The 56,904-nt window shown below is 71.2% G+C and carries 53 protein-coding genes and 2 pseudogenes (1 of these 55 only partly in view); 32 read left to right on the forward strand and 23 right to left on the reverse strand.

Annotation, left to right across the window (positions count from 1 at the left end; genetic code table 11):
- Positions 1-177 precede the first annotated feature (177 nt).
- From recC to recD, 3 genes are read left to right on the forward strand one after another with little or no spacing between them, the layout of a single operon-like run.
- Positions 178-3,597, forward strand: a complete 3,420-nt coding sequence (recC, locus tag HZF19_RS13980) for an exodeoxyribonuclease V subunit gamma (protein ID WP_208029412.1) — start codon at positions 178-180, stop codon at positions 3,595-3,597.
- On the forward strand, positions 3,594-7,037 hold the full coding sequence (locus tag HZF19_RS13985) for a UvrD-helicase domain-containing protein (protein ID WP_208029413.1): 3,444 nt from the start codon (positions 3,594-3,596) through the stop codon (positions 7,035-7,037). Before recC ends, HZF19_RS13985 begins: the two co-directional genes overlap by 4 nt.
- Positions 7,034-8,908 carry an exodeoxyribonuclease V subunit alpha gene (gene recD / locus HZF19_RS13990; RefSeq protein ID WP_208029414.1) on the forward strand — a complete coding sequence of 625 codons (1,875 nt, stop codon included), beginning with the start codon at positions 7,034-7,036 and terminating at the stop codon, positions 8,906-8,908. Before HZF19_RS13985 ends, recD begins: the two co-directional genes overlap by 4 nt.
- A 33-nt stretch (positions 8,909-8,941) precedes the next feature.
- On the opposite strand, the gene HZF19_RS13995 is transcribed toward recD, so the two are convergent.
- Entirely contained in the window at positions 8,942-10,225 is a 1,284-nt protein-coding gene (locus HZF19_RS13995) for an FAD-binding oxidoreductase (protein WP_208029471.1), read from the reverse strand.
- A 168-nt stretch (positions 10,226-10,393) separates the two neighbouring features.
- Here HZF19_RS13995 and HZF19_RS14000 point away from each other — a divergent pair, with 168 nt between their 5' ends.
- A complete protein-coding gene (locus HZF19_RS14000) occupies positions 10,394-11,539 on the forward strand; it encodes an NAD(P)/FAD-dependent oxidoreductase (protein WP_208029415.1) in 1,146 nt (381 codons plus the stop codon).
- A gap of 213 nt (positions 11,540-11,752) precedes the next feature.
- Here the strand turns inward: HZF19_RS14000 and HZF19_RS17275 are convergent, their stop codons facing one another.
- Positions 11,753-11,989 (reverse strand): SDR family NAD(P)-dependent oxidoreductase, encoded by a 237-nt coding sequence (locus HZF19_RS17275; protein WP_307781234.1) that lies wholly within the window; start codon positions 11,987-11,989, stop codon positions 11,753-11,755.
- Between the two features lie 209 nt (positions 11,990-12,198).
- Here HZF19_RS17275 and HZF19_RS14010 point away from each other — a divergent pair, with 209 nt between their 5' ends.
- The 8 genes from HZF19_RS14010 (at position 12,199) to HZF19_RS14045 (ending at position 20,620) form a co-directional block, all read left to right on the forward strand.
- Positions 12,199-14,085 carry an RCC1 domain-containing protein gene (locus HZF19_RS14010; RefSeq protein ID WP_208029416.1) on the forward strand — a complete coding sequence of 629 codons (1,887 nt, stop codon included), beginning with the start codon at positions 12,199-12,201 and terminating at the stop codon, positions 14,083-14,085.
- A gap of 397 nt (positions 14,086-14,482) precedes the next feature.
- Entirely contained in the window at positions 14,483-14,812 is a 330-nt protein-coding gene (locus HZF19_RS14015; protein ID WP_208029417.1) for a hypothetical protein, read from the forward strand.
- A 72-nt stretch (positions 14,813-14,884) separates the two neighbouring features.
- On the forward strand, positions 14,885-16,459 hold the full coding sequence (locus HZF19_RS17280; protein ID WP_208029418.1) for a protein NO VEIN domain-containing protein: 1,575 nt from the start codon (positions 14,885-14,887) through the stop codon (positions 16,457-16,459).
- Entirely contained in the window at positions 16,456-18,078 is a 1,623-nt protein-coding gene (locus tag HZF19_RS14025; RefSeq protein WP_208029419.1) for a hypothetical protein, read from the forward strand. Before HZF19_RS17280 ends, HZF19_RS14025 begins: the two co-directional genes overlap by 4 nt.
- A gap of 73 nt (positions 18,079-18,151) precedes the next feature.
- On the forward strand, positions 18,152-18,475 hold the full coding sequence (locus tag HZF19_RS14030) for a hypothetical protein (protein ID WP_208029420.1): 324 nt from the start codon (positions 18,152-18,154) through the stop codon (positions 18,473-18,475).
- On the forward strand, positions 18,475-19,002 hold the full coding sequence (locus HZF19_RS14035; protein WP_208029421.1) for a hypothetical protein: 528 nt from the start codon (positions 18,475-18,477) through the stop codon (positions 19,000-19,002). The genes HZF19_RS14030 and HZF19_RS14035 overlap by 1 nt, the downstream gene beginning before the upstream one ends.
- Before the next feature lie 653 nt (positions 19,003-19,655).
- Positions 19,656-20,318, forward strand: a complete 663-nt coding sequence (locus tag HZF19_RS14040; protein WP_208029422.1) for a hypothetical protein — start codon at positions 19,656-19,658, stop codon at positions 20,316-20,318.
- On the forward strand, positions 20,315-20,620 hold the full coding sequence (locus HZF19_RS14045) for a hypothetical protein (protein WP_208029423.1): 306 nt from the start codon (positions 20,315-20,317) through the stop codon (positions 20,618-20,620). Before HZF19_RS14040 ends, HZF19_RS14045 begins: the two co-directional genes overlap by 4 nt.
- Positions 20,621-20,649: 29 nt before the next feature.
- On the opposite strand, the gene hepT is transcribed toward HZF19_RS14045, so the two are convergent.
- Genes hepT through HZF19_RS16610 form a run of 5 tightly spaced genes read right to left on the reverse strand, consistent with a single transcriptional unit; the run spans position 20,650 to position 22,450 of the window.
- Entirely contained in the window at positions 20,650-21,090 is a 441-nt protein-coding gene (hepT, locus tag HZF19_RS14050; RefSeq protein WP_208029424.1) for a type VII toxin-antitoxin system HepT family RNase toxin, read from the reverse strand.
- A complete protein-coding gene (locus tag HZF19_RS14055; protein ID WP_208029425.1) occupies positions 21,087-21,491 on the reverse strand; it encodes a hypothetical protein in 405 nt (134 codons plus the stop codon). Before HZF19_RS14055 ends, hepT begins: the two co-directional genes overlap by 4 nt.
- 25 nt (positions 21,492-21,516) lie before the next feature.
- Positions 21,517-21,759 (reverse strand): CDGSH iron-sulfur domain-containing protein, encoded by a 243-nt coding sequence (locus HZF19_RS14060; RefSeq protein ID WP_235980141.1) that lies wholly within the window; start codon positions 21,757-21,759, stop codon positions 21,517-21,519.
- Positions 21,681-21,977 (reverse strand): (4Fe-4S)-binding protein, encoded by a 297-nt coding sequence (locus HZF19_RS17510; protein ID WP_208029427.1) that lies wholly within the window; start codon positions 21,975-21,977, stop codon positions 21,681-21,683. Before HZF19_RS17510 ends, HZF19_RS14060 begins: the two co-directional genes overlap by 79 nt.
- Positions 21,974-22,450: a MarR family winged helix-turn-helix transcriptional regulator gene (locus HZF19_RS16610; protein ID WP_208029428.1), complete on the reverse strand. Its 477-nt coding sequence runs from the start codon at positions 22,448-22,450 to the stop codon at positions 21,974-21,976. Before HZF19_RS16610 ends, HZF19_RS17510 begins: the two co-directional genes overlap by 4 nt.
- Positions 22,451-22,539: 89 nt before the next feature.
- Here HZF19_RS16610 and HZF19_RS14075 point away from each other — a divergent pair, with 89 nt between their 5' ends.
- Entirely contained in the window at positions 22,540-23,106 is a 567-nt protein-coding gene (locus HZF19_RS14075) for a YceI family protein (RefSeq protein WP_208029429.1), read from the forward strand.
- 116 nt (positions 23,107-23,222) lie between these two features.
- On the opposite strand, the gene HZF19_RS14080 is transcribed toward HZF19_RS14075, so the two are convergent.
- The 4 genes from HZF19_RS14080 to gad form a co-directional block, all read right to left on the reverse strand.
- Positions 23,223-24,251 carry a phosphotransferase enzyme family protein gene (locus tag HZF19_RS14080; RefSeq protein WP_208029430.1) on the reverse strand — a complete coding sequence of 343 codons (1,029 nt, stop codon included), beginning with the start codon at positions 24,249-24,251 and terminating at the stop codon, positions 23,223-23,225.
- On the reverse strand, positions 24,248-25,531 hold the full coding sequence (locus tag HZF19_RS14085) for a class-III pyridoxal-phosphate-dependent aminotransferase (RefSeq protein WP_208029431.1): 1,284 nt from the start codon (positions 25,529-25,531) through the stop codon (positions 24,248-24,250). The genes HZF19_RS14080 and HZF19_RS14085 overlap by 4 nt, the downstream gene beginning before the upstream one ends.
- A gap of 104 nt (positions 25,532-25,635) precedes the next feature.
- A complete protein-coding gene (locus HZF19_RS14090) occupies positions 25,636-26,142 on the reverse strand; it encodes a DUF7144 family membrane protein (protein WP_208029432.1) in 507 nt (168 codons plus the stop codon).
- Positions 26,143-26,323: 181 nt separating this feature from the next.
- Positions 26,324-27,706, reverse strand: coding sequence for a glutamate decarboxylase (gad, locus tag HZF19_RS14095; protein WP_208029433.1), 1,383 nt, complete (start codon positions 27,704-27,706; stop codon positions 26,324-26,326).
- Positions 27,707-27,823: 117 nt separating this feature from the next.
- Here gad and HZF19_RS14100 point away from each other — a divergent pair, with 117 nt between their 5' ends.
- The gene (locus tag HZF19_RS14100) at positions 27,824-29,224 is read left to right on the forward strand and encodes a DUF2252 domain-containing protein (RefSeq protein ID WP_208029434.1); all 1,401 of its coding nucleotides are present in this window, start codon (positions 27,824-27,826) and stop codon (positions 29,222-29,224) included.
- Between the two features lie 53 nt (positions 29,225-29,277).
- Here the strand turns inward: HZF19_RS14100 and HZF19_RS14105 are convergent, their stop codons facing one another.
- Together HZF19_RS14105 and nifJ are read right to left on the reverse strand one after the other, a co-directional pair.
- Positions 29,278-30,312 carry a dihydroorotate dehydrogenase-like protein gene (locus HZF19_RS14105; RefSeq protein WP_208029435.1) on the reverse strand — a complete coding sequence of 345 codons (1,035 nt, stop codon included), beginning with the start codon at positions 30,310-30,312 and terminating at the stop codon, positions 29,278-29,280.
- Positions 30,309-33,953 (reverse strand): pyruvate:ferredoxin (flavodoxin) oxidoreductase, encoded by a 3,645-nt coding sequence (nifJ, locus tag HZF19_RS14110; RefSeq protein WP_208029436.1) that lies wholly within the window; start codon positions 33,951-33,953, stop codon positions 30,309-30,311. The genes HZF19_RS14105 and nifJ overlap by 4 nt, the downstream gene beginning before the upstream one ends.
- Positions 33,954-34,103: 150 nt before the next feature.
- Here nifJ and HZF19_RS14115 point away from each other — a divergent pair, with 150 nt between their 5' ends.
- Entirely contained in the window at positions 34,104-36,284 is a 2,181-nt protein-coding gene (locus HZF19_RS14115; protein WP_208029437.1) for a beta-glucosidase family protein, read from the forward strand.
- Between the two features lie 45 nt (positions 36,285-36,329).
- On the opposite strand, the gene HZF19_RS14120 is transcribed toward HZF19_RS14115, so the two are convergent.
- Both HZF19_RS14120 and HZF19_RS14125 read right to left on the reverse strand, forming a co-directional pair.
- Positions 36,330-36,560, reverse strand: coding sequence for a hypothetical protein (locus HZF19_RS14120; protein WP_372443469.1), 231 nt, complete (start codon positions 36,558-36,560; stop codon positions 36,330-36,332).
- A gap of 61 nt (positions 36,561-36,621) precedes the next feature.
- The gene (locus HZF19_RS14125) at positions 36,622-37,284 is read right to left on the reverse strand and encodes a TetR/AcrR family transcriptional regulator (RefSeq protein WP_208029439.1); all 663 of its coding nucleotides are present in this window, start codon (positions 37,282-37,284) and stop codon (positions 36,622-36,624) included.
- 328 nt (positions 37,285-37,612) lie between these two features.
- On the opposite strand from HZF19_RS14125, the gene HZF19_RS16615 reads away from it, so the two are divergent.
- Genes HZF19_RS16615 through HZF19_RS14140 form a run of 3 tightly spaced genes read left to right on the forward strand, consistent with a single transcriptional unit; the run spans position 37,613 to position 41,497 of the window.
- Positions 37,613-40,168 (forward strand): glycosyl hydrolase family 65 domain-containing protein, encoded by a 2,556-nt coding sequence (locus tag HZF19_RS16615; RefSeq protein WP_208029440.1) that lies wholly within the window; start codon positions 37,613-37,615, stop codon positions 40,166-40,168.
- Positions 40,165-40,917 (forward strand): universal stress protein, encoded by a 753-nt coding sequence (locus tag HZF19_RS14135; RefSeq protein ID WP_208029441.1) that lies wholly within the window; start codon positions 40,165-40,167, stop codon positions 40,915-40,917. Before HZF19_RS16615 ends, HZF19_RS14135 begins: the two co-directional genes overlap by 4 nt.
- Positions 40,918-40,954: 37 nt before the next feature.
- Positions 40,955-41,497, forward strand: a complete 543-nt coding sequence (locus HZF19_RS14140; protein ID WP_208029442.1) for a helix-turn-helix transcriptional regulator — start codon at positions 40,955-40,957, stop codon at positions 41,495-41,497.
- A 10-nt stretch (positions 41,498-41,507) separates the two neighbouring features.
- Here the strand turns inward: HZF19_RS14140 and HZF19_RS14145 are convergent, their stop codons facing one another.
- Positions 41,508-41,951 carry a nitroreductase family deazaflavin-dependent oxidoreductase gene (locus HZF19_RS14145; protein WP_208029443.1) on the reverse strand — a complete coding sequence of 148 codons (444 nt, stop codon included), beginning with the start codon at positions 41,949-41,951 and terminating at the stop codon, positions 41,508-41,510.
- Between the two features lie 118 nt (positions 41,952-42,069).
- Between HZF19_RS14145 and HZF19_RS14150 the strand changes: the two genes are divergently transcribed.
- Complete coding sequence (locus tag HZF19_RS14150; RefSeq protein WP_208029444.1) at positions 42,070-42,405, forward strand: ArsR/SmtB family transcription factor; 336 nt, start codon at positions 42,070-42,072, stop codon at positions 42,403-42,405.
- 16 nt (positions 42,406-42,421) lie between these two features.
- A complete protein-coding gene (locus HZF19_RS14155) occupies positions 42,422-42,916 on the forward strand; it encodes an SRPBCC family protein (RefSeq protein WP_208029445.1) in 495 nt (164 codons plus the stop codon).
- Between the two features lie 19 nt (positions 42,917-42,935).
- Here the strand turns inward: HZF19_RS14155 and HZF19_RS14160 are convergent, their stop codons facing one another.
- Positions 42,936-44,192: a lipase family protein gene (locus HZF19_RS14160; RefSeq protein ID WP_208029446.1), complete on the reverse strand. Its 1,257-nt coding sequence runs from the start codon at positions 44,190-44,192 to the stop codon at positions 42,936-42,938.
- Between the two features lie 52 nt (positions 44,193-44,244).
- On the reverse strand, positions 44,245-45,471 hold the full coding sequence (locus HZF19_RS14165; protein ID WP_208029447.1) for an MFS transporter: 1,227 nt from the start codon (positions 45,469-45,471) through the stop codon (positions 44,245-44,247).
- Between the two features lie 93 nt (positions 45,472-45,564).
- Here HZF19_RS14165 and HZF19_RS14170 point away from each other — a divergent pair, with 93 nt between their 5' ends.
- Positions 45,565-45,966, forward strand: a complete 402-nt coding sequence (locus HZF19_RS14170; RefSeq protein WP_208029448.1) for a DUF1801 domain-containing protein — start codon at positions 45,565-45,567, stop codon at positions 45,964-45,966.
- A gap of 103 nt (positions 45,967-46,069) precedes the next feature.
- Here HZF19_RS14170 and HZF19_RS14175 read toward each other — a convergent pair whose 3' ends face one another.
- Entirely contained in the window at positions 46,070-46,225 is a 156-nt protein-coding gene (locus HZF19_RS14175) for a hypothetical protein (protein WP_208029449.1), read from the reverse strand.
- Between the two features lie 167 nt (positions 46,226-46,392).
- Between HZF19_RS14175 and HZF19_RS14180 the strand changes: the two genes are divergently transcribed.
- On the forward strand, positions 46,393-46,758 hold the full coding sequence (locus HZF19_RS14180) for an ArsR/SmtB family transcription factor (protein ID WP_208029450.1): 366 nt from the start codon (positions 46,393-46,395) through the stop codon (positions 46,756-46,758).
- Entirely contained in the window at positions 46,755-47,243 is a 489-nt protein-coding gene (locus HZF19_RS14185) for an SRPBCC family protein (RefSeq protein WP_208029451.1), read from the forward strand. Before HZF19_RS14180 ends, HZF19_RS14185 begins: the two co-directional genes overlap by 4 nt.
- 296 nt (positions 47,244-47,539) lie before the next feature.
- Here the strand turns inward: HZF19_RS14185 and HZF19_RS14190 are convergent.
- A pseudogene (locus HZF19_RS14190) lies at positions 47,540-47,893 on the reverse strand (ArsR/SmtB family transcription factor).
- An 82-nt stretch (positions 47,894-47,975) separates the two neighbouring features.
- Here HZF19_RS14190 and HZF19_RS14195 point away from each other — a divergent pair.
- The 8 genes and pseudogenes from HZF19_RS14195 (at position 47,976) to HZF19_RS14225 (ending at position 53,475) form a co-directional block, all read left to right on the forward strand.
- Positions 47,976-48,413 (forward strand): YybH family protein, encoded by a 438-nt coding sequence (locus tag HZF19_RS14195; RefSeq protein ID WP_208029453.1) that lies wholly within the window; start codon positions 47,976-47,978, stop codon positions 48,411-48,413.
- The gene (locus HZF19_RS14200) at positions 48,410-49,360 is read left to right on the forward strand and encodes an RNA polymerase subunit sigma-70 (RefSeq protein WP_208029454.1); all 951 of its coding nucleotides are present in this window, start codon (positions 48,410-48,412) and stop codon (positions 49,358-49,360) included. Before HZF19_RS14195 ends, HZF19_RS14200 begins: the two co-directional genes overlap by 4 nt.
- Positions 49,361-49,575: 215 nt before the next feature.
- Positions 49,576-49,729 (forward strand): annotated as a pseudogene (locus tag HZF19_RS17515) (plasmid stabilization protein); the annotation flags it as partial.
- A gap of 194 nt (positions 49,730-49,923) precedes the next feature.
- Positions 49,924-50,910, forward strand: coding sequence for a hypothetical protein (locus HZF19_RS14205; RefSeq protein ID WP_208029455.1), 987 nt, complete (start codon positions 49,924-49,926; stop codon positions 50,908-50,910).
- Between the two features lie 167 nt (positions 50,911-51,077).
- On the forward strand, positions 51,078-51,506 hold the full coding sequence (locus tag HZF19_RS14210) for a Zn-ribbon domain-containing OB-fold protein (protein WP_307781235.1): 429 nt from the start codon (positions 51,078-51,080) through the stop codon (positions 51,504-51,506).
- Positions 51,503-52,705, forward strand: coding sequence for a thiolase family protein (locus tag HZF19_RS14215; RefSeq protein WP_208029457.1), 1,203 nt, complete (start codon positions 51,503-51,505; stop codon positions 52,703-52,705). The genes HZF19_RS14210 and HZF19_RS14215 overlap by 4 nt, the downstream gene beginning before the upstream one ends.
- A 114-nt stretch (positions 52,706-52,819) precedes the next feature.
- Positions 52,820-53,077 (forward strand): type II toxin-antitoxin system Phd/YefM family antitoxin, encoded by a 258-nt coding sequence (locus HZF19_RS14220; protein ID WP_208029458.1) that lies wholly within the window; start codon positions 52,820-52,822, stop codon positions 53,075-53,077.
- Entirely contained in the window at positions 53,074-53,475 is a 402-nt protein-coding gene (locus HZF19_RS14225; protein ID WP_208029459.1) for a type II toxin-antitoxin system VapC family toxin, read from the forward strand. The genes HZF19_RS14220 and HZF19_RS14225 overlap by 4 nt, the downstream gene beginning before the upstream one ends.
- A gap of 52 nt (positions 53,476-53,527) precedes the next feature.
- On the opposite strand, the gene HZF19_RS14230 is transcribed toward HZF19_RS14225, so the two are convergent.
- The gene (locus HZF19_RS14230) at positions 53,528-54,775 is read right to left on the reverse strand and encodes a sensor domain-containing diguanylate cyclase (RefSeq protein WP_208029460.1); all 1,248 of its coding nucleotides are present in this window, start codon (positions 54,773-54,775) and stop codon (positions 53,528-53,530) included.
- Positions 54,776-54,878: 103 nt separating this feature from the next.
- Here HZF19_RS14230 and HZF19_RS17600 point away from each other — a divergent pair, with 103 nt between their 5' ends.
- Positions 54,879-55,031: a DUF8730 family Cys-rich protein gene (locus HZF19_RS17600; protein ID WP_504740128.1), complete on the forward strand. Its 153-nt coding sequence runs from the start codon at positions 54,879-54,881 to the stop codon at positions 55,029-55,031.
- A 28-nt stretch (positions 55,032-55,059) separates the two neighbouring features.
- Here HZF19_RS17600 and HZF19_RS14235 read toward each other — a convergent pair whose 3' ends face one another.
- Both HZF19_RS14235 and HZF19_RS14240 read right to left on the reverse strand, forming a co-directional pair.
- A complete protein-coding gene (locus HZF19_RS14235) occupies positions 55,060-56,727 on the reverse strand; it encodes an alkaline phosphatase D family protein (RefSeq protein WP_208029461.1) in 1,668 nt (555 codons plus the stop codon).
- 26 nt (positions 56,728-56,753) lie between these two features.
- Positions 56,754-56,904 carry the 3' end of a hypothetical protein gene (locus HZF19_RS14240; RefSeq protein ID WP_208029462.1) on the reverse strand. It continues 740 nt past the right edge of the window, so 151 of the gene's 891 nt are visible here — the last part of the coding sequence; the start codon falls outside the window, past its right edge; its stop codon occupies positions 56,754-56,756.

The raw sequence follows: 56,904 nt of genomic DNA on the forward strand, positions 1-56,904 counted from the left end.
GCTGGAAGGAGTCGGACCACCGGTCCGCTCCGGTCACAGTTCCGAGTCGAGCCAGACAGACCGGGCACAGCGCACCCCACGGAAAGGCCCTCCAACCAGGGGTGGACCCCACGGGCGACCTTAGATGGACCCCACGGGCGACCTTAGATGTCACTGCGCTCTCGTACAGTTCGCGACGTGCTGCACCTCCACGTCGCGGACGAGCTCGAGCGCCTCGTCGACCCGCTCGCCGAGGTGCTCGGACAGCCCCCGGCCGACCCGTTCACCCCCGAATGGCTGGCAACACCCTCGGCCGGCCTCAGCCGATGGCTACGACTCCGTCTCGCCCGCCGCCTCGGCGCGAGCGACGGCGATGTCGATGGGGTGGCGGCGAATCTCGACCACCGCTTCCCCGGGGCGCTGCACTCGTCGGTGCTCGCCGCGGACCTCGACGGCGAGCCCGACCCGTGGTCGCTGCCGCACCTCACCTGGAAGGTGCTCGGCACGCTCGACGCCGCCCGGGGCGACCGGCGGCTCGGCCCCGTGGCCGCCGTGCCGGACGGGGCCACCGCCTTCGGCCAGGCTCGACGGGTGGCCGATCTGCTCGACCGCTACGCCACCCACCGGCCGGCGATGCTGCGGGCCTGGGCGGAGGGCCACGGGGTGGACGGCGCGGGCGCCGGTCTCGACCCGTCGGCCGCCTGGCAGTACCACCTCTTCCGATCGCTCCGGCGACGGATCGGCACTCCGAGCCCGGCTGAACGACTGCCGGGCATCGTGGCCCGGCTCCGCGACGGCGAGCAGGTGCCGGGTCTCCCCGCCCGGTTGTCGTTCTTCGGCCTCTCCTCGGTCCCGGGTGGCGCGCCGTTCATCGAGCTCGTCTCCGCCATCGCCCGCAGGCATGAGGTTCACCTCTTCCTGGTCCAGCCCTCACTCTCGCTCGCCCGATCGCTGCGTGCGCGCCTCCAGCCTGGCGCAGCGCCGCTCCTCCTTCGGGCCGACGACCACTCCGCGGAGGCGGTCGCGCACCCCCTTCTGCGTTCCTGGGCTCGCCCGAGCCGGGAAGCGACGATCCTCTGGGCCGCCTCGACCGCCGCGGCACCCGAGACCCGGATCGTCGAGCTCGATCCCGAGCAAGGGGGTGAGCCCCGTACCCTCCTCGAGCGGGTGCAGGCCGACCTGCGCGCCGATCGGCCCCCGGCGGGCGATCACGTGCTCGAGCCTGGCGACCGGTCGATCGAGGTGCACACCTGCCACGGGGCGATGCGGCAGGTCGAGGTGCTCCGCGACGCCATCCTCCACCGGCTGGCCGACGACCCGTCCCTCGCCGAGGACGACGTGCTCGTGGTCTGCCCCGACATCACCACCTACGCCCCCCTCGTCGAGGCGGTGTTCGGTCGCTCCGGCGCGGACCGCGGACCCTACGACGGCCAGCACACACCGCAGCTCGAGTACCACATCACCGACCGATCGCTGGTCGACACCGACGCGCTGGTCACCGCCTTCGCCAGCTTGCTCGAGCTGCTCGGCGGCCGGTTCTCGGCCTCGGCCGTGCTCGACTTCATCGCCCAGCAGCCGGTTCGCGACCGCTACGAGCTCGACGAGGAGGCACTCGACCAGATCAACCGATGGGTGCGAGAGGCATGCGTGAAGTGGGGCCTCGACGCCGACCACCGGCGGCACTGGGACATCCCGGCCGGCTACGACGCCCTGTCGTGGCGGTTCGCGCTCGACCGCCTCCTCCTCGGCATCGCCACCAGTGACGACGGCTTCTCGCTGGCGATGGGCGGCGTACTGCCGCACGAGATCGAAGGTGACGAGGTGGCCACCGCGGGCCGTCTGGCCGATCTGCTCGGCCGGCTCCGGTGGCTGGCCGAGCAGGCTGCGGGGAAGCGCACCATCGACGAGTGGCTCGCGCTGCTCAGCGACGCGACGACCGACCTGTTCCGCGCCCCCCGCGACGAGCCGTGGCAAGCCGAACGGCTGGCTCAGGTCCTGAACGACGTCGCCGAGCAGTCCCGAGCGGGCGGTGAGGCGTCGTCGACCCCGCTCGACCTCGACGACGTCCGGCGGGTCTTCGCCGAGCCCCTCGCGGGCACGCCGCGCCGATCACACTTCTTCCGGGGCGGCATCACCGTCTCGTCGCCCACCCCGCTGCGCGGGGTGCCCTTCCGGGTGGTGTGCATCCTCGGCCTCGACGAGGACGCCCTCGCCAGGGCCGGCACCGACGGCGACGACCTGGCGGCTGCCGCACCCCACCTGGGGGACGCTGACCCGCGGGCCGATGCCAGGCAGGCCCTGCTCGAGACCATCCTGGCCGCCAGCGACCAGCTCCTCATCACCTGCACGGGACGCAGCATCGTGACCAACCAGCCCGTGCCACCGGCCACGGTCCTGGCCGAGCTGCGCGAGGTGGTGCGCAGCACCGTGCGTCCCGAGGACCGGGACCGGGTCGACCGCCAGCTCGCCATCGCCCACCCCCGCCAGCCCTTCGACGACCACAACTTCCAACCCGGCCGGCTGCGGTCCCGGCCCTGGAGCTTCGACCCGCAGCTCCTCGACGCGGCGCGGTCCCGGCGGCGCAAGCTCGAGCCGGCACCGTTCCTCGCATCACCGATCGACCAGCGGTCCGAGGAACATCTCGACCTGGCCGACCTGCACCGGGTGCTGGGCCATCCGGTGAAGGCGTTCCTCAGCGACACCCTCGACATCGTGCTGCCGTGGGAGTCCGAGCAGGTCTCCGAGGAGCTACCCCTCTCCCTGTCCGCACTCGACAACTGGAAGCTCGCAGACCGCCTGCTGGCCGCGACACTCGCGGGGCGTGACCGGTCTGCGTGGATGCGGCGCGAGCGAGCCGCCGGCACCCTTCCGCCAGCCGACCTCGGGGAGCGAGCGCTCGACGAGGCCACCGAGAAGGTCGACGCGCTGCTGGAGCGGCTCTCAGGATGCGGCTACGAACTCAGCACCGAGCCGAACCGGGTCCCGATCGACGTCCTGCTCCCGGACGGGACCCGACTGACCGGGCTGGTGGACGACGCCCACGCCGACCAGCCGGGCCCGGTGCGGGTCAGCGCCAGCCGGCGACGACCGAAGCAGTTCCTCGCCGCCTGGCTCGACCTCATGGCCCTCACCGCCCATGATCCGAGCCGCGACTGGTGGTCGGTCACCGTCGCCCCGCACGAAGACAGCTCGAGCCGGTCCAAGCCTCCGGTGATCGAGTGCCTCGAGCCGGTCGGGCGGACCGTCGAGGATCGCCGCCGGAACGCCCTGGCTGCGCTCGGCGTGGCCGTCGACTGCTACCACCGGGCGCGTCGGGAACCGATCCCGCTGTTCCCGAAGCTGTCCCGGCCCCTCGCCGAGGGGCGGGCCACCAAGGCGGACTGGATTGGCCGTTGGGGGGGAGACGGGACCGAGGCCGCACACCGGTTGGTGTTCGGCGACCTCGACTTCGCCGGTGTGCGAGCCCTTCCGGTGCAACCGCACGATCCTCCGGGCCGGGCCACCAACCGGGCGGAGCGCTTCGCGCAGTACCTGTGGGGCACCGTCCTCGACTCCTGCACCGTGTCCCACCTCGACGACGGCGAGGACGGCACCGACGACGAGGAGACCTCGGCGTGAGCAGCTCGCCCATCCCGCGGTTCGACCCGACCGCCGCGCTGCCCACCGGTCGGGTCGCCATCGAGGCCAGCGCGGGCACCGGCAAGACGTACGCGCTGAGCAGCCTGGCCACCCGCTACGTGGTGGAGGGTGACCTCGACATCGGCGACCTGCTCGTGGTCACCTTCACCCGGGCCGCCGCGGCCGAGCTCCGGGATCGGGTACGGGACCGCCTCGCCCAGACCCGCACCGCCCTGGCGACGGTGCTCGACGGGGGCGACCCACCGGCCGACGATGAGGTGCTCCGGCTGCTCTGCGCTGGCGACCTCGAGGAGCGGCTCGAGCGGTCGACGGCCGCCCTGGCCGGCTTCGACAGCGCCTGCATCACCACCATCCACGGTTTCGCATCGCAAATGCTCGGCGCCCTCGGCGTGGCATCGGGCGACTTCGACGCCACCTTCGCCGAGGACGGCGACGAGACACTCCGCCAGACCTGCGCCGACCTGCTCGTGGCGGCGGCCCTGTCCGGCGCCCACCCCGCCGATCACCTGCCCGATCACGACACCCTGCTCAAGCTGGCTCGCGCCGTCGGCGGCAACCCCGGCATCGCGCTGGCGCCCGACCCCGATCCGGCGAGCTCGAACGACATCGCCGTGCTCCGCCGCCGGCTGGTCGAGCGGGTGGTGCTCGAAGCGGAGCGTCGCCGGCGAGCGCAGGCCACCCTGTCCTTCGACGACCTGCTCACCCGGCTCCGGGATGCCCTGGCGAGCACCGGGGGCGGGATGGCGGTGCGCGACGCGCTCCGACGACGTTTCAAGGTCGCCCTCATCGACGAGTTCCAGGACACCGATCCTGTGCAGTGGCAGATCTTCGACGCCGTGTTCGGTCGCCCCGACACCGGGAGCACCCTGGTCATCGTCGGCGACCCCAAGCAGTCGATCTACGCGTTCCGCGGCGCGGACGTGCACACCTACCTGGAGGCCATCGACTCGGGGACGACGAGGAGCGAGACGCTGGCTACGAACTGGCGCTCCGACGCCACACTGCTCGACGCGCTCGACGCATTGCTCTCGGGCGCCACCTTCGGCGACGAGCGCATCCGCTTCCACCAGGTGGAGCCCGCACCCGGACATGGCGACCAGCGGATCCGCTCGGTACGCGGCGAAGAGCTTCCGGCGCTCTCGCTCCGCCTCGCCACCCATCCCTCCCTCGGCCGGCAACAACGGAGCCCAGGGGTGGTGCTGGCCGACCATGCAGAGCAGGCCGTGTACGCGGACCTCGCCGAGCAGGTCCGCCTCCTCCTCGAGGACGCCGAGCTGCGGGACGGCGACCTCTGGCGCCGGGTGACCCCGCGAGACGTGGCGGTGCTCGTGGTGGCGAACAAGGACGCGGCCGACGTGCAGTCGGCACTCGCTGCCAGCGACATCCCCGCCGTGGTCTCCCGCGGAGTCTCGGTGCTCGAGACCACCGCCGCACAGCAGTGGCGATGGCTGCTCGAAGCCGTCGGCCAACCGGCCGATCCGCGGCGGGCCGGCACCGCCGCCCTGAGCTGGTTCGTCGGATGGACCGCCGACCGGCTCCACCACGACGACGGCACGGCCCTGGCGGAGGTGCAGGAGCAGCTCCACCACTGGGCGAGCGTGCTACGCACCCGCGGGCCGGCGGAGTTCCTCCGTCGGGTGCGATCCGACTCGGGGGTCGCACCGCGCCTGCTCGCCCGGCCGTCCGGCGAACGGGACCTCACCGACCTCGATCACCTGGCCGAGCTCCTGACCCTCTCGGCGCCCGCCCACGCCGGGCCGGCCGGTCTGGTCGCCGCCCTCGACCGGCTCGCCGACCTCAAGCCCGACGAGACCGGCCTGAGCATCACCGCCCGGCGCATCGAATCCGAGGCCGACGCGGTGCAGATCATGACCGTCCACGCCGCCAAGGGGCTCGAGTTCCCCATCGTGTGCTGCCCCAACCTGTGGCGGGGAAGCCCGACGACCGTCCGCGACCTCATCATCTACGCGGACCCGCAGACCGGGCGGCGCACCATCGACCTCTGCCCGGAGCCCCCCTGGCCGGACAACCGGACGGCCAAGGAACGCAAGCGGCTCGCCGAGCGAGCGGCGGTCGGCGAGAACCTCCGCCTGCTGTACGTGGCCCTGACCCGGGCTCGGCATCGACTGCTCGTGTGGTGGTGCCGCGCGAGCTTGAGCGACCGCACGGGTCTGGCCCGCGTGCTGTTCGCCCGTGACGGCCAAGGCCGGATCGACCCGCAGCTCTTCGACGCCGAGCGGGTCGCCATCCCCCCCGATAACGAGGTACCCGACCGCCTGCGGCCCATCGTCACCGCGGCCGGAGGCACCGTGGCCACGGCGATCGTCGGGCCACCCGCCGGTCCCGTCCGCTGGGAGGGCGGCACCGGTCGGGAGACGGGCGAGCTGTCCGTGGCCACGCTCGAACGGGAGCTCGACCGGGCCCGCCGGCGATGGTCGTTCACGATGATGGCCAGGGCCTACGGCGAGTCAGGGGTCGATCCGTTCGACGACACGCTGGGCGACGCAGCCGCCGGCGACGAACCACCCGAGGACCTCACCGGCGAACCCATGCCCGCGGAGGATCTGACCCCCGACACGCCGGCCGCGAAGCCAGCACTCCCGCTCGGCGACGTCCGGGGCGGCACAGCGTTCGGCAACCTGGTGCACGACGTGCTCGAGCACACGGACTTCGCGGCCTGCGACCTGCGGGCCGAGCTCCACCAGCAGGTGGTGCGGGCGGCGCGCTGGCGAAGGACGTCCGGCGTCGACCCCGACACCCTCACGGAGGGGTTGATCTGCTCGCTGACCACCCCGCTCGGCCCGCAGCTCGACCATCGCTGCCTGCGCGACTTCGAGCGCGCCGATCGCCTCGACGAGTTGGCGTTCGAGCTGGCACTGGCCGGTCGCGGGACGGGTGCCGACGACGCCTCGATCGGGGGCTTGATCCTCCGGCACCTACCCGCCGGGCATGGTCTGCGGCCCTGGGCCGAGACGCTCGCCGATGGCGCCCTGCGGCGCCAGCTCGCTGGCCATCTCACCGGCTCGATCGACCTCGTGCTGCGGCTCAAGCGGCACGCCCAACCCGACCGGTTCGTGGTGGTCGACTACAAGACCAACGCCCTCACCCCCCGAGGGGCTTCACCCGCGCTCGAGCACTACCACCCCGACCGCCTCCCCGCCGCGATGGCCGAGCACCACTACCCGCTCCAGGCCCTGCTCTACGCCGTAGCCCTGCACCGGTACCTGCGCTGGCGAGTCCCCGGCTACGACCCGGCGATCCACCTCGGAGGGATCACCTACCTGTTCCTGCGAGGCATGGTCGGCCCGGAGACCCCGACCGCCGGCGGCGTGCCCTACGGGGTGTTCGCCTGGCAGCCACCCGCGGCCCTCATCACCGAGCTCAGCGATCTCCTGCACGGGCGCGAGGTGACGCCATGACGGCGCCCACCCCGCTCTTGAGCCCGCTGGTCACCTGCCTGGCGCCCTTTGTCGAGGCCGGCGTGCTCGACCACGCCGATGTGCACCTCGCTGAGGCCGTCGGGCGGCTGACGCCCACCACCTCACCCGAGGTCCTGCTGGCCGCCGCGTTGACCGTGCGAGCCGTCCGGCTGAACCACGTGTGCGTCGTGATCGACGAGCTGCCCGGCTCGATCGTGCTCGACGACATCGACGACCCGGTCGACCTGTCATCGCTCCCGTGGCCCTCACCCGAGCGCTGGAGCGCCGAGCTGCGCGGCAGTGACGCGGTGGCCACCGTGATCGGCGACACCTCGCCCGGCGCGGGTGCCGTCGGGGGCACGATCCGCCCCCTGGTCTTCGACGGCACCCGGCTCTACCTCGAGCGCTACTGGCGCTTCGAACAGCAGGTGGCGAACGACCTCATCACCCGGGCAGCCACCCGATCCCCGGGCGCGACCGGGGTCGGCGCGGCCGTGGTCGAGGCCCTCGACCACCTGTTCCCACCCGCGCCCGGCGACGTCGACCTCCAGCGCCGGGCGGCCGAGGTGGCGTTGACCAGCAACCTGACCGTGATCGCCGGCGGTCCCGGGACCGGCAAGACCCGCACCATCGCCCGGATGCTGGCCGTCGCCCACCAGCTCGCCGAGCAGCAGGGCCGACCCCTGGAGATCGCGCTGGCCGCCCCCACCGGGAAGGCTGCTGCCCGGATGACCGACGCGATCCGCCAGGCGATCGACGAGGCGGCCATCGGTGGCGAGCTGGCAGAGGTCCTCCGCGGTCTCGAGGCCTCGACCATCCACCGGCTCATCGGCGTTCGGGGCACGACCGCCCGCCACCACCGCCACCACCCCATACCTGCCGACGTGGTGGTGGTCGACGAGGCCTCGATGGTGTCGTTGCCGCTGATGGCCCGCCTGCTCGACGCGGTGCGTCCCGAGGCGAAGGTCGTGTTGGTGGGCGACCCCCACCAGCTCGCGAGCATCGAAGCCGGCGCCGTGCTCGCCGATCTCGTCGCCGACACGGCGGCCCGCGATCGCGGCCCGCTCGCGGGGAACGTGGTGGTGCTCGAACAGTTCCACCGGTTCGGTGCCGACTCGACCATCGCCGAGCTCGCCGAGGCGATCCGCCGGGGCGACCCCGATCGCACGATCGCCCTGCTGGCCGCTGGAGCCGACGACGTCGAGTGGATCCGACCTGATGACACCCGGGCGCTGGCTCGCCTCGAGCAGGTCGTGATCGACAACGCGATCCGGGTGGCGGGCGCGGCGATTGACGGCGACCCGGCGACCGGTCTCGCCATCGCCGAGGAGCTCAAGGTCCTGGCCGCCACCCGTCGGGGTCCGCTCGGCACCGACGACTGGCGAGCGCGCATCGAAGGGGCGCTCGCCCGCACCGACATCCGCGGCGCCGACGGGCGAACCGTCCGGTTGGGCCTCGGCGAGACCTGGTACGCCGGTCGACCGGTCATCGTCACCCGCAACGATCCGCTCCACCACCTGGTCAACGGCGACACGGGGCTGGTGATGCGCGACGACCGTGGCCGCCCGGTGGCCGCCTTCCGTTCCGCCGACGAGTGCGGGATCCGCCTGCTGCCCACCTCGCAGCTCCCTGCGGTCGAGACCTGGTGGTCGATGACCATCCACAAGAGCCAGGGATCGGAGTACCGGCACGCGGTCGTCTCGCTGCCCCGAGCCGAGTCACCGATCCTGACCCGGGAGCTGCTCTACACCGGGGTCACCCGAGCCCGGGAGCGGGTGACGGTGGTGGGCGGCGAGGACGCCATCCGCGCCGCGGTCACCCGTCGGGTCGCCCGGGCCACCGGCTTGGCGACCCGGCTCTGGAGCGCCTGACCGGCGGGCCACCGCCACGCCGAGCCTGCTGGCTCACACCCACTTACCCGGATTGAGGATGTCGTAGGGGTCGAGCGCCTGCTTGATGCGACGGGTGAGGTCCATCACGTCGCCGCCGAGCTGGCTGACCAGGTGGCGGGCCTTGAGCACCCCGATGCCGTGCTCGCCGGTCACCGTCCCGCCCAGCGCCAGCGCCACGTCCATGATCGCATCGAAAGCGGCGAGGGCTCGGCTGGCGGCATCACCGTCATCGGGATCGAACGTGACCAGCGGGTGGAAGTTGCCGTCCCCCGCGTGACCGATGACCGGGATGGAGATCCGGTGTTCCACGGCCACCGCCTCCACCTCCTCCAGCAGATCGGGGATGCGGGGCACGGGCACGCCGACGTCCTCGATCAGCACGGCACCGGTCCGCTCCACACAGGGGATCGCCATGCGCCGGGCGCCCATGAGCAGCTCGCCCTCGTCCCGGTCGTCGGTGGCGGCGAGGTAGGTGGCGCCACTGGTCTCGCAGGCCTCGGCGATCCGGTGGGCTTCGTCGCCGCCGCCGTCGGTGCGGGCCAGCAGCAGCGCTGCGGCGGTCGTGTCGAGACCCATCGGCTTGACGGCCTCGACCGCAGCGATCGCGGCGCGGTCCATCAACTCGAGCGCCGCGGGACGCACGGCGGACACGATGCGGGTCACCGCGTGGCCGGCGTCGACGAGGGAGGCGAAGCTGGCCACGACGGTCGAGGCCGGTGGGGGAAGTGGGCGCAGGCGCAGTACGGCTTCGGTGATCACCCCGAGGGTGCCCTCCGAGCCCACGAAGAGACGCTTGAGGTCGTAGCCGGCGACGTCTTTGATGGTGCGCCCCCCGAGCCGCACGGCCCGCCCGTCGGCGAGCACCACCTCGATGCCGAGCACGTAGTCGGTGGTCACCCCGTACTTGACGCAGCACAGGCCGCCGGCATTGGTGGCCAGGTTGCCGCCGATGGAGCAGATCTCGAACGATGACGGGTCGGGCGGGTACCACAGACCTTCGGCGGCGGCGGCCTGCTTGAGCTCGGCATTGCGGATGCCGGGGCCGGCGATGGCCACCATCGCGGCGGTGTCGATCGACAGGGCGCGCATCCGCTCGGTGGACAGGACGATGCAGCCGTCGACGGCCGTGGACCCGCCCGACAGGCCGGTGCCGAGACCGCGGGGCACCACCGGGACCCGGAACCGGGACGCCACCCGCATGACCGCCTGCACGTCGGCGGTGTGGCGGGCCCGCACCAGCGCCAGGGGCGTGCCGGGAGCGACGGTCGTGGCCCGGTCGGTCGTGTACCCGGCCATCACGTCGGCGTCGAGGACCACGGGCCGCTCGCCCAGCTCGGCCAGCAGCGCCGAGCGGACGTCACCGTCGCGGGAGGGATCTCGCACGTCACCATCCTCTCGTCCCGGCGCCCGGCGCGCCCGCCCGCGGCGGCTACCGTCGCCGGGGCATCGGTCGAGGAGGACGCCATGGCCCGGGTGGTGATCATCGGTGGAGGCTTCGGTGGGTTGGCGGCCGCCCACGAGCTGCGCAGCGCGCACCCCGAGCTGGAGGTGACGTTGCTCGATCGTCGCGACCACTTCTTCATGGGGTTCGCCAAGCTGTGGGACCTCGCCGGCGTTCGTCCCCTCGCTGGCGGCACCCGCTCACTGCACGCGCTCGAACGCCGGGGTGTGCGGTTCGTGCAAACCGAGGTGACGGGGATCGATCCCGCCGCTCGCCAGGTCGACACCGATGCAGGCAGCTTCGACGCCGATGCGCTGCTGATCGCCCTCGGCGCCATCCACGCGCCGGCCCACCTCTCCCTGCTCGACGCGCCCGGCGCGCACGACCTCTACGACCCCGCCGCCCTGCCCCTGATGCGCGCGGAGCTCGACTCGGTCGTCGACGGTCGGGTGCTGGTGTCGATCCTGGGCGGCCCGTTCCAGTGCCCGCCGGCCCCGTTCGAGGCGGTGCTGGCCCTCGACGAGCGACTGCGCCGTCGCGGGGTGCGCGACCGGGTGGAGGTGGCGATCTCCACCCCCCAGCCGATGACCCTTCCGGTGGCCGGGGTGGACGCGAGCCGCTACCTGGCATCGCACCTCGGCGAGCGGGGCATCCAGTTGCTGGCCGAGCATGCGGTGGACCGCGTCGACGGTGCGGGGCGGACGGTGACGTTCACGAACGGCACCTCGCTGGGCTACTCGGTGCTGCTCGGTGTGCCCGCCGCCAGTGCACCACCGGTGCTGGCCACCGCCGGGCTCATCGGTCCGTCCGGGTTCGTCGAGCCCGATCCGCGCACCTTGCGCACACGCTTCGACCGGGTCTACGCGGTCGGTGACTGCACGCACATACCCAACGCCAGCGGTGCGCTCCCCAAGGCGGGGGTGTTCGCGGCAAGCCAGGGAGCGGTGGCGGCCCGCAACATCGCCGCTGAGCTGCTCGGCGGCGAGAGCGCCCGGTTCGACGGGTACGGGCTCTGCTTCCTGGAGCTGCCGGGCCAGCGGGTGGCGTTCGTGGAGGGCGACTTCCTGGCGGAGCCACAGCCCGAGGTGACCCTCACCAGCGCGGATCACGAGCGGTACCTGCGCAAACAGGCGTTCGAGCGCGAACGCCTGGACGCCTGGCTCGGCTGAGGCGTCAGACAGGCGCCGGCCGGCCCACGCCGATGATCTCGAAGGAGGTGGAGGGATGACCCGCACGATGCGTCGGGACCTCGGAGGACCAGGAGCGCTACGGCGGTCACGAGGTCGAGGACTGACCGGGACGGCTCCGCCGGCCCCGTCAGAGGATGGTGGCTCCCCCGTCCACCGCGATGACCTGGCCGGTCACGTACGCCGTCTCCGCGCTCAGACCGTCGCCAACCGATCAGCGTCCCGGTCGACGATCACCACTCCCGCGCCGGCGCGCACCAGGCGCTCGGCGACGGCCCTGCCGATGCCGCTGGCGGCCCCGGTGACCAGGAAGTGGGTGGCGACTGAGGGCCTACCACGGATTGGCCGGGCCGGTGCGGACGGGCTGCAGGTTGGCGCACGTACGGCACCGAAGAGGTTCCCGACCGCGGCCGGAGCGACTCCTAGCTTCACCGGCTGAGCCGAGCACCGGCGGCCGATCGGCCACCGATCACCACTCGTCGCGCGGCTGCCGAGTTCCCGATACCTGCGTCAGCCAGCTCCGCGCTCGCGCACCACGCGCGTCGACTGACATCGGCCACCGCGCTACCATGCGGCCCCACGCGGAACAACCGGTTGCCCGCCGGCGCGGCGCCGGTCCTGGTGGAGGGAGTGGGTGATCGATGCGACAGCGTGCGGCGAGGACTGCGACGGCAGTGTTGCTGGTCGCGGCCACCTTGGCCCTGGTGGGTGGCGATCCGGCGCGAGCAGCCGACGGCAGGGTCGACATCGGCGACGTCGTCACCTACGACGGGGCCGTCCCGACGACGGTGCGGGTCCCGATCACGCTGTCCGCGCCGCAACCAGTCGACGTCGGGGTCACCTGGACGATCGCCGGGGGCAGCGCCATCCCCTGGGTCGACTACGTCCCGTTGGGCTCGTCCGGCACCAAGACGGTGGTCATCAAGGCCGGCAAGACCAGCGCGTACGCCACGGTGAAGCTATGGGCCACCGCGGGCGGTGAGCCGACCAAGACCCTGCAGTTGTCGATCGTGTCCGTGAGCGGCGGGGTGGCCACCGGCAGGGCGAGCTCGACCGTGACGATCCTGAGCCCGGGCACCTCCCCAGCCCCTGGCACCATCGCGGTGGGTGATGTCACGGTGATGGAGGGCAACGCATCCGGGCCCGGCGGGACCCGGGTGGCGGTGCCGATCGCCTACTTCGACCCCAACCCCTCGCCGAGTGACCAGCCGGTCACGGTCGACTACGAGCTGGTGGCTGGCTCGGCCAGCCCCGACACGGATTACCGGCCTCTCAGCAAGCCCGGGCGCGTCTCCTTCCGCACCCGCAGCGGCGGAGGAGCGGTGACGGTCTCACTGCTCCCCGACACCGTGGAAGAGTTCAGCGAGCAGTTCTCGGTCCACATCCTCTCGGTCACCGACCCGAACAACACCACCGTGCTGGCCAGGGACACCGGCACCGTCACCATCCTCAACGACGACTACCCGGTCCGCCAGTTGTGGAGCTGTGGCTACAACCAGTACGGGCAGCTCGGCATCGGCACCACCACCAACCAACCCACCCCGGTGCAGGTCGGCACGGGGAGCGACTGGCGATCGACCGCGGCGGGCACCAACCACAGCCTCGGCCTCCGAGCGGACGGCAGCCTCTGGGCCTGGGGCTGGAACAACATCGGCCAGCTCGGGCGGGGTAACACCACCAGCTCCACCACGCCAGTGCAGGTGGGCAACGACTACACGTGGACGACGGTCGCGGCCGGCACGGACTTCTCGGTGGCGCTGCGGACCGACGGCACGCTGTGGACGTGGGGGAGCAACAGCTTCGGTCAGCTCGGCCTGGGCGACACCACCAACCGCCTCATCCCCACCCAGGTGAGCTCGGGCTCGTCGAAGTGGGCCGCGGTGTCCGCCGGCAACTACCACGTGCTGGCCCTGCGTGAGGACGGCACCCTGTGGGCGTGGGGACGCAACTCCGAGGGCCAGCTCGGCCTCGGCGACACGACGCAGCACAACAGCCCGACCCAGGTGGGCACGGCCACCGACTGGGTCGCCGTCGCGGCCGGTGGCCTGCACTCGGTGGGACAACGTGCCGACGGCTCGCTGTGGTCGTGGGGGAACAACCTCTCCGGGCAGCTCGGCCTCGGCGACACCACCCAGCGCAACAGTCCCACGCAGGTCAGCCCGTCGGTGACGACCTGGACGAAGGTGGCCGCAGGCGGGTTCCACGTGCTGGCACTGCGCGCCGACGGCACCCTGTGGGTGTGGGGTCGCAACAACTTCGGTCAACTCGGCCTCGGTGACACCACCAACCGCACCACGCCCACCCAGCTGGGTACCGCCACCGACTGGGTGGAGGTGTCGGCGGGCGAGTTCGACTCGCTGGCACGACGCACCGGCGGCACCCTGTGGGCGTGGGGGGGCCAGAGCGGCTTCGGGTCGCTGTGCACCGGCGACGGCTCCGACCACTCGAGCCCGGTCCAGGTCGGCACCGCGACCTGGCTCAGCGTCGACGCAGGCTCCTACCACACCCTGCTCCTGCGCTCGCCCTGAGCCGACATCTGCGCCACCCACCCCCGAGAGCTCGCATCACGTCGCTCCAGCCCCTTCCACCAGCGCGCCCACGCACACTCGGTGCCCGAGCCGGGCCCTGGCCACGCCACCATCCTGAGGAGCTCGTCGTAGGTCACGATCTGCGAGGGGGCCTTGGTGGCTGACGCCGCCCTGGCGGGTCTCAGCCTCGCGCACGGGCTCATCGTGGTGAGCGCCGACAGCGACTTCGCCAGGTTCCGGTCTCCGCTGGATCAACCCCATCACCGGAGAACCTCCCGGACGGTCTCGTCCCGGCTCTCCTCGTAGTCACGGCTGTCCCCTACCTGATCAGGTGGAGCGGTGCACTCGGTGCGCCGCTCGAGATCAGGCAGGCCGTGACGAGGGGGGCGCGCACCCGATGGAGCCGAGCTGGCAGCAGGGTGGAGGCGACGACTTGTCACCCATCGCGGGGTTGCTGGCGGGGATCCTCGCCATAGCGGTGGTGATCCTGTCGGGCTGGATGACGATCGTGGCCTTCGTCGGGGGCACGATGCCGATCCTCGGGTGGGAGACCGAGGGGGGTCTCGGGACCGGCCTGCTCTGGTTGCTGTTCGTGGACCCGATCGTGATCACTGTCATGATCTGGCTCAGCACGGCGGTGACGCTCGCTGTGGATCGGCTGGCGAAGCAAGCGGGCAGCTCCGGTGGCTCAGGGCCGGATCGCGGCGAGGGCTCCGACCGATGGTGAGGTCGCGTCACGGTGACGCCGTACTAATGAGCATGCGACTGATCAGCATCATCCGCACCGTCGGGCGGCCAGGTGTTCGACCTCCTCGGCGAGGCCTTCCGGGGCCGGACGCTGCGCGACCTGCTGATCGAAGCGATCCGCTACGGGGACCGGCCGGAGGTGCGGGCCCGCCTCGACCAGGTGATCGACGAGCGCGTCGGCGAGGGCCTGGCCGAGCTGGTGGCCAAGGAAGGGCTCATGGCCGAGCTGATGAGCGTCGCCGACGTGGAGCGCATCCGCCTGCAGATGGAAGAGGCGAACGCCCGCCGGCTACAGCCCCATTTCGTCCGCTCGTTCTTCCTGGAGGCGTTCTCCCAGCTCGGCGGCGTGGCTCGCGAGCGGGAGCCGGGCCGCTACGAGCTGACCAGGGTGCCCACCGACATCCGGGCCCGTGACCGCATCATCGGGGTGGGCTACCCGGTGCTCCCCCGCTACGAGCGGGTCTGCTTCGACAAGTCGGCGGTCACGGTGGAGGGCACGCCGATGGCCGAGCTGGTCGCGCCGGGGCACCCGCTGCTCGACGCCACCATCGACGTGCTCGTGGAACGCCACGGCAATCTCCTCAGGCAAGGAGCGGTGCTCGTCGATGACACGGACCCCGGGGAGACCCCTCACGTGCTGCTGTACCTGGAGCACGCGATCCGCGATGCCCGCACCGATGCGCACGGCAAGCCGCAGGTGGTGTCACGACGGTTCGAGTTCGCCGAGGTCACACCTGACGGCTCGACCCGTGTGGCTGGCGTGGCCCCTCACCTCGACACCCGCCCGGCGACCGAAACCGAGCTGGCGTTGCTGGAGCCGCTCCTCGCCCAGGACTGGCTGCACGGGGATGTCGAGAAGCGGGGCACGAGCGCGGCGATCGCCGAGGCGGTGCCGGCGCATCTGGCTCAGGTCCGGGCGCACACCATGGCCCGGGTGCACAAGACCCGAGCTGCGGTGAGAGAGCGTCTCACCCGAGAGATCACCTACTGGGATCACCGGGCGGTGGAGCTGCGCGAGCAGGCGGATGCCGGCAAGCAACCGAAGATGAACCCCGAACGGGCACAAGCGCGAGCCAACGCCCTCGAGGAGCGCCTGAGGCGGCGCCTCGACGACCTCGACAAGCAGGAGCAGCTCTCGGCGCTCCCGCCGGTGGTGGTCGGCGGCGCGCTGGTGGTCCCGGCGGGGCTCCTGGATCGTCTGAGCGGCCGGCGCCGCGATTCCGCGGCCGAGCACGCCCGTAGCGTGGAAGCGGTCGAGCGCGCCGCGGTCGAGGCGGTGATGGCCGCCGAGCGAGCTCTGGGACGTGAGCCCGAGGAGATGCCCCGCAACAACCCGGGCTACGACATCCGGTCCCGCACACCGGACGGCCACTGGATCTTCATCGAGGTGAAAGGTCGTCTGGCCGGTGCGGGGACGGTGACGGTCACCCGGACCGAGATCCTCTTCGGACTCAACGCGGACGCCGCTCATCGACTGGCGCTCGTCGAGGTCGGATCCGACGGGCGCACCGAGGTGCGGTACCTCACGGCTGCGTTCGCCGGCATGGAAGGCCGGGTGCACTTCGCCGAGACGGCGGTGACCTTCGACTGGGCGAAGCTGTGGGAACGGGGAGGCGACCCGCGATGACGTTGCTGTACCGCGCGATCTGGCAGGACGATCGCGACGCGCTGATCGACGAGGCGGAGCGGGTCTTCGCCGGCTGGCTGCAGGAGAAGCGCGTCGACGTGGCGCTCCCCGACGAGGGAGCGGCTGAGGGGACCGGTGAGAACGGCCCGGTGGAGCTGTTGGTCCGTCGAGCTCTCGCCGGCGACGTGGAGGCGGTCCAGTTCGAGCTGGCCGAGGAACGCCCGCGATTCGGCGAGCGCTGGACCACCCGGTTGACGGCGATCGATGGCGGCGAGGGCGAGCGTTGGCTGTGGGTCGACTTGGAGCGGGTGGCTGACGTGGAGTCGGTCCGCCCCCCGCTGGCGGCCCCCCGCCTGGTGCGGGCTCTGCTCGCGGACGGGGTCGACGCCCGGGTCGACCAGGTGCGGATCTCGGCCACCCCGCAGCGGCTCGGCCCCGTCGGTCTGGCCGGGCTGATCCGCAACCAGCAGCGGACCCTGCCGCTGGTCGTGTTCTCCGAGGAGCCGGCCGGCTACACCCCGACCCTGCGTCGGGCCGAGGAGACTGCCGCCCGCCTCGCCGCCGCCGTGCAGGTGGTGCTGCTGCGGGGACCGGATACCGAGGCGTTCAACGAGCTCATCGGCGAGGGACTCGGGGTGTGGGGCGGCGCGGCGCGGGTGTACCTGCCCAACGCCGGCCCGGGTGGGCTGCGACCCGACCGGCACCGCTACGTGCGCCTCGAACAGATGGCAGGCGACCCGGTGCGGGCCACGAAGATCCTGTCCACGATGCTGGCGCAGACCATCACCGCCCGGCGCCCCCCGGCGGTCTACGAGCGGGTGCGCCGGGAGCTGCGCCTCGGCCGGTCCCGCAGCGACGCTGAGCTGCTGGCGCTGGCCGAGGCGGAGATCGCCCGGCTCACCGACGAGCGCAACAGTCTGAAGAACGAGCTGCGTGATCTCGAGGATGACCTGCTCGACACCCAGGCCGACCTCGAGGAGGCGGTGGTCGAGGCGTCCCGCCTGCGGAACCAACTGCAGGTGATGCTCGCCGCCGGGCTGGGCGGCGCCGGCGGGCCGGGAGCAGCCGGGGTCACGGGTGGGGATGCGACCGCCGAGGAGGAGGTGGCCGAGCTGGCGTGCGAGGCCGGCAGCATCTCCGAGGCCCTCGAGCTGGCCCGAGAGCGGCTGACCGGCGTGGTCATCCCGCCCGGGGTGGAGCGCGACGTGGACGACCTCGACAGCCACATCAACGCCTCGGCCTGGGGGGAGCTGACCTGGCGGGGGCTGCGGGCGCTGCACCGCTACGCCGAGGCCCGCTTCGACGGGAACTTCCGGCAGTGGTGCGAGCAGAGCAGGGACCCGTGGGTGTGGCCGGCGAGCCAGAAGAAGCTGGCGCTGCGTGAGTCCGAGATGGTGGAGAGCAACGCCCGGTTCGCCGAGCAGCGCCGGTTCCCGGTGGACCCCCGGGTCGACCCCAGCGGGTCGATCGTGATGTGGGCGCACCTCAAGATCGCCGAGGGCGGCGGACCGATGGCCCCTCGGGTCTACTTCCACGACGACACGAGGGGCGAGACGGGCAAGGTGCACGTGGGCTTCGTCGGCCCGCACCGCTACACGGAGAACACCCGGACGAACTGACCGGCGGCCGGGTCGCGCACTGCGAGCGGGGTCGTGATGGTCGAGAGGCGGTGCGGCGCGTACGCTGAACGGGGTGACCCCACGTCCGGCGGCCGTCGCCCGTCCCGAGCAGAACCTCGTTGCCTGGTTGCGCACGACGACCTTCGGCTCCCTGCGCCCCGTCGAGGTGCAGGTGCGCCGGGACCTCGACGCCGACGGCCGGGAGGCGTGGTTCTTCGAGGTGACGCTTCCGAACCCTCCGGAAGGCGAGGACACCTGGCCGATCACCGACCTCAACGAGCTGCAACGGGCACTGCGTGACCAGGCGACGAAGGAGGGGCTGGCTTGGCCGTGGTACGTGCGGTTCAGGCCGGAGATCGACGACCTCGAACCCGAGGAGCCCGAGAACGGAAGCTGATGCAGCGGGACATCAGACCGGACCGGCTCATCAGGCTGGCCGAGGAGTTGGGTGGGGTCGGGGCCGGGCGCGGTCAGCCACGGAACACGAACCTCCGCCGCAGCGTCTCGACGGCGTACTACGCGCTCTTCCACCGCCTGACGATCGCCACTGCGCGAGCGGCGCTGCCGGACGCACCGACCGAGGAGATCTACGGCTTCGCCAGGCACGTCTCGCACGCATCGATCAAGCAAGTCTGCGCGTACATCGCTGGCGAGAGGCCGCCGAGACACCTCGAGGGGCTGGTCGAGCGTCTCCAGAGCAACCCTGAGGTCTCCGACGTCGCGAGCGCTTTCGTGAGCCTCCAGCAGCAACGTGAAGACGCGGACTACGACCACCTCGCGGACTTCACCCGTGCCGGAGTGCTGAGCGCCGTCGGGCAGGCGAGACAGGCGATCTCGACCGTGGATCGGCTCGAGCAAACTCGCAACGCGGATCTCCGGGCGTTCCTCGGGCTGGTGCTGCTGCGCACCTCCACGAATCGTTGAGTGCACCGCGTGATGCCCGACCGTTCGCGGACCCTGTGGGCTCCAGGGCGCGTACTCGGTTGCGCTCACAGGTGTCCGCGCACCTCGGGCACCGTCAAGAGATCTTGCGGGTCGAGTAGCCACCGTAAAGCAAACCAGGGTTTCCTTTACGGTCGGGTAGGGTTCCCACCCCGGCCTCCTCGGCGCGCTGATCTCTGACGTGATCGACCTCTGGTGCCCCATCAGCTGCCGACCCCCGTCTCGCCGACGCCGCACGCGCACGGGGCGCTGCTCACGAGCGAGAGCCGTAGCCCGGGCGCTCAGGGTCGAGCGCGTCTAGCTTTCGGGCCGATCAGATCCGGGAGCGGGCGAGGGGAGGGCCATGACGGAGGACACCTACCGCAAGGAGCTGATCGAGGTGGCGTTGCCGCTCGACGCCGATCGACGACCGCACCATGAAGAACGTTGACCGGGGGCACCTCCGGCGCGCCCTTCCCGAACTGTTCATGGATCCGCGGCCCATCGACGCGAATCCGTGAACAGAACCGGGCTGGGTGGGCCGGCACGCGCGAATCACAACGCTGAAACTTGTCCCTGCTCCTCCGCAGAATCCAGGAAGCCCTCGGGGTGAGGGTCATCGGTGGGCCGCCGGCCCCCTGGGAGGAAGGAGCGTGATGGAACGAGACGAGAGAGCACTGCTGGAGCGGCTCATGGCCGCCATGGCCGCTGGCGATGCCGCAGCCCTCTTCAACTTCGTACCGCAGTTCGGCGGAGCGCTCGCCCGCGCCGTGCGAGAGGTCCTGCGCGAGTTCGGCCGGGTCGATCTCCTCGCCGACCGCGACGAGATCGACGGCCTGGTGCAGGAGGCGGCCTTCGTGATCTTCGAGCGGGCCGGCGGGTGGAACCCGGCGGGCACCCCGCCATGGGTGTGGGCGAAGCGGGCGATCCGAGCCGCGGTCGTGCGAGCGATCGGACATCCGACCACCGATCTCGATCTCTGCCAGCTCGACGGCGTCGATCGGCCGTGGTCGCTCGCAGCGCAAGCCACCACCGACATCGACCGTGCCGCGCTGCGTGCACGCCACGCTGACTTCGCCCTGTTCTGCGAGGCGGTCGAACGGGTTGGTTCCCCTCGCGATCAGGCCGTCTACCACGAGTACCTAGCGCAGCAGTCGAACGGCGACCGCAGCCCGGCCACCACCGTCGCCACCCAGTTCGAGCTCAGACCTGATCACGTCCGCCAGATCGTGCACCGGATGCGCGCCCGTCTCCGGCGGCTCATCACCACCGATGACCGCTACCGTGACCTCGACGGGCGAGGATGGCTCGCTGCATGAGCACCACCACCACGATGCGACCGGAGACCTGGCCGACCGATGTCACCCGCCTCTGCGAACGGCTCGCGGAACGGCTCGCCGAGCAAGGAGCTCCCTTCCCGGTCGCGGGGGCCGTTGCGCTGGCCGTTCGCGGTGGAGCGGGCGTCGATCGCAGCCAGTTCGCCGGCGAGCTCGGCCTCGATCCGCACGAGCTGGCGCGCGCCGAGCGAGGCGAGCTCCCCTTCGAGCAGCTCCCCGAGGTCATCCGGCTGATGGCGAGCACCGACGCCCGCTTGGACCTCGACCGGCTGCTCGGCCACTGAGGCCAGAGAGGTCGGCCGGTCAACCAGGATCACGCCGAGCGGCTGGCCAGGAAGGTCGCCACCTGCTCGACGTAGGCGCCGAGACCATCGAGCACCTCCGGCACCGCTCGGGCCACGAGCTCGAGCGAGATGTCCACGTACCGGTGCACGAGGACGTTCCGCAGCCCAGCCGCCGGCGCGAGCTGCTCAGCCAGCTCGACCGGGAGCACGCCGGCGGTTCCCATGGCGAGGAACGACTCGCGCCCCGTCGCCGGTGCCCGCCCCGAGAGCGCGACGGCGACATGGGCGTTGATGTCGATCGCCAGGTCCACCGCCACCTGCAGGAGGCGCTCCGCCGCCGCACGCTCGAGCGGCGCCGTCTCCAGTCGTGCCGCGGTCACGCCCCGCAGGGCGGTGAGCTCATCGAGGGTGTCGCGCAGGAGGCGGAGGCGGCGAGCGATCACATCGGTGTCGAGCCGGGGCACGTTCACCGCATCGCCTCCACGTCGAGCCGCCGGAGCCACTCGGTGTCCCGGCGCTCGGCCAGCGCGGCCATCTGCTCGGTGGCGAACACCCCCGGCGCGTGCTGGAACAGTGGTGTGCCGGTGAGCGCCTCGCTCCGCAACACCGGGTCCGCGCCGTCGAGGATCGCGAGGTCGATGCGGTCGTAGCCGGAGAGCGCGACCAGCCCGTCGATCAACTCCAACACCCGAGGGCTCCCGAGGAAGCCCGCGGCGATGTCGAGGTCGTTCGCCTCGCCTCCGCCCGACGCGGCACTGCCGAACGCGGCGAGCACCCTCACCCCGAGCCGCTCGCAGAGCTCGTCGAGGCGGCCATCACCGGCGGCAGCCAGCAACCGATCGAGCGCGGCCCGGGCATCTGGCACAGCCACCTCCCGGAGCGTAGCGGCACGCCGGTCAGGCGTCGCGGAAGCCGATGAGGCGATGGCTGTTGTCGCAATACGGCATGTTCTCGCTGGCCCCGCATCGGCACAGCGCGACCCGGTACTCCTCGGCGAGGGTCTCCCCATCGGCGCGCTGCAACCGGGCTCGGCCACGCACGAACAGCGGACCGTTCGGTCTCACCTCGGCCGTCGCCGGTTCGTCCGGCTGCTCGTCGGCGATCGCCAAGCCTTCGTAGCGAGCGCGCCGGTGGGACAAGCCCGGATGGTCGCGGCGATCTCCTCCGCCTCGGCCCCCGACAGGTCGATCCAGGGACGGGCACCGACGTCGAACACCTCCGGCAACCGCCGCAAGCAGATGGCGGTGTGGATGCAACGGGTGGCGTCCCAGAGCACCCGGATGTGGGCGTTCTCGCAGGCGCGGGTCACGTCGCGGGTCCGCGGCTCGCCGGCCTGACGAGGATCATCTGCCGTCATCGAGGGCCTCCGGTCTCCTCCTCGTCGATCGCCGCCAGGACCCGTTCGGCCACCGAGGCGATCGTGTCGAGCTCCCGCCTGGTGAGCCGATCCACGAACAATCGCCGCACCGCAGCGACGTGCCCTGGTGCGGCGGCTTCGATCTCTCGCCGCCCTCGCGGGGTGACCACGACCCACCAGCCTCGGCGATCGGCCTCACATCGCCGCTTGGTCACCGATCCGCGACGTTGCATGCGAGCCACATGATGGGAGAGCCGGCTCTGCTCCCAGCCGAGCACCCGAGCGAGGTCCACCAGCCGCATGCGCCCCTCGGGCTCATCGGTGAGTGCCACGAGCACCACGTAGTCCTGGTAGGACATGCCCGCTTCCTCGGCGAGCTGGTGGGCGAGCGCGGCGGTCAAGCGCATCTGCATGAGCTGCAACGACCGCCAGGCGCGCGCTTCGTGTTCATCCAGCCATCGCACCTCGCCCACGGAGTCACCCTAGTGCCGGGAATAGATGACATCTCAACCAGATTGAATGACATGTCAATATCTCACTCGCACGAGGAGGAACACGACCGATGCAGACACCGACGATCCCCTCCGAGTTGACCGGCACCTACCGCTTGGATCCCGCCCACAGCAGGGTCGGGTTCGTGGCCCGCCACGCGATGATCACCAAGGTCCGCGGCTCGTTCGACCGGGTCGAGGGCACCGGTTACTTCGATGCCAGCTCCCCCACGAGCTCCCATCTCGAGGTGCGGATCGACGCCGGCAGCGTCAACACCCGCAACGACGACCGCGACGCCCACCTGCGCAGCCCGGACTTCCTCGACGTCGATCACTACCCGGAGATCCGCTTCGTGTCGACCTCGGTCGAGCAGGTCGAACCTGACCGGTACCGCGTCAGCGGTGACCTGACGATCCGGGACGTCACCCGGCCCATCACCATCGAGCTCGCCTACACCGGCACTGCGGTCGACCCGTGGGGCAACCAGCGGATCGGCTTCGAGGGTCACGGCGTGCTCAACCGCAAGGATTGGGGCCTGACCTGGAACACCGTCCTGGAAGCGGGTGGGGTGCTCGTGAGTGAGAAGGTCGACCTCGAGGTCGAGGTCTCCGCGATCCGCCTCCCGGACGAGAGCTGACCGGCACCACGAGGAGACCGGCGGTCTGCGCCGGCGGGCCGCTCGCCGCCACCGCCGTGGCGTACCACGGTCCGCTGGCGCCGATCCGACCTCCCACCTCGGCCCGCCGGTACCGATCAGACCTCGAGCTCCCCTGCGAGGTACCGGCGGGCGACATCCACCGCCGCGGCGACGATGACCGGCCCGAGGTCCTTCGCGAACTGGGTGTGGCTCCTCGTGTCGAGCCAGGCCGCGTAAGTGGCCATCCGCAAGGCGAACAGCAACGGCAAGCGGGCGAGGTCGTCCTCGTCGAGCGGGCGGACCTCGCGGTAGCCGTCCACCAGCGCGTCCCGCAGCGACGGGTAGTCCTCTCGGGTGGCGATCGACACCAGCGCCGGGGTCAGATCCCACGCGAACCAGCTCTCGCCGCAGTCGTCGAAGTCGAGCAGCGTGAGCCGATCACCGTCGACCAGCAGGTTCTCGGCCAGGAAGTCGTTGTGGATCAGCCCGTAGCGCTCCGGGTCGCGAGGGAGCCGCGCCAGCTCGGCCGTCGCCCGGGCACGCAGTTCCTCCATCACCGCCCGGTCATCGGCCGCCATCCCCTCCAACGCCCAGAACCGTCCCCACACCGCTCGCTCGCCGAGCAGACCATCGACGTCCCAGGTGATGGTGCTGAAGCCCGCCGGGCGCCGCCAGGTGCGGACCTGCTCGTGCAGCCCGGCCGCCAGCGCACCGATGCGGTGGTACCAGTGAGCCAGCTCGTCCCCACTCGCAGCCTGCAGGCGCGAGGAGAGCTGCTCGCCGCCGACCCATTCCAGCACCGAGACCTGCCGGGCCTCGGGCACGGGAGGCCGAGTGGCGACCGTGAACACGTCACCTGCCCGGGTGTCCACCACGTCCGCGGTCTCCACCACCCCCTGCGTCCTCAGGGCGCGCATCCACGCCACCTGGGAGCGGAGCTGGTCGTCGGTGTGGTACCCGGCGCGGTGCACCCGGCCCACGAACCGGCCCCGGTCGGTGCACACCTCGAACACCGCGTTCTCCCGCTCCGCGAGCAGCTCGACCGATTCCAGGGCACCGAGATCCCACGCCTCCAGGGCGTCGATCAGCAGTGCCCGTAGTGCGTCGACCTGCTGCTCGGACGGCAGGTCGTAGAAGCCGCTCACGCCGGCGTCCTTCCGGCCGCGACCTCGTCGCTGGCCGCAGCCAGGGCCCGCTCGAACCGCTCGAGGGACTCGGCGACGAACGCCTCGTCGACGAGCAGGCCGGGCTTCCACTGCAACGCCGAGAGGTCGAACCCGCAGAACATCGCCCACACCCCGGCCTCGAACAGGTGGCGGGCCATCGTGATCCCGCCCCAGGGATGGTCGAAGCGCAGCGCCATCACCACCCCTCGGCGCCGGACCTCGGCCAGGAACGGGTACCCGCGCTGCAGGTCGGCGAAGCCTCGGCCGTAGGCCTCGCTCACCGCGGTGACGTTGGCGAGGGTCGCCGGGTCCGCCGAGAGCTCCAGGGCCCGGCGGGCCACCACCGCCCCCAGCTCGGAGCCACCGAAGGTCGACACGTAGGCCCACCCGTCCTCGTGCATCCAGCCTGCGGCGCGCTCCTGGAGCAGCACCGCCGCCACCGGGTACAGCCCCCCGGAGAGACCCTTCCCGGTGACCAGGATGTCGGGGACGACCCCGAAGCCCTCGATGGCCCACAGCCCTCCGGTTCGCCCGAGCCCGGTCTGCACCTCGTCGGCGACGAGCATCGTGCCGTGCCGGTCGCACAGCTCTCGCAGGCCTGTGAGATAGCCGTCGCTCGGCATCAGGAACCCCGCGGTGGCAGGCAGCACCTCGCACAGGAACGCCGCGACGTCGTTCCCCGCCAGCGCCGCCTCGGCCGCATCGAGGTCGTCGAACGGCACCACCGCGAAGTCACTGCTCTCACTGTGGAACAGCCGCGCTGCCCGGTCGTCGCCCGCCGCACCCGACAGCCCGCTGCGGCCGTGGAACGCGCCGTCGTATGCGACGACTCGGCGCCGACCCGTGGCGTGGCGGGCGGAGCGGATGGCGACATCGATCGCCTCGCTGCCGCTGGGGCACAGCACGACCTTGCGCAGCGCACCCGCCGGTGACGCGTCCGCCAGCGCCTCGGCCAGCAGGCTGCGCGGTTCGGAGGGAAAGTGGTGGTTGCCGATGTCGTAGCGCTCCAGCCCCTCGATCAACGCCGCCACGAGCGCCGGATGGCGGTGTCCCAGGTTGAACGTGCCCCCGTTGAGGTGCAGATCCAGCAGCTCCCGACCGTCGAGGTCCCAGAGCCGGTAGCCCTCCCGACGGTCGATGACGAACGACACGCCCATCCGGTCGAAGGACTCGACCCGGTGCGGCATGAGGTAGCGATGCGATCGCCGCAACGTCGCCGCCTTGATCGCACCGGTGCCCGGAGGCGGTTCGTAACCCATCGCGCTCCTCGGTGCTCAGCGCCGGCCTACCGGGGGCGAGTGTACGACCGCCCCGCGCCGCGATCGAACGCGGCCCACCCCGCAGGGGGCCGCGCTCGATCGCGCTACCGGCTGGGCGCCGGCGTGCGGAGATCGATCTCGGTGGGGCGCGTGCGATCCCGCATCTCGTGGCCGTGGGCGGTGAGGGCCCAGATCACGATCACCCCCAGGGCCATCACCGTGATCGACCAGATCGGATACGCAGGCAGGAAGAGGAAGTTGGCGACGATGCTCGATGCCGCGAGGACCACACCGACGATGCGGGCGAGGAGGTTCCCGGTCAGCACGCCGAGGCCGGCGAGGAACATGACCGCGCCGATCACCAGGTGGACCCAGCCCCACGCCGTCATGTCGATGTAGAGGCTGCCCCGGTTGGTCCACACGATCCAGTCGTCGTTCACGATGGCGATGAACCCGGAGAGGCCCTGGAGCGTGCCGGCGATCATCATGATGGTGGCGGCGAAGACGTTCCACCCCATCCAGCCGGTGAACTCATCGTACTCCTCGACCACCCGGGGAGCCGCCTCGGGCCTCACCGTGGCCGCCGCCTGCTCTGCTCTGACTTCAGCCATCTCCGGCTCCTTTCGTCCGACGGGAGAGCCACGTTGCTCCCTACCCCGCGGGCGCGCATCCCGAGACCGCGCGTGAGCGTCGCGGCACCGTTGCGGACGCGCTGGGCGGAAGGGCTTCGACGGAGCGTGATCCTGATGGGTGACAGTCAGGGACCCCTCCCGACCGAGCAGCCCCGGTAGCTCAGCAGCGGCGCCGCTGATGCTCGTGGGTGCGCCGTTCCGCGCCGGTCGGTGGCACGCCGCTGCCGTCGAGCTCGCGGCACGCCTCCTCCAGGTGGGCCATCAGGATGTCCACCTTGTCGCGGCTCATGTCGTTGCGGACCACCACTCGCAACACCGTCACGTGATGCGCGTTCGGGGGCAGCGCGTACGCGGGGACGATCCAGCCGTGCTGGCGGAGACGATCCGAGAGGTGGAACTCGTCGAACTCGTGACCCGGCGCCAACCGGAAGGTGACCACCGGCTCGGCCACCCCGGGGTTGAGGACCTGGAAACGACCGGTGGCCGCGAGCCGCTCGTTCAGGTACCGGGCGTTGGCCAGCATGGTCTCGACGATCGCGGTGTACCCGCGCCGACCGAGTCGCACGAAGTTGTAGTACTGCGCCTGGATCATGGCGCTGCTGCGCGAGAAGTTGAAGGTGAAGGTCGGTTGCTCGCTGCCGAGGTAGTTCACGTTGAACACCAGATCGGACGGCAGGCGTGAACGGTCGCGGAACACCAACCAGCCCACCCCGGGGTAGACCAGCCCGTACTTGTGACCCGAGGCGTTGATGGAGGCCACCTGCTCGAGACGGAAGTCCCACCGCTCGTCGGGGCGGCTGAACGGCGCGATGAAGCCCCCACTGGCCGCGTCGACGTGGATGGGGATGTCCCAGCCGCGCGTTGCCTTCAGGTCGAGGAGCAGGTCGTTCATCTCGCTGATCGGGTCGTTCTCGCCGATGAAGGTCGTGCCCAGCACCGCGCCGACCGCGATGGTGTTCTCGTCCACCAGCTCGGCGACATCGTCGGGGTGGAGCACGAAGTGGTCGGCACGGAGAGGGATCTTCCGCATCTCCACGTCGAAGTAGCGGGCGAACTTGTCCCAGACGATGTGTGTCTCGGCTCCGTACACCACGTTCGGCCGGTCGGCGGGCCTACCCTCGGCCTGCCGGCGGTTCCGCCAGTGGAACTTCGCCGCCAGCAGACCGAGCATGATCGCCTCGGAGCTGCCGATGGTCGCCACCCCGACCGCGTCGTCCAGTGACGGCGCGTGCCAGAGATCGGCGAGCATCCGAGCACAGATCGTCTCGATCCGCTCCGCGATCGGGTACTCCTCGTGGTCGATGTGGTTGGTGCTCATCGCCTCGTGGATGAGCTGCTCGGCTTCTGGCTCCATCCACGTGGTGACGAACGATGCGAGGTTCATCGACGGCTGCCCATCGACCCGCAGCCCGAGGTGGATCAGCTCGTACGCATCTCGGGCATCCATGCCCTCGTCGGGGAAACGATCGCGGGGTAGCGGTTGCGCGAAGTAGCGCGTGCCGGGGACACCGTCCGTACCGCCTTCGGGTACAACCATCGTCATTCCTCGCGTCCGTCGGGGTCACGCCGCTCGACCCATCGGGATCTCCCGCTCGGGCGCCGGTAGCGTACCTCCCGCAACCATGCGGACCGCTCGTCACTCGACCCTGGTACCTCCTCGATGGGAAGCGCATCGCTCGACGAACGACGTGAGATGGGGCGCGCCGCCCGGGCGGTCGCGCCGCGTTCTTCGCACGCCGAGTGGGTCACCCGGGACGGTCGGACCGACCCGATCGCCGTCATCGACGGGCAGAACCACTCCCGGCTCGCGTTCCTGGTGCCGGTACGCCACCAGCGCATGGGGGCCAACCCCTTCGCCTTCTACCGGGGCGCGGCGGCGATCATGGCCGGCGATCTGGCCTCGACCCCGGCGAGCGGTCTCACCGTGCAGCTCGGCGGCGACGCGCACCTGTCCAACTTCGGTGCGTATGCCTCACCCGAACGCCACCTCGTCGTCGATGCGAACGACTTCGACGAGACGCTCCGTGGCCCGTGGGAGTGGGATCTGAAACGTCTGGCGACCAGCTTCACCATCGCCGGGCAGTACCTCGGCTTACCGGCCGAGGTCACCAGGCGAGCCACCGCCCGGGTGACCCGGTCCTACCGCCAGGCGATGGCCGAGTACGCGGAGATGGGGTTCCTCGACCTGTGGTACCAGACGCTGCGGGTGGAGGACCTGACCACCACCGCTGGTGTGACCGCGGAAGAGCTCGCCATGCGGATCGAGCGCTTCCAGCGGCGGGCGATGCACCGGACGAGCCTGCAGGCGGTCGGCAAGCTCACCGAGATCGTCGACGGCCAGCCTCGCATCGCTCACCGGCCACCGGTGCTGTTCTCGTTGCGTGACGCGCCGCTGGGCTACGACCAGGACGTCCTGCGTGAGGTCACCCTGTCCGCGTTCGCCGACTACCTCGACACCCTCGACGATGCTCGCCATCACCTCGTCGCCCGCTACGAGGTGATGGACATCGGGGTGAAGGTGGTCGGGGTGGGCAGCGTGGGCACCCGCTGCCTGATCCTCCTGCTGCGCGGCCGCGACGAGCACGATCCGCTCCTGCTACAAGCCAAGGAGGCTGGTCCGTCGGTGCTCGAGGCCCACCTGGACCCGAGCCCCTACCCCAACCACGGTCAACGGGTCGTGGAGGGGCAGCGGCTGGTACAAGCGCAGTCCGACCCCTTCCTGGGCTGGACCTCCGAGCACATCGGGGGCCACCACTACTACGTGCGCCAGCTCAGGGACTGGAAGGGAACGGTCGACATCGAGGGCACGACGCCCGACCAGCTGAGCTTCTACGCGCACCTGTGCGGGCGCATCCTCGCCCGGGGGCATGCCCGCTCCGGTGATCCGGTGGCGATCAGCTCGTATCTCGGGAGAGGCGCCACGTTCGACCAGGCGATCACCGCCTTCGCCGAGGCCTACGCCGCGCAGAACCTCGAGGATTACGAGCGGTTCCGCGAGGCCATCGCCTCGGGCCGCCTGCCGGTGACCGTCGAGACGACGGATCTCGGTGGATCGCGATGACCGATTGCCCCGGACATCAGCAGCCACTTCCACCTGCGAGTTCTGGCCGATCGCTACGAGGGGGGCGGCGGCGACGACAGCTCCCCCGGGGAGGTCCAGGAGTGGAGCACCTGGCGGTAGTTCGCCCGCTCGAACGCCGACGGATCGGCGCTGGCGGCGTAGCTCATGCTTCCCCGCAACTGCCCGACGCTCGCGTACCCGTGGTCGTCGAGCCAGCGGCGCAGCTCACCGATCACGGTCGACACATGACCCGGTCCGTGTCGCAACACCGCCGAGGTCATCATTGCGACGTCCGCCCCGGCGGCGACGGCCTTGGCCACGTCCTGCCCCGAGCAGATCCCGCTGCTCGCGGCGAGCGAGGTGTCCGGCAGGAGCGGTCGGAGAATCGCGATCCATCGCAACGGCAGGCGCAGCTCCCAGCGGGACGAGAGCTCCACCCGGGGCACCACGTCCAGCGCCTCGAGATCGATGTCGGGCTGGTAGAAGCGGTTGAACAGCACCAGCCCGTCCGCCCCGGCTCCCACCACCTGGCGAGCCATGTGAGCCATGGACGAGAAGTACGGGCTGAGCTTCACCGCCAGCGGCACCTCCACGGCGCGGCGGACGTCGGCCACCACCCCGAGCAGCTCGGCCTCGACCTCAACCCCGGAGCGTTCGGGATCAGCGGCCACCGTGTAGAGGTTGAGCTCGATGGCGTCGGCCCCCGCGCTCGCCAGCCGGCCGGCGTGGCGGACCCACCCGCCCCTGGTGTCCGCATTGAGGCTGGCGACGATCGGGACCGTGACCGCGCCCTTCAGCTCGGCGAGGCAGGCCACGTACCGGTCGGCCGCGTTGACCAGCTCCGGGACGGAGGGGAAGTAGGTGGCGGCCTCGGAGAAGTGCTCGGCGCCGGCCTCCAGCGCCCGGGTGAGCTCGAGCTCTTCCTGGAGGATCTCCTCCTCGAACAGCGACGGCATCACCACCGCCGACGCACCGGCGTCGACGAGTGCTCGCACCGTCTCCACGTCACCGGTGAGCGGGCTTGCCGAGGCGACGACCGGCGACGACAGCTCCAGCCCCAGATAGCGGGTCGCCAGATCCGCGCTCACTGCTCCATCTCCTCGTCACGCTCCTCGTCATGCTCCACGTCATGCTTCTCATGACCGCTGGGGTGTGGCACGGTGCGCTCCAGACCCGCGAGCTGGCCGTAGTACCGCCATCGCTCATCCACGTCCGCCTGCAGCAGCTCTGCCAGCTCGCGAGCGCGCCGGGGGTCGGTGCGGCGCAGGACGGCGAAGCGCGCCTCGGTCTCCACGAAGTCGGCCACCGGCATCGACGGGGCCTTGGAGTCGAGGCTGAAGGGGTGACCATGCTCGGCCTCCGAGGGGCGGAACCGGTACAGCGGCCAGTACCCGGAACGCACCGCGTCCTTCTGATGGGTCATCGACTTCGACATGTCGATGCCGTGCGCGATGCACGTGGAGTAGGCGATCACCAAGGACGGCCCCGGCCAGGCGTCGGCTTCCAGCAACGCCTTGGTGGCCTGCAGGTCGTTGGCTCCCATCGCGATCTGGGCGACGTAGACGTTCCCGTACTCGCGCCCCACCGCACCAAGGTCCTTCTTGCCCACGCCCTTGCCGGCAGAGGCGAACTTGGCCACCGCTGAGCGGGGCGTCGCCTTGGAAGCCTGGCCACCGGTGTTCGAGTACACCTCGGTGTCGAGGACGAGGATGTTCACGTCCCGCCCGGTCGACAGCACGTGGTCCAGACCGCCGAAGCCGATGTCGTAGGCCCAACCGTCGCCGCCCACGATCCACACTCCCTGCCGTGTGAGCACATCCGCTAGCGACAGCAGTTGCGCCGCCGCGGCCCGCTCACCCGAGCCCGAGGCGACGATCGCCTCTAGCATCGCTCGAAGTCGCGCCACCCGCTCCCGCTGGGCGACCAGCTCGACCTCGGTCGCTTGCGACCCGTCGAGGATCGCATCGACCAGCTCGGGACCGAGCTGGGGCGCCAGGCGGCGGAGCAGCAGCCGGGCCTGGCGCTGCTGGGCCTCGAGCCCGAGCCGCATGCCGAGCCCGAACTCGGCGTTGTCCTCGAACAGCGAGTTGCTCCACGCCGGGCCGCGCCCCTCCTGGTTCATCGCCCATGGCGTCGTGGGCAGGTTCCCGCCGTAGATCGACGAGCAACCCGTGGCGTTGGCGATCAGGACCCGGTCCCCGAAGAGCTGGCTCACGAGCTTCAGATACGGCGTCTCACCGCAGCCCGCGCAGGCACCTGAGAACTCGAACAGGGGCTCGAGCACCTGCGAGCCCTTCACCGAGTCGTGGGCGAGCAGGCTGCGGTCGACCGGTGGGATCGACGAGAAGTACTCCCAGCGCACCCGCTCGACGTCGCGGTGTGCGGCAACCGGCTCCATGTTGATGGCCTTGTGCCGGACTTCGGTCTTCGACTTGGCGGGGCACACGTCGACGCACACCCCACAGCCGGTGCAGTCGTCGGGAGCCACCTGAATGGTGAGACGGAAGCCCTCGAGCTCCTTGGACCGGAACGGCTTGGACAGGAACTGCGGAGGCGCCCCGTCGAGCGCGTCCGGCTCGAAGATCTTCATGCGGATGGTCGCGTGGGGGCAGACGATGGCGCACTTGCCGCAGTCGATGCACACCTCGGGGTCCCAGATCGGGATCTCCTTGGCGATCGCCCGCTTCTCGTACCTGGTGGTACCGGAGGGGAACCGGCCGTCGGCGGGTAGCGCCGAGACCGGCAGCAGGTCACCGTCGCCGGCCAGCAACACGGAGGTCACCCGCTTGACGAAGTCCGGGGCGTCATCGGGGATCCGTCGGAGGTCAGGGTAGACGCTGGTGGCGAGCTGGGGCAGCTCGACCCGCTGCAGCCCGGCCAGTGAGCGGTCGATGGCAGCGAAGTTCCGCTCGACCAGGGCGCGACCCCGCCGGGCGTACGTCTGCGCGATCGACGCCTTGATGCGGGCCATCGCCTCGTCAGGTGGGAGCACCCCGGCGAGCTGGAAGAAGCAGGGCTGCATGACCGTGTTGATGCGGTTGCCCATCCCGGCTTCGGCCGCGATCCGGTCTGCGTCGACGATCCAGAAGCTGATCTGCTTGTCGATGAGCTGCTCTTGCACGCCCCGTGGGAGCCGATCCCACACCTCCTCGGCGGGGAAGGGACTGTTGAGCAGGAACGTGGCGCCGGGCTTGGCGAGCTCGAGCACCTTCATCCGCTCGAGCAGGCCGAACTGGTGGCACGCCACGAAGTCGGCCTGGTCGATCAGGTAGGTGGAGCGGATCGGCTCAGGACCGAAGCGCAAGTGCGACACCGTCACCGAGCCTGACTTCTTCGAGTCGTAGACGAAGTAGCCCTGCGCGAACAGGTCCGTGGATCCACCGATGATCTTGACGGAGGACTTGTTCGCCCCCACGGTTCCGTCGGAACCGAGCCCGAAGAAGACCGCCTGCACCTCCCCGGCAGGGCGAGCCACCGCGAAAGTCTCGTCTGGCCGAACGCTCAGCCCGGTCACGTCGTCGTAGATGCCCACGGTGAGCTCGCGGCGAGGTCGAGGCAGGGCGAGCTCGTCGAAGACCCCCTTCACCATCGTCGGCGTGAGCTCCTTGGACGAGAGCCCGTAACGGCCACCGACGACGTCCGGCGCCACCGCGAACGGCGGTAGCTCGCCTCCCATGGCCTCGTCGAGCGCCACCCGGACGTCGAGGTACAGCGGCTCGCCGACCGACCCGGGCTCCTTGGTGCGATCGAGCACCCCGATCACCCGGCACGTCGGTGGAAGGGCCCGCACCAGTGCCTCGGCGGGGAAGGGTCGGTAGAGGCGCACGGTCACCATCCCCACCCGCTCGCCGGCGGCCGCCATCTCGTCCACGGTCTCGGCCACCGCGCCCGCCGCGGAACCCATCACGACGATCACCCGCTCCGCGTCGTGTGCCCCCCGGTACTCGGCCAGCGAGTAGTGCCGGCCGGTGCGGGTGGCGAGCTGGTCGAACACCTCCTGCACGATGCCGGGCACCGCTTCGTAGAAGGGGTTGGCGGCCTCACGGGCCTGGAAGAAGACGTCAGGGTTCTGCGCGGTGCCACGCACGTCGGGCCGCTCCGGTGACATCCCCCGCAGCCGGAACGCGACGATGTCCTCCTCCCGGACCAGTGCCCGCAGGTCGTCCTCGCCGAGCGGCTCGATGGTCGCCATCTCGTGGCTGGTGCGGAAGCCGTCGAAGAAGTGCAGGAAGGGCACTCGCGAGCGCAGCGTGGCGGCGTGGGCCGCCAGCGCGAAGTCGTGCGCTTCCTGCACCGATGACGCGCACAGCATCGCCCATCCCGTGGTGCGGGCGTGCATCACGTCGGAGTGGTCCCCGAAGATCGACAAGGCATGCGTGGCGATGGTCCGGGCCGCGACATGGATGACCGCCGGGGTGAGCTCACCGGCGATCTTGAACATGTTGGGGATCATGAGCAGCAAGCCCTGCGAGGCGGTGAAGGTGGTGGCGAGCGCGCCCTTGGCCAGCGCGCCGTGCAGGGTCCCTGCCGCGCCACCCTCCGACTGCATCTCCACGACGTCGGGAACCGCACCCCACAGGTTCGGTCGTCCTGCAGCCGCCCAGTCGTCCGCATGCTCGCCCATCGGAGAGGCGGGCGTGATCGGGTAGATGGCGATGACCTCGCTCAAGGCATACGCGACCGTCGCCGCGGCCTCGTTGCCGTCCACACAGATCCTCCGCGATGCCATGGCCCAACATTGACGGGTTGCACCACATCGCGCTAGGGGCGCTCGTCCTCTCGTGATCCCCACACCAACCAGTCTGCAGGCGCCAGCCGCAATAGGGTGAGGCGGCTCGATCACTCCCGTGGAGTCGAACCGCGAGCCCGCAGGACGTCGATGACCATCTCCACCTTCGAGGATGCGCGAGCGGCCGTGGCCGCAGGACTCCCCGTGGAGGCCGCGGCGCGAGAGCTGGTCGGGGCCATGAGCGCCGAGGAGCGCCTGTGGTGCCTGGACGGCGATGCGCCGACCTGGGCCGGGATCGCGTTCCTCGGTCGGGGCGGCTACCACCAAGCGCCGTTCGCGGCTGCGAGGGTCGACCGGGTGGGTCTCCCCGGCCTGGCCTTCGCCGACGGGCCGCGAGGGTGCGTGGTGGGCAACGCCACCTGCTTCCCGGTGCCGATGGCCCGCGGCGCCACCTGGGACCCGGACCTCGAGGAACGCGTGGGCGACGCGATCGGCCGGGAGCTCCGGGCAGCCGGGGCGAACCTCACGGGCGCGGTGTGCGTGAACCTCCTGCGCCACCCGGCGTGGGGCCGAGCCCAGGAGACCTACGGCGAGGACCCCCACCACGTCGGTGAGATGGGCGCGGCGCTGACCCGCGGCCTGCAGCGGCACGTGATGGCCTGCGTGAAGCACTTCGCGTGCAACTCGATGGAGAACGCCCGCTTCTCGGTCGACATCGAGGTGGACGAGGTGGCGTTGCACGAGGTCTTCCTGGCAGCGTTCCGCCGGATCGTCCACGAGGGTGTGGCCGCGGTCATGTCCGCGTACAACTCGGTGAACGGCGCCTGGTGCGGGCAGAACCGCGCGCTGCTCACCGGCGTACTCCGCCAGGAGTGGGGCTTCGACGGGTTCGTGATCAGCGACTGGATCCTCGGACTGCGCGAGGCGGCCGCGTCCCTCGATGCGGGCCTCGACATCGAGATGCCGTATCGCATGGTGCGCGCCCAGCACCTGCCGGCGGCCCTCGAGCGGGGTGAGGTGTCTTGGTCCGCGGTCGATGACTCGGTGGCCCACGTCATCGCCACGCTGCTGCGCTTCGACGAAGTGCTCTCGAGACCCGCTCCGGGACCCGAGGTCCTCGGAGCACCGGAGCATCGCTCGCTGGCCCGTGAGGTCGCGGCCCGATCGGTGGTGCTGCTGCGGAACGAGCCGGTCGAGGGACAGCCCGTGCTCCCCCTCGCCTCCGAGGGTCTCCGGCTGGCGGTGCTCGGCCGGCTCGCTGGCACCGTGAACCTCGGCGACGGAGGGTCCAGCGACGTGTGGGACCTGGACTGCCACACGGTGCTCGACGGCCTGCGGGCCGCGATGGTCGGCGGTGAGGTCCTCCACGATGACGGCAGCGACCCGGCCCGGGCGGCGACGTTGGCCGCCGGCGCCGATGCGGCACTGGTGGTGGTCGGCTACACCTACCTCGACGAGGGCGAGTACATCGGCCAGACCGATCCCTCCCTCAGCGCGCTGTTCCCGCCGGGCGACGATCCTGAGCTGGTCGAGCGCTACCACGCCTCCCTCGAGGCACGGCGCCCGACGATCGAGCCGGAGCGGCTCGGCGACCGCCCCGGAGGCTTCGCCACCGGCGGTGACCGCTCCTCGCTGCGCCTGCATCCCTCGGACGTGGCGCTCATCCGCGCCGCCGCCCAGGCCAACCCGCGAACGGTGGTGGCCATCCAGGCGGGCAGCGCCGTGATCGCCAGCGAGTGGATCGATGAGGTCCCGGCGGTGCTGCAGGCCTGGTACGGCGGCTGCCGGGCTGGCCCGGGACTGGCCGACGTGCTGCTCGGCACCGTGAACCCCTCGGCCCGGCTGCCGTTCAGCGTGCCGGTGGACGAGGCCGACCTGCCGCCCTTCGAGCGCGACGCCACCCGCTTCCGCTACGACCGGTGGCACGGGTGGTGGCACCTGGATCGGCAGGGCACCCGCCCTGCGTTCCCGTTCGGGTTCGGTCTGTCCTACACCACCTTCGCCCTGACCGACGTGGAGGTCGTCATGGAGCCTGGCGTCCTCGTGGTGAGCGGACAGGTCCGCAACACCGGCGGGCGCGACGGCGCGGAGGTCGTGCAGGTGTACGCGACGCTTCCCGATCCCGACGCGCCCGCCCGGCTGGCCGGGTTCACCCGCGTCGAGGTGCCCGCTGGCAGCGCGGCGCATTTCGAGGTGCGGGTGCCGACCAACCGCCTCGCCATCCGTGACCCGGTCCGCCACGGGTGGCGACCAGCGGCAGGGCGCCACCACCTCGCCGTGGGTCGCCATGCCCGCGATCCCGGCGCGTGGCACGTCGAGGTCGACCTGTAGCCGATCGACCTCGATGGGCCGGTGCCCACCGCCGGATGGGTCGGCTCAGCTCGTGAGGCGAGCGGCCAGCAGTGCTTTGGCCTGCTCGGCGCCCTTGCGGCTCTCGTGCTGGGCCTTCCGGAACAGCTCCGCGAGCTCCTGGTCACCTTCGCGCTCCGCGTCGGCGATGTAGACCTCGAGCCGGAGGACGTTGCGAAGGCAGGTCTCAGCGAACCAGATGAGGTCGTAGTCCTTGTCCTTGGTGCCGGTGATCTCCCCGAGCTCGGGATGTGTCATGACCATGGGATGCTCCTTCCTCGGCTGAGGTGGGCCCGCACTCGCGGGCACGGGTAGCTCCCTACCCCGTCTCGGGCCGCGCTGCCACCGCGACGGCGAAGCGCTTGGCGACCGCGGTCCAGCCATCGAGGTCGAACGGTGCGCTCGTGTCGATCTCGGCCAGCACCTGTCCGAGGGTGAAGGCCAGCACGAACTGGGCCAGCGACCGCGGGTCGAGCGAGGGGTCGATCAGCCCCCGCTCCTGCCCTCGCCGGACGATCGCCGTGAGCCGGTCGGTGATGCGGGCCTGCTCGTCACCGATGGCCCGCGCCAGCGCCGGCCGGGCCCGGCTGACCCCGATGATCTCGATCCGTTGCATGCGCAGCGGGGCCCGGGACCCGTCGCCCGCCTCCCGGGTCAGCCGCTGGATGGATTCCACGAACTCGGCCGGGGTGGAGACGCTGACCATGAGGCTCTCCAGCTGGTCCAGGTCCTGGTCGAGGGCGCCCAGGAACTGGGCGGCCCGGACCGCCACCACCAGCCCCTCCCGATTGCCGAAGTAGCGGTAGATGGTGCCCACCGACACCCCCGCGGCATGGGCCACGTCCTCCACCCGCAGCGCCGCCTCCCCGCGCTTCTCGATCGCCTCGGTGGCCACCTCCAGCACCCGCTGCCTGGTGAGCACGCCACGGCTTCGCTTCGGGGTCCGGACCCCCTCCACGGGCGCGGTCACGGCGTTCGCCATCGGGCGCGGGCGATGGGGCACGGCTCCTGCCAACCCCCGGAGAGGGGCGTCGCGTCGATCACCGGATACTCCGTAGCAGGTCCGAACGGCCCACGTCATATCACTCTCAGTAGCCAGCTACCCACCTTTCGTCGCTCATGTGCCCGCTGAGCCAACCCCACCCAACCCGTGCCGGGCTGCGATGCTCTGGTCGCGGTTCAGCCCGAGCCGCAGCCTGCCGGTACAGCCGAGACTGAGGAGACGAGGCCCACGATGCGCACCCGAGCACAACGGCGAGCGCTCGCGAGCCAGATCCCCGGAACCCAGCGACAGCGACTGGCGTGGCTCGGTGAGCGCCCGGATCGGGGCGGACGTGCCTCCTGACGGCCCAGGTTCCCCCGCGGTGGGAGGCGCTGAGGGACCCGATCGACGGATCGAGGCCGTGCTCCTCGCCAGCGACCGGTTGATGGCCACCGAGCCGGTGGCATCGGCCGCGGCGACCCTCGCCGCGGCGGGCGTGCCGGTGGTGTCGATCCCGCCCCTTCCCCACGGCGAGCCGTCGGCCGCATGGCAGGCCGCGCTCCAGCAGCTCTGGGGCGCCGGCGTCTCCCCGAGCGCGGTGCTGGTGGTGACCCAAGACGACCAGGCCGGTCTGCGGGTAGGGACCGCGACGATGGGACCGGGATCCGCGAGCGCGCCGGAGCTCTCCCCCGTGGAGGATCTCGGCGCGCTGGCGTGCCTGCTCGCGACCCAGGTCGAGCTCCGCCGGCGCGGCGAGCCTCCTGCAGCGAGCGCGCCTCCGGGCTGGATGCTCACCATCGACGGCATCGACCCCGACACCGAGCGGGCCCGCGCCGCCCAGCTCACCACCGCCGCCGGCCGGATCGGCTGGAACGGCGCGCCCTCGCTGACCGAATCGCGGGTGACGCCGATGGTGCTCGCGGCCGGCGTCTACGACGGGCAGGGCGCGGACAGCCACCTGCTGCCCGGGCCCGTTCCGGGCGTGTCCCCCACCGAGGCGAGCGCCGCGACACGCGCCCGGCGGGTGCTCGACCTGCGTGGCGGGCTGGTGCACGAGACCTTCGAGCTCGACGGCCTCGTCACCCGAGTGGTGCGGTTCGCGTCGCTGGCCCGACCGGGTCTGCTGGTGCGGCGGGCGGAATGGACCCGGGCCTGCCCGCCGCCGGCCCGCCCGTTGGCCGCGCCGGTCGGCGAGCTGGTCACCGACGAAGGCACGACGACCGGCAGCACGTGGCAGCGCACCCGCTCCGGCACGCTCGGAGGGGGCATCGTGGCCGCGGTCGCGACCGCCAGGTGGCCCTCCGGAACTCCTACCGACGGCGGTCCGATCGTCGAAGACCAGTTCACCGCCTACGTGGCGGACCCGTCCGCGCCACCCGATCCCGAGCACGCGGCCGCCCTCGCCCGCCAAGCAGAAGAGCTCGGGTTCGATCACCTGTTGGCCGAGCACCGCCGACAGTGGGCGCATCGATGGGCAGGCGCGGACGTGGTGATCGAAGGCGACGACGAGCTTCAACTGGCCACCCGGTTCGCGCTGTTCCACCTGATGAGCTCGGTGAGCGACGATGGCGAGGCGGCAGTCGGGGCCCGGGGGCTCACCGGCACGGGCTACCGGGGTCACGTCTTCTGGGACGCGGACGTGTTCGTGCTCCCCTTCCTCGCCGCCACCCACCCGCCCTCGGCGAGAGCGATGCTGGAGTACCGGGTACAGCGGCTGCCCGCGGCTCTGGCCACCGCCCGATCGCTGGGGCGGCGAGGAGCCCGCTTCCCTTGGGAGTCGGCTCACGACGGCCGGGACGTCACCCCCCGATCAGCCCGCGATCGCGCCGGCCGCTTCGTCTCCATCCGCACCGGTCAGCTCGAGGAGCACATCGTCGCCGACGTGGCCTGGGCGGCGGACACCTACGTCGCGTGGACGGGCGATGTGGACTTCCAACGCGGACCCGGTCTGGAGCTGCTCGTCGAGACAGCCCGCTACTGGGCATCGCGGGTGCGCATCGATCCCGATGGGGACGCACACATCGACGGGGTCATCGGACCCGACGAGTACCACGAGTGCGTCGACGACAACGCGTTCACCAACGTCATGGCCCGCTGGAACCTGCGCCGGGCCGCCGAGCTGGTCGAGGCCGTGTCGCCCGAGCGCGACGTCGGGATCACCTCGGAGGAGCGGCACCGCTGGCGAGACCTCGCGGAGGCACTCGTGGACGGATTCGAGCCCGACAGGGGGATCTACGAGCAGTTCCGCGGCTTTCACGATCTCGAGCCGTTGGTGATGGCCGAGATCGCCCCCCGCCGTCCGATCGCCGCCGACCTGCTGCTCGGACCGGAGCGGGTCCGCCAAGCCCAGGTCGTCAAGCAGGCGGACGTGCTGATGCTCTATCACTTGGTGCCGGACGAGCTCCGGGCCGGCACGCTGGAATCCAACTTGCGCTTCTACGAGCCCCGGACTGCGCACGGCAGCTCGCTGTCACCCGCGATCCACGCCGCGCTGTTCGCCCGGGCCGGGGGCCTCGAGCAAGCCTACGAAGCGCTGCGGATCGCCAGCCGCATCGATCTCGACGACCTCACCGCCACCACGGGTGGCGGTCTGCACATCGCCACCATGGGCGGGCTCTGGCAGGCGCTGGTCCACGGCTTCGCCGGCATGCGGCCCCGGGACGGGCGGCTCCAGGTCGACCCGTTGCTCCCGCCCCAGTGGTCGGCGCTCGAGATCACCGCCCGGTTCCACGGCAGCCGGGTCACCATTCGTTGCACCAGCCAAGATCTGCACATCCACGCCGAGCGTCCGATCGAGGTCCTCGTCGATGGTGAACCGCAGCGGGTTGGACCGGAGGGACGGTCCTTCCGCCGGCAGGGGAGCGTCTGGGAGCCGAGCCGATGACGAAGCTGATCGCCGCGATCGACAACTCGGTGGCCGCGCGACCGGTGTGTGCCATGGCGCTGGCGGTGGCGCCGGTGCTCGGTGCCGACATCGAGTGCGTGCACGTGGTCGAGGACGGGTTCCAGACCGCGCAGGCCGTAGCCGAGGCCTCGGGGCTACCGCTGCGGCTGCTGAAGGACGACTCACTCGACGCGCTCGCACGGGTCGCTGTCGAGCCTGACGTGGTGGCGGTGCTGCTCGGCGCGCACAGCCACCCTGGCGCCCGCCGGGGTGTCGGGCACCTTCCCCTGGCGCTGGCCAGCGGGACCGACAACCCGGTCATCGTGGTGCCGCCGACCGCTCAGCCTCCAGCGCGGCTGAACCGGGTGCTCGTGGCCATGAAGGGCACGCCCAACAGGCCGGTGGACCTCCGCCGGGCGATCGAGCTGGCGACGACCAGCGGACTCGACATCACCGTGGTGCACGTCGACGACGAAAGCACCATCCCCCCCTTCTGCGATCAGGTCCAACACGACACCGATGTGTATGCGACGGAGTTCTTCGCCCGGAACCTGCCGGCTGCGATCCCCGCCCGCCTGGAGCTGCGGATCGGATCACCGGTCGAGGAGATCCTCGACGTCGCCCGATCAGTGGGCGCCGAGCTCCTTGCGGTGGGCTGGCCGCGCCACGCCGGGCCTGGTCATGGCGAGGTGGCCCGGGAGATCCTCGAGCGGAGCGAGACCCCGGTGCTGCTCGTCGGGACCCGCTGACCGCCCTCCACTCACATAGGGATCCGACGCCAGCGAGATGGCACCCGTCGTGGTGATGCTCGACGTCAACGGCGAGGTGGCACACATGAGCATGGGTGCGCGGCAGGTGCTCGCCGAGCTGGCCCAGGAGGTCGAGCCGTCGGAGGTCCCGACCAGCGTACGTGCCGCGGCCACCCGGGCTCGATGGGCCCGCACCTCGACGAACCTGGTCATCCGGGTGCGCGGCCGCAGCGGCGAGTGGATGCGGCTGCACGTCACGCCGATGGAGGGTGACGCGAACTTGGTGGCGGTCACGATCGAGCCTGCGCATCCCGGCGACCTGGTGCCGATCCTGCTCGAGTCGTACGGGCTCACCCAACGGGAGACCGAGATCGTGCTGGCGCTGGCCCGGGGCCTGTCGATCAAGGAGATCGGCGCGGAGCTGTGCATCTCCGCTCACACCGTGCGCGACCACCTGAAGGCCATCTACGAGAAGGCCGGCGTGTCGAGTCGGGGCGAGCTCATCGCGAGCCTCTACTCGAACCACATCATGGAGCGCTTCCACGCCGCGGTGTCGGTTTACTCGCCGGGCGGCGAGTGACCTCCTGCGGTCAGTCGCTGGGCTCGAGCACGAAGACGGGGATGACCCGGTCGGTGCCGGCCTGGTACGCGTCGTAGTCCGGCCACACCTCCACCGCCCGAGCCCACCACGTCGCCCGCTCGTCACCGGTGACCTCCCGCACGCGGTAGTCGCGGACCTCCGGGCCGTCCTGCAGCCGCGCGATCGGGTTCGCCCGCAGGTTGCGTGCCCACTGGGGGTCGGTCGGCGCGCCGCCCTGAGACCCGATCACCGCGTAGCGACCCTGGCCGTCGGTGATCCGCACCAGCGGCGTCTTGCGAACCTTGCCCGACTTGGCCCCCAGCGTCCACAGGATGATCCAGTGCTCGCCGACCAGTTCGCTGGGCTCGGCGCCGCCGCTGCGCTCGTAGCGCTCCACCTCGGCGGCGATCGGTTCCCACGGGCTCGGCTCGTACTCGGCGTCGAAAGCTGACATCCGCCCATCCTCCCACGCCTGCGCCCCGGGGCGGCCCTTCGGTCATCCCTCGGAAGGTCCTCGGCGTCGCCGTCGGCCCTTGCCTCCACCCGAGGGTCGCGGTAGAAACTATAACCAGATGGTTATAGATGATCTGAGTCCATCGGAGACCGATCGGGTCTTCCATGCGCTCGCCGACGCGACGAGGCGCGACATCGTCCGTAGGGTGCTGGTCGAGGAGTGTTCGGTGTCGGCGCTGGCCCGCCACTACCCGATGAGCTTCACCGCGGTGCACAAGCACGTGGCGGTCCTCGAGAGCGCTGGGCTCGTGACCAAGGTGCGGCAGGGCCGGGAATCGCTCGTGCGCGGTGAAATCGACCGCGTCCGGACGGTGCACCAAGTCCTCGACGCCCTGGAGCAGCGCTGGCGCGACCGGGTCGCGCAGATGGAGCGGATCCTCGCCGAGGACCCCTGAACCGAAGGAGCGAACGATGCCCATCGTCCGAGTGGACAAAGACCTCGAGGCCCACACCCTGACCATCGTCGCCGAGTACGACGCCCCGGTGGAGCGGGTCTGGCAGCTCTACGCCGACCCTCGGCAGCTCGAGCGGTTCTGGGGTCCGCCCACCTGGCCGGCGACGGTGATCGACCACGACCTCACCCCGGGCGGGCGCGTCACCTACGTGATGACCGGTCCCGAGGGAGAGAAGTCCGCCGGTTACTGGGACGTGCTAGAGGTGGACGCGCCGCGGCGGTTCGTGGTGGTGGACGGCTTCGCCGACGACGACGGCCAGCCGAACCTGGAGATGCCCACCACTCACATGGAAGTGGAGCTCATCGAGCGGGCGGGCGGCGGCACGACCATGACCGTGCGCTCGACCTTCACCTCCACCGAGACCATGGCGCGCATGCTGGAGATGGGCGTGGAAGAGGGGGCGCGGCAAGCGATGGGTCAGATCGACGCGGTCCTGGCAGGCACGAGCTGAGCGTCGAGCCCCGGGGCGGTCACTCGCCCGAAGGGACCGCAGCGGGGTACGGGTCGATGGTGGCCGGGATGTGGCAGGTGTTGCCCACGGCCCGGCCGGCGAAGACGTCCCAGAGATAGGCGCCGGCGATGGTGCCGGCTCGCTCGCCCGCGCCGGTGTGGCCCTGCCCACCGAGCCACACCATCGACAGATCCGACCCCGCCTCGCACCACCGCTCGACCAGCAGCGCGGTCGTGTTCGGCACCACCACCTCGTCGTCGGTGCCCTGGACGATCAGGACCGGGACCCTGGTGACTGGCGGCGGGGTCTGCTCGGTCAGCGCCGCGGCCCACCGGGGATCGTCAGCCGGGTTGCGGGCGAAGAAGCGCTCCCCCAGCTTCTGGCGCAGCACTCCTTCGAGCGCCGCGGTCAGCACGCAGTCCTCCGCCAGCCGCACCGTGCGGGCCGAGCGGGGACGGTTGACGATGCCGTCGAGGGGCAGATCGGGGTAGACGTTCGGCCACGCCTCGACGACCTCGGGGCCGATCACCCAGGCCACGTCCTGGTCCCACTGCTCGTCCACCAACGGCACGAGCTCCGCGGCCGGCGCGGCCGCGGTCACCGCCACGAGGTCGAGCTCGGGCGCGTACTCCCCGGCGAGCACGCCGGTCCACAGCGCCGAGTGACCGCCCTGGGAGTGACCGTAGACCGCCCAGTCCGTGCCGGCGTCAACGCCGGGGAACTGCCGAGCAGCACGGACCGAGTTGACGACGTCGTAGGCCTCCGCACGCCCGATCAGGTACAGCGACGGGCCAGGGGTGCCCAGGCCCGCGTAGTCGGTGGCCACCACCACCCACCCGAACTTCACCATCTGCAGCATCCAGGGCTCGGTGAGCTCGTCGGCGATGGGGTTCGATCGCCGGGAAGGCGCGCAGGCCTCACCCAGACCGACGGTGGGATGCGCCCAGGCCACCACCTCGCGACCACCCGGGGGAGCGGGCGCGTCGGGCACCACGATGAAGCCACCGCTCACCGTCGGTGAGCCGTCCGGGGCCTCGGACACGTAGAGGATGCGGTAGGCGCTGGCCCCCTCGATGTCATCGCCGAGCGGCTCGTAGCGGATCAGGTGCCCAGGATCGGTGGACGGCAACGGGTCGGGCGGGGTGTAGAAGGGATCGAGGGCCTGCTGCTCCTCGCGGCTGCGGTGCTCGTCGCTCACGAACTTGGCGATCACGACCACGACGGCCACGACGACCAGCAAGCCGACGAACGTGCCGAGGACTCGCAGAACCTTCATCGTCATCGATCATGGCATGCGGCTTCGGCGACACCGGGCACTGCCGGCGGGGTCAGTCCGGGCGGCCGGTCGCCACCAGCACCGAGAACGACACCACCATCGTCCCCGCGAGCACACCGAACGCCCAGGCGGGCGAGACGAGGCTGTAGAGGATGCCGGCCACCGCGCTGGCGGCGAGGTTGCCCCCGGATTGCACCGCGGCCAGCAGGCCGAACGAGGAGCCCCGGAGGGTCTCGGGGGACAACGTCGCCACCGCAGCGTGCTCGGCCGTCTCGACCATGCCGATGGCCACACCCGCGGCGACGAACGCCGGGGCCAGGCCCAGCACCGTCGATGCACCGATCGCGAACAACGTGTACGAGACGGCGAAGATGGCAACCCCCATCGCCAAGGTGCGGGTGGCGCCTCGGCGATCACCGTGGCGTCCCGCTGGGATGCTGGCGAGGGTGGCGGCGACGTTGTAGACGACATACAGCCCGATCGCGAGCTGGGCGGCGGTCTCGGCGTCGCGGCCCGTCCCGAGCAGATCGGTCGCCCGGAGGATGAGCAGCGTGGCCGCGCAGTTGCCGAGCTCGAAGATCGAGATGCCCGCCATCACCCCGCCGAGCCGGCTCCGCAGCACCGGTCGGATCTTGATGCGGATCGGTTCGCGTGCCCGTACCCGGGGCTGGGTCGTGTGGCGGATGGCGTAGACGATCGACAGCGCCGCCAACAGCCCCGGGATGATCGACAACCCGATGGCCCAGCGGACACCCACCGCCCCGACGAGCACGATGGCGAGCAACGGGCCGAAGACCGCACCCAGGTTGTCCATCGCCCGCTCGAACCCGTACGCCCGCCCGTAGGTGGAAGGCGGCGCGATGTCAGCCAGCAGCGCGTTGCGCGCCGGGACCCGCAGGCCCCGAGCGGTCCAGGCGCCGGCGCGCAGGATCGCCACCTGCCAGGCCGCGGTGGCGCCGCCGGTGGCGGCCGAGAGCACCGCGGTGGTCGTGTAGCCGCCGACCGCGATGGTGCGCCGGCGTTGCGGATCGTCGGCCAAGGCACCGCCGCCGAGCCGAGCCAGGCCCGCCAGGCCGTCGGAGACCCCCTCGATGAGACCGAGGACCGAAGCCGGGGCGCCGAGGGTGGAGGTGAGCAGGCTGGGCAGCAACGCGGTCGGGACCTCGTGGCCGGCGTCGGCCAGGAGGCTCGCGCCGCCGATGCCCGTCACCCCCGGCGTGAGCCAGCTCTCGGAGGCACGTGCGACCGAGCCCTCGGTCGATCCCTCGGCGGCATCCACTCGACCCACGTTAGGTTGGTGCGCGACGGCGTCCTGCGTGCCGACTCGTCGCGCACGGGGAGGAACGCCTCACCGCCCGGTAGCGTCGTCACCATGCCCAAAGCACGCAAGCCCGTCTCGTCGCGCCGGCCACCCGTCCCGACCACGAGCCACGAGGTCATCGATGACTGGATGCGGGAGGTCATGCCCGTGATGCTCCCGCTCGTCCGGGCCGTCGACGAGCTGATCCGGGCCACCATCACCGACCTGCAGTACGCGGTGAAATGGAGCAAGGCGCACTACGGCGTGCCCGGTCTCGGCTGGGTCATCGAGCTGGCCGCGTACCACCGGTCGATCAACGTCGTGTTCTTCGGTGGTGCGGAGCTGGATCCGCCCCCGCCGCTGGGCGACACCGACCGGTCCCGCTACGTCAAGCTCTACACCCTGGAGGAGATCGCCCGGCCGCAGCTGCAGGCGTGGATCGAGCAGGCGGGCCGCACCCCCGGTTGGTGCTGAACCCCGAGTGAACCGGCCGGGACGGCTTGGGGGGTGAGTCCGCCGTCGACGTCGCTCTCGCGCGACCGACAGCGCGAGGCCGTCCGGTCGCCGGCCTGTGCTGCTACCGCCAGTTGAGCGTGTTGCAGGTGCCGTTCAGCTCGAAGGGTGTCTCCACGAGGTCGAACACCGCTGTGCCGGATCCCGTGAACGATCCGTCGTCGGAGACCGTGAGCGTCTGGGCCTTCCCGTTGAGGACGACCGACATCTGGTCGGTCACATCCCTCATGGTCCCCTTGCCTGCCCGCTGGACTGACCGGCAGGCAGGGCCCGACCCGACGGCGACCCTGCGTGGCGACTCCTGTCACGCCAGACTCGCGCTTGCCAATATTTCAGCCTTCCGTTAAATATATCTCCAGTGAAGGACCTGACCGCACATCCCCGCCAGTGAGCACGGGCACGCTCGACCGCTTCGACGCCGTGTTCGCCGCCTTGTCCGATCCCACTCGGCGAGCGATCGTGCAACGCCTCGCCGACGGGGAAGCGACCGTGCTCGAGCTGGCCGAGCCCTTCCCGATCAGCCTCCCGGCCATCTCACGCCACCTGAAGATCCTCGAGCAGGCCGGTCTCATCAGCCGCCGCCGTGACGGGCAACGGCGTCCGTGCCGACTACAGCCAGAGCCGCTCCTCGAGATCGCGGCCTGGGCCGAGCACACCCGGGCCGCGTGGGAGCAGCGTCTCGACCGTCTCGAAGCCCACCTCCAGCGCTCGTCCGAACGAACCACGACCCCATCGAGATCGGAGCAACGATGAGCACACACCAGACCGGGACCGACCCGACGACCTGGGCACTCGAACGCGAAGCGGTGCTCGTTCGGGTGATCGACGCTCCCCGCGAGGCGGTGTTCGCCGCCTGGATCCGGGCCGAGGAGTTCTGCCAGTGGTTCGGCCCCGACGGGTTCCGCTGCACGGTCCACGAGATGGAGGTGCGCCCGGGCGGGCGGGCCCGCTTCGACCTGACCACCCCGGACGGCACGGTGTTCCCGAACCGGTTCTACTACCTCGAGGTCGTCCCGAACGCGCGGCTGGTGATGGACCACGGCTCGGACGTCGACGACGACCCGTCCCGTTTCCGGGTGACGATCACCTTCGATGAGCAGGACGACGGCAAGACCGTGCTCACACTGCGACAGCTCCACCCGACGGTGGAGCAGCGCAACGCGGTCATCGGCTTCGGTGCCGTCGAGCTGGGTCTGCAGACGATGCAGAAGCTCGCTCGCCATCTCGGCGGTGCCTGAGCCCGGTGGTGTGCAGGACCCTGGCTGAGGGGTCGTCGCCATCGGCGCCCGATCGCCGAAGTGCCCCCTCCGCGATCCGCGGGCCAACCCGCCGGCGTTCAGGGGATGCGACCGATGAACGCCACCAGCTGAAGGTCGCACGATGCGGTCGTCGCGCACGTCGTGGAAGCAGCCCCAGAAGCCGTACTCCTGGCCGTCGCGACGCGAGGCCATGCGGACGATCGGCACCTCAGGGTCCGCCTCGATCGACACCGTGGGATGCTCACCGGTGACACGCATCAGGCTGCTCCTCTCCGTCACCGGGGACGCCTGGTGGGGCGCTCCCCGTCCTGCATGTCGGCCTGCACGGCATCGAGGCGCTGGTACCGCCGCTCCGCCTCCAGGCGGTACCGCTCGAGCCACTTGGTGGTCAGGTCGAGGACCTCCGCCTCGAGGTGGCAGGGCCGGCGCTGCCCGTCCTTGCGCTGGTGACCCGGCCCGCATCGGCGAACACCTTCACGTACTTGGAGACCCCTGCAGCGCATGTCGTAGGGCGCTGTCAGCTCGCCCACCGTGGCATCCCCGGCGGCCAGCCGGGCCACGATGTCCCGCCGGGTCGGGTCCGCCAGGGCGGCGAACACCCGGGACGGCTCGTCTTGGTAGTTGAGTATGCGGGACCGGTCTCAGCCGGTTCCGCGATGAGTGAGGCGGTCCCGCTCGTCTGTACTGGTGAGCACGGCGAAGGGAGCTGCCATGGACACCGGCCACGATCCGGAGCGTGAGATCCGGGCCCTGCACGACGAGTGGTTCGCCGCGGCGCGGGCCAAGGACCTCGAGGCATCGATGCGCCCGGTCTCGCCCACCATCGTCTCCTACGAGCACTCCGCACCCCTCCAGGTGACCGGGCTGGAGGGGGTGCGGGCCGAGTGCCGGCGCGGGTTCGAGCTCGCCCCCGCCGACTTCGCCTGGACGGTGCCGGACCTCCAGGTCCTGGCCCACGGAGACCTGGCGGTGGCGTGGGGTCTCAACCGCATGGCGAATCACCCTGGTAGCCCCGACGAGCACGTCACCTGGTCCCGCGGGACTCGCGTGTTTCGACGGATCGGCGGGCGGTGGCTGATGGTGCACCAACACGTGTCGTTCCCCGTCGACACCGCCACCGGTCTCGCCGCCACCGGCCTGGTGCCATGACCGTCGATCCCGAGCCACCCAGGCGGTCGAGCGACCTCGCCGCCGCGTTCGACCGGCACCGCCAGGAGATCCACGTCCACTGCTACCGCATGACCGGCTCGGTCACCGACGCCGAGGACCTCACTCAGGAGACGTTCCTGCGGGCCTGGCGGGCCCGGGACCGCTACGAGCACCGGGCGTCGCTGCGCACCTGGCTGTACCGCATCGCGACCAACGCGTGTCTCGACCACCTCGCCCGGCAGCGACGGGCGACGCGGTGGGCATCCCCTGGGGCGATCCTCGAGCATGACCACCACCTCGACCCCTACCCCGACCAGATCGGCGGGCCCGGCGATCCGAGCGACGCCGTGGCGTCGAAGGAGACCACCGAGCTGGCGGTCCTGGCCGCCCTCCTGTACCTGTCCCCTCGCCAGCGGGTGGCGTTCATCGCCCGGGACCTGATCGGGCTGACCGCCGTGGAGACCGCGGAGCTGCTCGAGACCTCCGTCCCCTCCGCCAACAGCCTGGTGCAACGGGCCCGGGCCCGGGTACGGCCCCATCTCGACCAGCCTCGGACGTCCGGCCCCGAGCCACGGGCAGCCCGGCTCGTACGCCGGTACGTGCACGCCCACGAGCACGGCGACGTCGAGGGGATCATGGCCCTGCTCGCCGACGACATCCGCATCGCCATGCCGCCCGAACCACCGTGTCTCGGCGCGCCGTCCGCGGCCGAGTTCTTCCACGCGATCCTCGGCCCCGACCGTCCCGGGAGCTGGAGGCTCCAGCCCGTACGCGCGAACGGCCGGCCCGCCACCGCCAACTACCTCCGCCGCGATGGCGACGACGAGTACCGGGCGCTGTCGATCGACGTGCTCGAGATCCGACGCGAGCGGATCGTGGCCATCCGTTGTTTCCTCGGCGATCGAGCCTTCCAGGCCTTCCAGCTCCCGCTCCGCTCGGCAGGTTAGGGCTCACGCCCCGGCTGGTCGGGCGGTCACCGCAGCAGGAGGCCCGCGGATCCGGGCCCCCTCGAGCCCGGCGCACGGCATGACGCGGAGCCGCGACAGGTAGACATCGTCGACGACTCGACAGCGCAGCAGCGATCCGTCCGAGTGACCGAGACAGGACAGATCGGATGCCGCAATGAGCGTGGAGCCCGAAGCGCGAGCGCCACTCCCACCGCATCAAGGAAGGCCTGCTGGGGGCGAGGTGAGGACGGGGACACCGCCGAAGCGATCGCGGCGCGCACCGTGAACTAGGAACAGGCGCGAGCTGGCGAATCCAAGACGGCGAGCCGGACCTCGACCGAGGACCTCTCCTCTGGACGCCGCGGCGGGATCGTGCGCCAGAATCGCTCGATGGATCGCACGTTCATCGAGGCGGGGCTGGCGGAGGTCCTTCGCACCGCCTGGCAGGCTTCGGAGCTGGTCCTCGAGCGGGTCGACGAGCACCGCGACGATCAGCCGAGGCGGGGCAGCCCTGGCTGGAGGTCAAGTACGGCCCCAGCGGGCGGCGGGCCTGGCACGGTGTCGTGCCGGTCACGGTCACCACCCGCTCCACGCCGGGCGCCGATCCGCAGCGGACCAAGCTGGCGATCAAGGTCAACCCGGTCAGCGGGGTCGGGGAGACACTCATCCCCTGGATCGTCGAGCGTGCTGACATCGATCTGCCGCGGCCGTACGGCTCGTTCCGGACCACCGCCGAGGCCCGGGCGACCGGCGAGCGCGAGGCTCACCTGTACGAGCTCGGTCAGGCAGTGCCGGCGCTGCGGGCGGTGCTGCCCCCGTACCTGGGTCGGATCGACGATCCCACGTCCGGTGGGCACGCGCTGGTGCTCGGTTGGGTGGAGCTGGACGGCCTCGACGCCAGCGGTGCACACCTCGACTGGCCCCCGCACCGGCTGGACGCGGCTGCCCGAGCCGCGGCCTGCTGGCATGCAGCCCTCGCGGACCACGTCGAGGAGCTGTCGTGGGCCGCGCCCCGGCCGAGCACGGCAGACCGGGTCGCCGATGCCGACCTGTACGCGGCAGTGCTCGAGGATGCCCATCGCCGCTTCCCGGAGGTCGTCACCGATGCGGTGCTGCGCCGACGGTACGCGCTGCTCGACACCCTCAGCTCGTGGCACAGGGCCAAGGACGAGCTGGTCGCCACCCTCGCGCACAACGACTACAACGCTCGCAACGTGGGGTTCGCCGGTCCCCGGCCGATCGCGCTGGACCGGGAGATCGCCCGCATCGACACCCCCACCAGGGACCTGGTCGAACTGCTCACCTTCGGTCTCGGTCCCGCGTTCGATCCCGACGGGTTCCACACGGTGGTCGAGACGGCCAGATCCACGCTGCGCGAGCAGGGGGTGTCGATCGACGCCGAGCGGTGGCGCGACGCCGTGCGGGCCGAGGTCCGGGTCGAGGCCCTGGACCGGGTGGGGATGCAGAGCCTGTTCGAAGCCGAGTTCGCGCTGCCGTACTTCACCCGGATCCAGACCACGGTCGAACGCCTGCTGGATCTCACGGACTGAACCGACCTCACCAGGGGGCGGCTGCGGCCACCCACTCCCACGGCATGCCTGCTCCGAGGGTGAACCGTGAGATACTCACCGCCAGTGCCGGCGCTTCCCCCCAGGAGGCGACCGGCCGCCCAGGGGAGACACGACGAGGGGGGAAGGTGGCCGGCACCGTTCCGTTGGTGGACTACCTGAGGCTCGAGCCCTCGCCGTGCCTTCTCGCCCACGAGTGCGTGGCGTGCGGGGCACGATTCTTCGACCGTCGCAACGCCTGCGCAGCGTGCTCCGGAACCTCGTTCCGAGAAGCGGAGCTGCCGACCGAGGGTGAGCTGCGGACGTTCACCATCGTGTCGTACGCCGCGCCCGGCATCCCGGTTCCCTTCGTGGCCGGCGTCGTGGACTGCGGCGGGACCAGCGTGCGGGCCAACGTGATCAACGTGGTCCCCGACGCCGACCACGTGCGCACCGGCATGAAGGTCCGGCTCGCAACCTACGTGGTGGGGGTGGACAGCGAAGGGACCGAGGCCATCGGATTCGGCTTCGAACCCCTCGACGGGGCCACGACCCCCGCCGACGCCAGGGAGACCGAACCGGGGAAGGAGCAGCCATGAGCGACGACGGCATCTGGATCCTCGGGATCCACATGACCAAGTTCGGCAAGCACCCCGACAAGGACGTGATCGACCTGGCGGCCGAGGCGGCGCTGGGCGCGCTCGCCGACGCTGGGGTGACGATGCGCGACCTGGGGGTGCTCGCCGCCGGCAACCTGATGTCGATGGGTGCTCCCACCGGCCAGCTGCTGCAGAAGCAGATCGGCCAGACCGGCATCCCCGTCTACAACGTGTCGAACGCATGCGCCACCGGCGCCACCGCGTTGCGGACCGTGATCATGGCGATCAAGGCCGGCGAGTGCGACCTGGGCCTGGCGGTCGGGGTGGAGAAGCTCGCCGGGGCCGGCCTGCTCGCCGGCGGGACCCGCAAACAGGAGGCGCCGACGTGGACCCCGCAGGGCCGCTACGGCGCCGTGGCCCCGATCGACGGGCGGATCGGCACCGAGACCATGCCCGGGGTGTTCGCCCAGATCGGCCTGGAGTACGGACACCGCTACGGGGGGACGAGCTTCGAGCTGTTCGCCCGGATCTCGGCGAAGAACCACGCCCACTCGACCCTCAACCCGCTCGCCGCCTACACGAAGGCGATGTCGGTGGAGGAGATCATGAACGACGTCATGATCGCCTACCCCAACACCCGCCCGATGTGCTCCGCAAACTGCGACGGCGCAGCCGCGGCGGTGCTCGTGTCCGGGGCCAAGCTCCGCACGCTGGATCCCGACCAGCGGCGGCGAGCGGTCAAGGTCTCGGCCAGCGTGCTCACCTCCGACCCGTGGACCGAGAGCTGCCAGGTCCTCCCCGACGTCAACACCCTCACCCGGCAGGCCGCGCTCGCGGCATACGAGTCGTCGGGGGTGTCGCCCGACGATCTGGACCTCGTGGAGCTGCACGACTGCTTCGCCACCGCCGAGCTGGTGCACTACGACAACCTCATGCTCTGCCCCGAGGGCGGCGCGGTCGACTTCTTCGAATCGGGTGCGCCGTTCCGGGACGGCAGCCTGCCGGTGAACGTGTCGGGTGGGCTGCAGTCGAAGGGTCACCCCATCGCGGCCACCGGTATCGCGAACGTCTACGAGATCTGCCAGCACCTGCGCGGGGAGGCCGGTGACCGCCAGATCGAAGGGGCGAGGGTCGGCCTCGCCCACGTGATCGGGCTCGGCAGCGCCTGCGGTGTCCACGTGCTCGAGCGGGCTGCTTGAACCTCGGGGTCCTCTCCGACCCGATCCCGTCCGGGGTCCGGCACCTCGGGCGCCACGCCAGCGAGTGGCTTCCTCGACGAGCAATGTAGTCACGTTCAGAGCTATCGTGACCACATGGACGTGGCAGTTCGGGAGCTGAAGGCGAAGCTGTCGGCGTACCTGCAGCGTGCCGCCGGGGGCGAGCTCATCACGGTCACCGACCGCGGGCGCCCGGTGGCGGTGCTGGGTCCGCCGATCGGTGCCGCCGATCTCGACGCGGCCGCTGCTGCCGGTTGGCTGACGCGAGCCACGGTGAAAGGACTCCGCCCGACCCGCCGGTTCGCAGCCGTCCGGCCCGTGCAAGAGGTACTGGACGAGGATCGGGGCGAGTGACCACCTACGTGGACACCAGCGTCCTGCTCAAGCGCTACGTGGAGGAGCCCGATTCCGAGCGGGCGGTCGAACTGCTGGTGGCCGATCCCGAGCTGGTCACCGGACGGCACACCGTCGTGGAGGTCCGGCGCAACCTCGCCCGCGTGCTGCCTGCCACCAGCGCCACCGCGGCCCGAGCGGCGTTCACCGAGGATCTCGCGGCGCTGTCGATCGTCGAGCTGGACGCGGCCACCTGCGAGCTCGCGGCGACCATCGCCGAGCAGACCGGTGTGCGAACGCTCGACGCCCTCCACCTCGGCGCAGCCCACCGCATCGGCCGGGCCATCACCTTCCTCACCTTCGACGCCCGGCAGGCGCAAGCCGCCCGCGCCCTGGGTTTCACCGTGGCCGGGGCCTGATCGCCGGGGTCAGGCGCCGTCGGTCACCAGCTGACCCGCGGTCACTCCTCGGTCAGGTCGGCACCACGACCCTGGATCGTCCCTCGGCCTTGGCCCGGTAGAGCGCTCGGTCGGCCTGCTCGAGCATGCCCTCGGGACCGAGAGCGGTCGGTAGCTCGATCAGCACCCCGCCGACGCTGGCGCTGACCGGTACCGGCCCCTTGGCGGTCGGCAGCGGGCGGGAGACGGCCTCGAGCAGCCGGCGGCCGATCGTCTCCAGCTCCCCGTGCCCGTCGCAGCGCCGGCACACCACGACGAACTCGTCGCCGGCGTACCGGCACACCACGTCGCCGGGACGCAGCGCGGCACGCAGTTGCTCCGCGGTGTGGATGAGCAGCTGATCACCGACATGGTGCCCGTAGGTGTCGTTGACTTGCTTGAACCGGTCGAGATCGACGAACAGCACACCGACCGAACCGCCCTCATTGGAGGTGAACCCAACAAGCACCTCGGTGAGCATGGCCCGGTTGCCCAGGCCGGTGAGGACGTCTCGGCGAGCGGCCTCGCGGAGCCGCTCCTCGGTGCGGTGCCGCTCGGTCACGTCGACGAACTGCAGCAGCAAACGCCGGGTCTCGTTCACCGGGCCGTGGAGGTGGGAGGCAGTGACGTGGACCCATCGCCATTCCCCGTCGGCGAGCTGCAGCCTGACGTCACCGTTCCAGGCTGGCGCCTCGCCCACCAGTACCGCCCGCCAGCCAGCGGTGTCCCGGTCGTCGGGGTGCACCCGGCTCCCGACCCGCTGGCCCACCAGCTCGGCGGCAGAGAGGCGGAAGAACATGCACGCCGCGTCGTTGACGTCGGTGACCTGTGCGTTGTGATCGGCGATGATCATCGGCACCGCGGAGCGCTCGAACAGCACCCGGACGTCTTCGTCGTGTGCTCGCTCCAGCTCCAACAGGTCCCGTTCACGGCTGAGCCGCACGGACGCCAAGCCGACCGCGGCCATCACACCAGCGAGCACCACGAGCAACCGGAGGGGGAGCTCGCCGGTGAGCGACAGCTCGTCACCGATGGCGATCACCACGGTCCCGGCCAACGCGAGCGCCCCGATCGCTGCGGTGGCGCGGCGCCCCGCGACCATGCCGGTCACGAGGGGACCGATGAGCACCGCGGTCGCCGGCACACTGCGGTTGCCGTCGAGCAGCGCGCCGATCACGACCACCACAACGACGGCCGCACCAGCCAGGACGGCTACGCGCTCACCCCGCCGGCGGAATCGCCGACCAGCCCCCTGAGGGTCGTTCCTACCCGCCGGATGCATGCACTCACGGTACTGAGCCGGCACGCTCAGCGGTCAACGGGCCGATCGACGCACCGCCGGTCTGCGGCTGGCATCGGTCGATTTGCCTGATACCCTATGGGGTATGTGTTCGAGAGTGACCTGTCCCACCTGTGATCGTCCGACCTTCCGGGGCTGCGGCCAGCACGTCGAGCAGGTGCTCGGCGACGTGCCGGTCGACCAGCGCTGCCAGTGTGATACGGCACCCCGCCGACGCTCCTGGTTCTCCCGTCGCTGAGCTCGCGCTCGATTCCCGACCGCTGCGATCAACCCGTGTAGCGGGGGATCACGGCGCCTGGGGCCAGCTCCCCGGAGCGATCCTCGCTGCCGCCCGCGGGGGGCGAGGTCGTGGTGACCGCCGTCGAGGTGCTCGATGGCGGAGAGCTGGTGGACGTCGTGGTCGTCGTGTCCACCGGGTCCTCGTCGCGAGGGACGGGCACAGCGGTTTGTCGGTAGGTGTGATCGGTGCTGACCGTCGCGGTCCGCTCCGCGGTGGTGGAGACCACCCGATAGCGGGCCTGCAGCGCGTCCTCGGTCAGCTCCACGATCAGGTAGCCCCGATCCGAGGCGTTGACGTGCTCGAACCACGGCAGCGCGCCGACCACCGCTTCGACCACCGCAGGCGGCGCGGCGGTGAACCGGCTCGAGATGGGCGGCCCCACCAGCTCCACCCCCACCGGCGGGGTACTCGGATCCTCGAGCTCGCGATGCAGCTTCGCCAGCGCGCCGAGATGGATGTCACCGGTGACCACCACGGGGTTCGGGACGTCGCGCAGCACGGACCACAACCGCTGGCGCGCCGCTGGGTAGCCGTCCCATTGGTCCATGTTGCGGGCCGTGCCGATCGGCATGGGAGCGAAGACGACCTGGTTCGCCAGGACCTCCCAGACCGCCTCACGGGAGCCCAGCGCGTCGAGCAGCCAGGCCTCCTGGGAGGGGCCGAGGAGCGTGCGGCCCTCATCGTCCCAATCGCCGCACGGCGAACTGAGCCCCCCACCGCAAGGCTGGGGGTCACGGTGTTGGCGTGTGTCGAGCAGGTGGAACCTCGCCAGCCCACCCCACCGGATCGACCGATGGATCACCACGTTCGGCCCCGCAGGCACCCGGAGCCGCACCGGCAGGTGCTCGTACCACGCCTGGTAGGCCTGGGCCCGGCGGGAGAGGAACTCCCCCTCCGGAACGCCGTCGGCGCTGTGGACGCCTGCGTAGTCGTTGTCGACCTCGTGGTCGTCCCACACGACCAGCCACGGGCACATCGCGTGCGCGGCCTGCAGATCGGGATCGGACTTGTAGAGCCCGTAGCGGTTCCGGTACCCGGCCAGCGTGGTCGCCTCGGGGCTGCCGTGCGAACGGACCGGTCCCGACCCGCCGCCCTCGTAGATGTAGTCACCCAGATGGACGACCAGATCGCACCCTTCGGTGCTGAGCGCCCGGTGGGCCGTGTAGTAGCCGTCGACGTAGCGCTGGCAGGACGCAACACCGAAGCGCAGCGGGGCTCGCACGCCGGGTGCAGGCGCTGTGCGCGCCCGTCCCACCGGAGAGGTCCACCCGCCGGCCCGGAACCGGTAGTGGAACCAGGCGTCCGGTGGCAGCCCGCTCACCTCGACGTGGACCGAGTGGGCGAGGGCGACAACGGCGACGCTCACCCCGCTGGCCACGATCGTCGCGAAGGACGGGTCGGTGGCGACCTCCCAGGTGACCGGCAGGTCGACGCCGGGCATGCCTCCACCGCTGGTGGGTGCGGGCGCGAGGCGGGTCCAGATCACGAACCCGCCGGGATCGGGGTCGCCACTCGCCACGCCGAGGGTGAACGGGTCGTCGGGGAGGGTCACGTCCGCTGGCAGGGCCTGGCCGCTGCCTTGCCACCGGGCAGCGGCGATGGCTGCGATGGTGCCTGCCAGGAACGACCGCCTGGTGATCGACGGAGTCGCCATGGACAGCGTGGTGGCAGGGCGCTGGCTCAGGTCGCGGCCTCGATCAGTGGTGCGCGGACCTGATCGATGCTGCCCACGCCACCGCCAGGATCGGCCGGCGCGGGTACGCGGAGCGCCTGAGCCGACAGCGTGGGACGAACGGCGAAGGCGGGATCGGTTCCCAGGTCCGCCGGCCGG

Origin of the sequence: Rhabdothermincola sediminis (assembly GCF_014805525.1) — a bacterium.
GTDB classification, from domain to species: domain Bacteria; phylum Actinomycetota; class Acidimicrobiia; order Acidimicrobiales; family Acidimicrobilacustridaceae; genus Rhabdothermincola; species Rhabdothermincola sediminis.

Bases quoted from the DNA above. Each gene is read 5' to 3' on its own strand.
- HZF19_RS14140 (WP_208029442.1), top strand. From the start codon at position 40,955: ATGGCACCCGTCGTGGTGATGCTCGACGTCAACGGCGAGGTGGCACAC.
- HZF19_RS14135 (WP_208029441.1), top strand. From the start codon at position 40,165: ATGACGAAGCTGATCGCCGCGATCGACAACTCGGTGGCCGCGCGACCG.
- HZF19_RS14015 (WP_208029417.1), top strand. From the start codon at position 14,483: ATGGAGCCGAGCTGGCAGCAGGGTGGAGGCGACGACTTGTCACCCATC.
- HZF19_RS14120 (WP_372443469.1), bottom strand. From the start codon at position 36,560: ATGACACATCCCGAGCTCGGGGAGATCACCGGCACCAAGGACAAGGAC.
- HZF19_RS17600 (WP_504740128.1), top strand. From the start codon at position 54,879: ATGTGTTCGAGAGTGACCTGTCCCACCTGTGATCGTCCGACCTTCCGG.
- HZF19_RS14085 (WP_208029431.1), bottom strand. From the start codon at position 25,531: ATGGGTTACGAACCGCCTCCGGGCACCGGTGCGATCAAGGCGGCGACG.
- HZF19_RS14215 (WP_208029457.1), top strand. From the start codon at position 51,503: ATGAGCGACGACGGCATCTGGATCCTCGGGATCCACATGACCAAGTTC.
- HZF19_RS17510 (WP_208029427.1), bottom strand. From the start codon at position 21,977: ATGACGGCAGATGATCCTCGTCAGGCCGGCGAGCCGCGGACCCGCGAC.
- HZF19_RS14150 (WP_208029444.1), top strand. From the start codon at position 42,070: ATGGTTATAGATGATCTGAGTCCATCGGAGACCGATCGGGTCTTCCAT.
- HZF19_RS14145 (WP_208029443.1), bottom strand. From the start codon at position 41,951: ATGTCAGCTTTCGACGCCGAGTACGAGCCGAGCCCGTGGGAACCGATC.
- HZF19_RS14185 (WP_208029451.1), top strand. From the start codon at position 46,755: ATGAGCACACACCAGACCGGGACCGACCCGACGACCTGGGCACTCGAA.
- HZF19_RS14200 (WP_208029454.1), top strand. From the start codon at position 48,410: ATGACCGTCGATCCCGAGCCACCCAGGCGGTCGAGCGACCTCGCCGCC.
- nifJ (WP_208029436.1), bottom strand. From the start codon at position 33,953: ATGGCATCGCGGAGGATCTGTGTGGACGGCAACGAGGCCGCGGCGACG.
- HZF19_RS14195 (WP_208029453.1), top strand. From the start codon at position 47,976: ATGGACACCGGCCACGATCCGGAGCGTGAGATCCGGGCCCTGCACGAC.
- HZF19_RS14220 (WP_208029458.1), top strand. From the start codon at position 52,820: ATGGACGTGGCAGTTCGGGAGCTGAAGGCGAAGCTGTCGGCGTACCTG.
- HZF19_RS14235 (WP_208029461.1), bottom strand. From the start codon at position 56,727: ATGGCGACTCCGTCGATCACCAGGCGGTCGTTCCTGGCAGGCACCATC.
- HZF19_RS14090 (WP_208029432.1), bottom strand. From the start codon at position 26,142: ATGGCTGAAGTCAGAGCAGAGCAGGCGGCGGCCACGGTGAGGCCCGAG.
- HZF19_RS14045 (WP_208029423.1), top strand. From the start codon at position 20,315: ATGAGCACCACCACCACGATGCGACCGGAGACCTGGCCGACCGATGTC.
- HZF19_RS14170 (WP_208029448.1), top strand. From the start codon at position 45,565: ATGCCCAAAGCACGCAAGCCCGTCTCGTCGCGCCGGCCACCCGTCCCG.
- gad (WP_208029433.1), bottom strand. From the start codon at position 27,706: ATGACGATGGTTGTACCCGAAGGCGGTACGGACGGTGTCCCCGGCACG.
- HZF19_RS14035 (WP_208029421.1), top strand. From the start codon at position 18,475: ATGCAGCGGGACATCAGACCGGACCGGCTCATCAGGCTGGCCGAGGAG.
- recD (WP_208029414.1), top strand. From the start codon at position 7,034: ATGACGGCGCCCACCCCGCTCTTGAGCCCGCTGGTCACCTGCCTGGCG.
- HZF19_RS14075 (WP_208029429.1), top strand. From the start codon at position 22,540: ATGCAGACACCGACGATCCCCTCCGAGTTGACCGGCACCTACCGCTTG.
- HZF19_RS14125 (WP_208029439.1), bottom strand. From the start codon at position 37,284: ATGGCGAACGCCGTGACCGCGCCCGTGGAGGGGGTCCGGACCCCGAAG.
- HZF19_RS14155 (WP_208029445.1), top strand. From the start codon at position 42,422: ATGCCCATCGTCCGAGTGGACAAAGACCTCGAGGCCCACACCCTGACC.
- HZF19_RS14025 (WP_208029419.1), top strand. From the start codon at position 16,456: ATGACGTTGCTGTACCGCGCGATCTGGCAGGACGATCGCGACGCGCTG.
- HZF19_RS14230 (WP_208029460.1), bottom strand. From the start codon at position 54,775: ATGCATCCGGCGGGTAGGAACGACCCTCAGGGGGCTGGTCGGCGATTC.
- HZF19_RS14115 (WP_208029437.1), top strand. From the start codon at position 34,104: ATGACCATCTCCACCTTCGAGGATGCGCGAGCGGCCGTGGCCGCAGGA.
- HZF19_RS13995 (WP_208029471.1), bottom strand. From the start codon at position 10,225: ATGGCCGGGTACACGACCGACCGGGCCACGACCGTCGCTCCCGGCACG.
- HZF19_RS14100 (WP_208029434.1), top strand. From the start codon at position 27,824: ATGGGAAGCGCATCGCTCGACGAACGACGTGAGATGGGGCGCGCCGCC.
- HZF19_RS14040 (WP_208029422.1), top strand. From the start codon at position 19,656: ATGGAACGAGACGAGAGAGCACTGCTGGAGCGGCTCATGGCCGCCATG.
- HZF19_RS14160 (WP_208029446.1), bottom strand. From the start codon at position 44,192: ATGAAGGTTCTGCGAGTCCTCGGCACGTTCGTCGGCTTGCTGGTCGTC.
- HZF19_RS14000 (WP_208029415.1), top strand. From the start codon at position 10,394: ATGGCCCGGGTGGTGATCATCGGTGGAGGCTTCGGTGGGTTGGCGGCC.
- HZF19_RS14010 (WP_208029416.1), top strand. From the start codon at position 12,199: ATGCGACAGCGTGCGGCGAGGACTGCGACGGCAGTGTTGCTGGTCGCG.